The following is a 43,946-nucleotide window of genomic DNA, read 5'->3' on the forward strand; positions in this document are numbered from 1 at the left end:
CTGGAGCACGGTAGCTTTGGTAAGTTCGTAGCAGGCTTTGAAAAAGACAATATCACTGAGCTTTGGGCGTTTTTGAAAAAACGCGGTGCGCGATTAGGCGGTAACACCGGCCCCTACATGCTTCGTGCACTAGGCATAGACACGTTTTTATTCTCTCGTGACGTGGAAGATTACTTGCGAAAGAATGAAATTATCGACGGTGGCTTAACCTCGAAAAAGTCGCTGTCGGCGGCCAATGCGGCATTTGCGCAATGGCATGAGGAAAGCGGCCGTTCTTTGCAAGAGATCAGTGCCATTGTTGCCTATAGTTGGGGCACAAACAATCAGGTAGCGTAGAGCAAGCTGCTCTAGTCTTCTAAACAAGCGAGCTTGTGCCTTGCAGGCTCCGCTTTTGTAAAGGCCAAAGGCTTGATTTACATCAGGAGACAGTCAGGCATAAAGCTTTTGCTTGAGCACACAATCCTATACACTTCGGCATTAATAACAATATTCAAATTACAGGACTGTCATGAGCGACAATCAAACTCCCGCTACGCAAGCAGACTCTGCAATCGACAATGCTACTGAGCATACAACGCACTTTGGTTTCAAACAGGTGGATAAAGGGCAAAAAGCCTCTTTAGTTGCTAATGTTTTTGACTCTGTTGCAGCAAAGTACGACGTAATGAACGACCTTATGTCGATGGGAGTGCATCGTTTATGGAAGCGTTTCACAATAGACTGCAGCGGTGTTCGCGCGGGTAATAGAGTATTGGATATTGCCGGTGGTACTGGCGATCTAACCGCTAAGTTCTCTCGCTTGGTAGGCCCTACAGGGCGCGTAACCCTTGCAGATATCAACTTGTCTATGCTGAAAGTAGGCCGTGATAAGCTGCGCGACCGCGGCTTGGTAAGCAATATCGACTATGTGCAAGCTGACGCGGAAGCACTGCCTTTCCCCGACAACCATTTTGATGTGGTGACCATGGCGTTTGGCCTTAGAAACGTAACGGAAAAGCAAAACGCGCTTAATTCTATTTTTCGCGTGTTAAAACCAGGCGGCCGTTTACTGGTATTAGAGTTTTCTAAGCCTACGTCAGAGCAGCTCAGCAAACTTTACGATATGTACTCGTTTCACATTTTGCCAAAAATGGGTCAGCTAGTGGCGAACGATGCAGAAAGCTACCAATACCTTGCGGAAAGCATACGTATGCACCCAGATCAAGAAACCTTGAAGGGGATGTTCGAGCAGGCTGGCTTTGAGCAATGTGATTACCAAAACCTGACTGGCGGTATTGTAGCGCTACATAGAGGTTATAAGTTTTAATGCCTACTTCTGCGCTGGTTACCGCAACGGCTGAATCGGTTTTAAACAAGTTGCTGTCTTTAGACGAAGACAGCGAAGTAAGGCTAAAAGCGCTTGCTGGCGCCAGGCTTACCGCGTTCATTTCGCCGCTTCCTTATGGTATTACGCTGTCGTTTTCTGACCGTATTGACGTACTCAGCGAACAAGGCTCGTTTGAAGACGCCGTCGCGTCCCTTGGGCCGAAAGACTGTTGTATTAAAACGTCGCTACAAACCTTGCCAGAGTTAAAAGAAACCAGCCAGTTGACTCGTCTTATTCAGCAAAAGGCCCTCTTTTTGGAAGGAGAGCTCAATGTTGCTCAGCAGGTCAGTGCCTTGTTTCAGCAGCTCGATATCGACATTGAAGAGTTGCTGGCACAAAAGACCAACGATGTTATTGCCCATCAGACCGTGAAAACGGTGAAAACCGTGCATGAGAAGTCGATGTCAGCGCTAGCTTCCATGGCGAAGGTATTCGGCAACGCCGTAGTAGAAGAAAAGCAGCTTGCTGCACACAAGCTGGCGGTTATGCACTTTAGTGACGAAGTTAATGCGCTTCGCGATCGAGCAGAAAGTGCCGATGCGAGACTGCGCCGCCTAGAAGAAAAATTTAAGTAAGATTGAGAGAAACAGGCTCATAAATGCGTATTGTTAGGTTATACCGAATTAACAAGGTATTGTTGGAACACGGCTTAGACGAACTTATTCCAGCAAAGTGGTTACCCTGGTACGCGCGGGCTATGCGTCATACCATTTTTTGGGTGCGAAACAAGCACAAGGGCAAGTCAGCCGGCGAGCGTATTACCCTTGCACTACAAAACCTTGGGCCTGTTTTTATTAAATTCGGCCAGATGCTCTCTACCCGCCGAGACTTGCTTCCCCCAGCCATCGCTAACGAACTTGCCCGTTTACAAGACAAAGTTCCGCCGTTTTCATCTGACGCTGCACAAGACATTATCAAGCAAGCGTTGGGACTTTCTGACTTAAGCGAATTATTCAGTGAATTTGAAAAGGCGCCACTGGCGTCTGCCTCTATCGCCCAAGTTCATGCGGCAAAGTTAAAACATAACAATGAAGACGTTGTGGTAAAGGTGTTGCGCCCAGACATTCGCGATACCATCGTGGCGGACATGGAGCTATTGTTTAGCTTGGCTAACGTGCTTCAACGCTGGCTTCCTGATGGCAAACGGCTGCGTCCTGTAGAAGTGGTTGTAGAATACCGCAAGACCATTGTTGATGAGCTGGATTTACTGCGTGAATCTGCAAACGGTATTCAGTTAGGGCGTAATTTTGAAGGTTCAGACGCGCTTTATGTACCTAAAATTTACAGTGACTATTGCCGCAGTAATGTGTTGGTTATGGAGCGTATTTACGGTCTGCCAATCTCAAATATAGACGCATTACTTACCCAAAATACCAATATGAAAAAATTGGCCGAGCGCGGTGTGGAAGTATTCTTCACTCAGGTATTTCGCGACAGTTTTTTCCATGCAGACATGCACCCGGGCAATATCTTTGTATCTACCGAACACCCTGACAACCCCAAATATATCGCCATCGATTTTGGCATTGTGGGTACGCTCAACCGTGAAGACAAGCGCTATTTGGCTGAGAACTTTATTGCCTTCTTCAACCGCGACTATCGCAAAGTCGCGCAGCTTCACGCCGACTCAGGCTGGGTACCGCAGGATACCAATATCGATGAGTTCGAGATGGCCATCCGCACGGTATGTGAACCTATATTCCAAAAGCCACTAGCTGAAATATCCTTTGGTAACGTGCTGCTGCAGCTATTTAATACGGCACGACGTTTCAATATGGTTGTGCAGCCACAGCTTGTGCTACTGCAAAAAACATTGCTGTATATCGAAGGCTTAGGCCGTCAGTTGTATCCTCAGCTCGACCTTTGGAAAACCGCTAAGCCGTTTCTTGAAAACTGGATGAAAGAGCAGATTGGCTTTACCGCCATGATGGGGAAGGTGAAAGACAACTTACCTTTCTGGTCTGAAAAACTACCTGAAATGCCAGACCTGCTGTACGACAGTTTACAGCAAATGAAGCGCTTGCCATTGCAACAACAAAGGGCCCATTTGGCACTGCTTCAAGAGCAAAAGAAAACAACTCAGACCACTCATTTAAGCGTAGTGGGCGCCACCTTTGTGTTAATGACAGCAATACTGCCAATGTACGATTTATCTTGGTATTTCCCTGCAAGTACAGGCGTAATTGGCGCAATTTGCTGGTATTTAGCCTGGCGGAAAGGGCATTAATTTTTGTTACGCTGCGGTGAAATATTTATGAAATCCGTAGTTTATCAATTAATTTGTATATTAATCGTCCCGAAGAGTGTTATAGTGGCTTTGGCTTTTAGCCAAAGTCTTTAAAGAGACGCGATTTTGTATTATTTGCTATATGTTAAACCACTCGAGTTACCCGGTAATTTGTTGTAAGTTGTTTGTCCATTCGTAAGTAAGACCCAATACTCCGCCAATTTAAAGACTCTAAAGAACTTAGTTACACGCGCTTATGCGCAATTTAATACGATATTTGAGGTCTATACGACATGTCTAAAGTTACAGGCACAGTTAAGTGGTTCAACGCTGATAAAGGTTACGGTTTTCTAACTCAAGATAACGGCGGTAAGGACGTATTCGTTCATTTCCGTGCGATCATCTCTGACGGTTACAAAACGCTTCCAGAAGGTCAGCGAGTAGAATTTGAAGTTGAAGAAGGTCAAAAAGGTCTTCAAGCTGCTAACGTGCAAGCTATCTAAGAATTCAAAAACGGCGGTCATTTGACCGCCGTTTTTCTTTCTATTGTCTGCATTTCCACACTCACGCTAAACGCGCGACAAAGCTTTTAGTCCATACCGCTTTTGGTATATATCATTTCTAACGAATAACGTTTTTCATCAATAGCTAGTCTACTGCGTCGCTATCGCCATCCTCTCTCGGCTACACCACATAAGCACTCGTTCACCCCAATAAATTTGAAGCTCGCAGCATATTCCTAATATCAGTACGCCACGGTATTGCGTAGTCATAGCGTTTAATGCTTTACTCATTACAACGCCCATTTGGGTAATACTAGTCCGCACAGTTAATTACCCACTCAGCGAGACTCAAAGTGTTCGTAATCGCGGCGATAATACGTCTACAGGGAGTGCTAAATGCGCATGACATCAACTATTCGATCTTCATTGGCCACCGCGCTACTTATTCTAAGTTCAAACCTTGCTTATGCTGCTCAGGCAAATGGACAAGTCGATGAGCAGGGTGTTTTAGCAATGGTGCTTAATACTGAAATCCGTATGGCAGACGTCGTGCCTAGTGAAGAAGAACGTAAAAACTTGAAGCAGCAAGCGAAAGACAATTACGCAGGTATGCTTGATTATGTGGTCCGTGTAAATGCGTCTAACAGAATTTATGAGCTTGTTTTAGAGGACTATGCAAAACAAAAAGGCATAACTGTTAATCAAACACTGGTAAGCAAGTTTATCGAGAAGTTTGAAGGTCAGGTTTCAAGTGAAACGGCAACGAAACCCATTAAAGAGATAGCGGCCAAGCAGGTTATACAGTTTCAAACAGAAAAAGCGATGTATGAAGAGTTTGGAGGGCGTGTTATCTTTCGCCAGTCTAACCCGCAAATGCCGATTGACGCTTACAACACACTGCTATCTCGCTATCGCGATGCAGGTAAACTTAGCATAATAGACGAGGACTTGCGGGATGCATTTTGGGATGTATTCACGCCTCCCTTTCAGTACGAAATTGCACCAGAAAATGTCGACTTTAATCAGCCTTGGTGGCTTTAAATAGCCTCCATAAAAGTAAAGCGCCTGACGTAATTCGCTGAAAAACTGAGAACACGGAAATAAAGGGCAACATCTCACTATGCGTAGTGAAAAAATAAGCGGTATAGACACAATAGATAAAGCCATTTTGGCCATGCTACAGAATAACGCTGACACGCCTGTCGCAGAAATCGCTGAGCAAGTTGGGCTTACGGTAACGCCCTGCTGGCGGCGTATTCAAAAGCTAGAAGAGAAGGGCATAATCTCTAGGCGAGTAGCGCTGTTGCAAGCAAAACACCTGGGGCTGGCCATGACCGTTTTCGTGCAAGTAAAAGCGGGCAGACATGATGGAAAGTGGCTGGCAAGTTTCGCCAAGCACGCCGCGTCGTTTGATGAAGTTGTTGAATGCTATCGTATGTCTGGCGAATACGATTACCTGCTAAAAGTCCTCGTTACCGATATGGATTGCTTTGATCATTTTTATAAGCGATTGGTTAACGGTATAGAGTTTTCCGACGTCACTTCAAGCTTTGCAATGGAGCAGATTAAGTACACAACCTCGGTACCGTTAAACCACATTTAAAATCCAAAAAAAAGGGGCCGGTTTGACGGGCCCCATATAAATTAATGATTTTGGTCTTCAACGTGCTGGTCGGCAAATATCTTGGATTTCTTTTTGATTTTACATCCTAAGATACGCTGCGCATTTTTACGGCCGATATAGTGAGCGACTGTGTAGGGGTGCGCGCGCTTGAAGAACCGTGAGAACGAATGGAATACATTTTCCATGGTATTGGCTCCTTCTATTAAAAATTGCCCCAAATAAAATATAGTAATATTACAGTTTGATGTCAACAAAATATTTAACGGTAAGTAACGTTTAAATTTTGATCACACCTTAAGGGTAGACTAGCTAAAGCTAAACATCCTCTAGTCATTGGTATACATTGTTCGAGGGAAAGGATCATATTTTGATCGCAGGTTTTCAGATCGAGTTCGTGGATTGGGGATACTGGTCGCCGCAAATGCCCCAAGCACAGGAAAGGCGTCGGGAACCGCAAGAAACTCGCAATGTATAGCGTTTAGTATAGCGCTGAATAGAAAGTGAACACCATTGAATTTCAATGATGTTCACTATTGTTTCAAGTAATTGGGATCTGCTGCGATCCCATCGACGAAGGCTAGTAGTAAGAAAGCTTCTCTGATTTACCGGAGAATATTTTATATACCATGGCCGTATAAGCCAAAATAATAGGCACAACAATAACTACGCCAACAAGCAAGAAGCGCAGAGAGCTTGCGTCACTAAGCGCATCCATCACCGTCATCTGTCCAGGGATGATAAACGGATAGTAGCTTATGCCAAATGCGGTGAAACAAAGTAAAAATACTAGAAGGGCAATAAAGAACGGAAGCCATTCGCCTTTCCCTTGTGCATCAGGCAGTTTTTTAAGCAACACACCACATAGTGCTAAGAGCGCAAAACACGCTACTGGAATAGCGAAAAGCACATAGCCCCAAGGAGCAGACAACCATAAATCTCGCACGTCATCGTGTAAGGTTAGATTCGCGATACTTACCGCGACAATCCCTACTGCCAGTACCCCTAAACCTCTTCTGGCCCAGTAATACGCTTTTTGTTGAAGCTCACCTTCGCCTTTAAGTATTAACCAGCACGAGCCAATAAACGCATAGGCAGCCGTAACACCAAATGCAGCGAGAAGTGCAAAGCCTTGCGCCCAAATATCTGTGCGAAGACCCGTCACGTATATACCTAACATATACCCTTGAGCTAATGTGGTTAAAAGCGAACCGTATTTGAATACCATGTCCCACTTACGCTTTTTCACCTGCACAACCTTGGCGCGAAAATCGAACGCTACGCCGCGCAAAATAAGCCCTAATAACATGAAGGTTGCAGGCAAGTACAAGGTTTGTAAAAACTCACTATGGGCTTCAGGGAAAGCAATAAGCAGTAGACCTATGGCGAGCACAAGCCACGTTTCATTAGCATCCCAGTAAGGGCCTATGGAGGCTATCATGTCATCGCGAAACGCTTCTGTTCTTGGCGGAATAAGTACACCCACACCCAAGTCGTAGCCATCTAAAATGGCGTACAGCAATACAGATAGACCAAGTAAACCCACATAAATATTTCCGAGCATTTCTGCTGATACATTTTCAAACATGTTTGCTCTCCTTAAACCGTGCTTGGGTCTGGGTCAGTAGGTTGCATTTTTGCCTTGGCAACTTCGCGCTCTTCCGTCGTTATCTCTTCAATTTCAACGGCTCTTCTGCACATCAACATAAGTGTTCCCATGTATGCAATTAGAAGTACCGTATAGATAACAAGGTAGAGCGTGAACGACAGAGCAATATTCGCCGGTGGTAACTGGGTAACGGCATCAGCGGTTCTTAATACACCGCTTACCAAATAGGGCTGACGGCCTATTTCCGTTACGTACCAGCCTGCTAAGGTAGCAATCCAGCCGCTAAACGCCATGCCTGCAAACGTGCGTTTAAGCCAAATTGGGAAGTCTTTGTTACGCATAAGATAAAGACTGCCAAGCCATGACACAGCGAGCATCAACATGCCCATACCCACCATAACCCTAAAACCGAAGAAAACAGGAGCAACGGGCGGATGCTCTCCTTCAAACTCATTTAACCCTTTAATCTCGCCCTTAAGTTCGTGAGTAAGAATTAAACTTGCGCCATAGGGAATGGGAATTTCAAAATGATTCTCTTTGCTTTCTTCGTCAGGAATTGCAAAAAGTAACAAAGGTGCACCTTCAGTGGTTTCCCAAAGTCCTTCCATCGCCGCTACTTTCTGAGGCTGATGTTCAAGCGTATTTAAACCATGCATGTCGCCAGCAAAAATTTGTAGCGGGATTAACACTGCCGCCGTATAGGTGGCGGTTTTAAGCGCGAGCTTAGGCGCAAGCTTGTCGTCGCCTTTAAGCATGCGGTAGGCCGAAAGCCCAGCTATCAGGAAGCTGGCCGTCAGTCCAGACGCTAACATCATATGTACAAAGCGGTAAGGGAAAGACGGGTTAAAGATAATTTCTTTCCAGTTTGTGGCATACACAACGCCGTCGACCACTTCAAAACCCTGTGGGGTTTGCATCCAGCTATTTAAAGCTAGTATCCAGAATGCAGAAGTAGTGGTGCCAAGTGCAACAATAAGGGTTGAAGCCGTATGCAGCCAGTTCGGAACACGGCGTATGCCAAACAGCATGATGCCTAAAAACGTGGCTTCTAAGAAAAAGGCGGTAAGTACCTCATAACCGAGTAGTGGCCCCGCCACATTACCTACTTTCTCCATAAATCCAGGCCAGTTAGTACCAAACTGAAATGACATGGTGACGCCGCTTACTACACCTAAGGCGAAGCTTAGGGCAAAGACACGTACCCAAAAGCGATACATACGCATCCACACAGGGTGACCTGAAATATTAGAGCGCAGCTTAAAGTAAAATAGAAACCAGCCCATCGCCATGGTGATGGTTGGAAACAAAATATGAAAACTAATATTTAACGCAAATTGTAAACGAGACAGCAAGAATGCATCCACAGAAAGCCCCCTTAGTTAACGCTGTTTTTCCCCGGAAGTAGCTTGTCCTTAAGCTCAAGCATACGGCCCACGCCAGAACCTAACTTCATCAACGTGTTTAACTTTTCAGGCCCAAGATTTTGAAGCTCTTCAGACCATGCCGTAATTGATTCGAGTAAATCGTGAATTTCGTTCAGTTTATGTTGTGCATTTGCCTCTTTTTCATTGGCAGGTGCGTCAAGCAACAAATCACGCAGTAGACTCATGGTAGGGTCTATCTCGCGCTTTCTTCGTTCTTCAAATACTCTATTGGCCAGTGTCCAAATATCGCCAGCCGGAATAAAGAACTCTTTTCTCTCACCAGGAACAAGATGCTGTTTAACTAAGCGCCATGACTGAAGCTCTTTTAAACCCATGCTGGTATTGCCTCTGGATATGTTGAGCGCATTCGCAATTTCCTGCGCCGAAATGGGCTCTTCGTTCAAAACAATAAGCGCAAGAATTTGCCCAACTGTTCTGTTGAAACCCCAACGACTTCCCATTTCGCCAAAGTGCATAACCGCAGATGTAATTAAAGGCGTCATTTTCATTTTTACCTTCCAGAAGTTTCAGAAGTTACTGAAAGTTTATTGCGTAGGATCAAGAAACACAAGTTTTATTCGTGATATAACGTACGAATTTTTGAAAATTTAATGTTCTCAGCTAATGATCTAGACGTCGATATAACATGCTTTCTCAGCCATAAGTTGTTATCGTGTGGGTTACTCTACGGAACACACGACGAAAGCTCGCTTTCTTGATACTTGGCGCAAAGTAATGCAAACAATTGACAATACCCCTACAACGCTTCAAAACTGTGAAGATGAAGCTATCCACTTGATTGAAAGCGTACAAAGTTTTGGGTATGTCATAGCCATTAACCCTAGTACCAAAAAAATTCAGGTGGTGAGCGAGAACATTAATGACATGTTCAACGTAGACGTCGTTCCCGGTGAAACACTTATCACTGAACTGATTGACATTCCCTCTCCTGAAGCGCGCACATTCCAGACTATTCACGATGCTGTAAAAGGCGGAAATGTACGCCACGCCTACCAGTGGAAGTTTGCTGAAAATGCGCTCCATCTCAAAGATTGGGAGAAAGAGGGCAGTGGTGTTGCCTTCGATTCTAATGGCCTGTTGGTTATAGAGCTTGAGCCAACCCCTCAACTAAGCTTTGAGGCGGCGCAGCAATGGGTGCCAATGGATGTAGATATTCGCGCATTGTTACCCAATGTCGATGACCGCGACTCCATAGGGGATGTTGCCGATGCTATCGCTCAGGTATTTAAGCAATACATAGGTTTCGACTCGGTCATGGTTTATCAGTTTGACAAAACCTACTGTGGTGAAGTGATTGGTGAAGCCGCAAGTGCAGATTCTCGCTCATTCAAAGGGTTGAAGTTTCCCGCTTCGGATATCCCTAGTCAGGCCCGTGAACTGTATCTAAAAAATCGAGTGCGCTGTGTCTACGATGTAGAAGAGCAAGTTATAGACCTTAAGCCTTCGGTTAAAGAGGCAGAACGTCCGCCATTGGATTTATCAATGTCGATGGTTCGCTCTGTTTCGCCTATGCACATTGCCTACCTTAAAAACATGGGGATCCGCTCTTCATTTTCAGTTTCACTTGTTTTTGAGGGTAAGCTGTGGGGATTGTTAGCATGCCACAACAGTAAACCGGCTTACATTGACCAGAAGAAACGTTTAGTTTGCGAATCATTAGGCCACCTTTATGCCTGGCAGCTTCACACGAAAGCACTGCATAAAAAGAAAGAGCAATTTCAAATTCGCCAACGCAAGCTGAACTATATTGTTCACCAGCTTACTTCATACACGAACCCGCTTGAGGCCATCACGCAGAAAGAAGGAGACTTACTGGATGTTGCTGATTCGTGCGGTATGGCGGTGGTTACCCCTACGGGCAACTATCTGGTTGGTAAGACTCCCACAGAGAAAACCTTGGCAAAATTACTCGAAAAATTTGCCATTAGCGGCTCTGAGCAGTCCATTGCCATAAACCGGTTAACAAACGAAGTTTTAGATAGCGGCGACCTAAACGGCATTCGAGGCATGTATATTTCCTGCGTGTCTTCAAAACTGGGCTACTACACGGTTTGGTTTAGAGAGCAGAAAGACAAGACCATTCGTTGGGCGGGTCGCGATGCAGCCAGGAAAGATATTGGAAAGTCTCTTACTCCTCGTAATTCGTTTGATATGTATTTGCAAAGTGTCGCTGATGAGTCGGTAGAGTGGACCGAAGATGATCAACTAATCATTGAAGGTTTTGACCATCTGTTTATACCTTACGCGCTAAGCTTAAAAGCGTCGCTTGATAAGCAAATTAGTAAATTAGAAGAGCTGGATAAAGCGAAAGATCAGTTTCTTGCCAGCATTTCTCACGAGCTACGTTCACCACTTAACTCCATTGTGGGGTGGACCGATTTAGCGCTTATGGATGTCGGCAATGTGGACAGAATGACTGATGCCCTTGGGGTGATAAAGCGCGCGGCATCAACTCAGGCAGCACTGATCAACGATATTCTCGATTTATCCCGTATTATTTCAGGTACGATGAAGCTCAGTACCCATTCGCTTAATATCGCTGGTTCTATATCTGAAGTTGCCAAATCTTTCGAGGCTGGATTTGCGAGCAAGAATATTCAGCTATCGATAAATTGCGAAGACGATCACACGCAAATTCTGGGTGACAATCTCCGTATAAAACAGGTTATCAATAACCTGTTGAGCAATGCGCTTAAGTTCACCTCGAAAGGCGGTACTGTGCATGTAAGGGGGCGAAGAGAGCATTCGAACTACCTTTTCCGCGTTAAAGACAATGGCAAAGGTATGACGCGCGAACAGCTGTCTCATGTTTTCGAACGTTTTTATCAAGGCAAAAACGAGCACAACAAACATGGGTTGGGCTTAGGCCTGTCTATTGTGAAAAGTTTAGTAGAGATGCACGGTGGTGAAATTTATGCTGAAAGCGACGGACCTAATACAGGAACAACGTTTTACGTAACGCTGCCTATTGCGCCGCTTAATTTGCACGACGACATTATTGAAACTAAGAACTCTGAAATTAGCGACCTGACTGAGTCTTTGCGTTTGAACGGCTTACGGATTTTAGTCGCAGAAGATGAGCAAGACGCCCGTGATTTTATAAAGCTATTTCTAGAATCTAACGGCGCGCGAGTTAATGTTGTGAAGAACGGCCTGTTAGCATGGAAAGAAATTAACGATATGCCAGAAGCCTTCGATCTTCTGCTATCGGATATTGGTATGCCGGAAATGGACGGGCTGGGTTTAGTTTTAAAAATAAGAGCCAGTGAAATACCAGAAATTGCAAAGCTTAATGCCGTAGCACTGACCGCTTATGCCTATACATCTGATCGCGTTAAAGCACTTAAAGCTGGCTTTAACAACTATGTGTCAAAGCCAGTCGATGGCGAAGAATTGCTGACAATTCTGGAAATGTACTTACCAGAAACGTCACACTAACGCTGCCGACTCCCCGTCTTTTTTGCAACCTTTGATCAGCAGAATTGCGAAGATAGAGCGCGAAGATAGAGCGCGAAGATAGAGCGTTAACAAAGCTGACGCATATCTTTGAATAGGTCGTTTAGTTTAAGCAACGACAGGTATGCTTTTTAGTGTAGGAGTCGCGTAGTCGACTTCGTGCTTCTCTACCTAATTTAATGCCTTTCAACGCTCATTGCTTTCAAAGTTCACCGAAGTCAAAATTCATCTACCAGCGGCGGAGTAATAGCTGGTAGGTGGTTTTATCTAACAGCGACTCGCGGGGCGACGAACTTTCTTTATCGGGAAGGGCAGCACGCGCTTCCTCAAGCGATGCGTATCTATCCCCGTCAATATAAAACGCGCTGGCTTCAGATGTAGGTTTACCGTCAAGGGAATAGGCGGTGTTTAACAAGTCTGACGTGGTAGTTATGTTGCTGTGCCCGATAAAGTCGGCAACGCCATCGCCATTCACATCTTTGGTGAGCCAAGCTAACTCAAGTGGCTGATTCAATTCCCCCGAATTCTGCATTGTCGACACAGCTTGATTGAATTGCGCAACAATCCTTTCAGCGTTAGCAACATTTTTGCTGATAGCTATTTGAAATCCTGTTTTTGCTAGAGGTTTTGCTGAAAAGTGCAGGGTTTCTTCATTATCGTTAGCCAGCAGTATGTTTAGCTCCCGCGCAAGCAGCTGGGTGGTAATTAAGTAAGGCGCTCTATCGTCGGCAAGTTGGCGAAATGCATCAAACGTAGTGGGGTTGCGTGACCACTTTATATCTTTCAGCAGTCTGAATGATGGCGTATTCGCAAAGCGATTTTCAATAGCGACCCGGTTGTCTTTTAAATGAGGAAAAAGCTTTATTGCCTCAACGTCCGCCTCTTTACTTACCGCGTAAAGGTAAATGGGTAAGTAGATATCGGATAGTACATAGTTGCTGCTGTCCTCGCCCAAATTAACGTAGGCAAATTCACCGTCTAGCCTACCTGTGAGAACAGAACTGCCCAAAAAAGCTTGTCGCATAACCTGAAGTTGGATATCCAACTCCGCCTTCTGAAACACCTTTTCAAGTAATGCGTTAATCCGAGCAGGCTCCCCATCGTCGCTTATGTAGGTCTCGAAGGAAGCTGCACCTAATTTGGTAGGGGCGGCATGTAATTGCGAAACATTAAAACAACAAAGGGCTAGGCTTATGCCTAATAAAGAAAGACGTTGAGTGAAAATAGAGAGCGAGAACGCGCTGAATCTTACCAAAGGTGAACTCCGAACTGCCGTCATACATTTACTACACTGTAATGCAGTTAGTCGCTTAATTCCAATAAACACATACTGGCTTAAATTAACAAAATGTAAGCGACATCAATATATTGAGTGTAGTGTCCACGTTTATACTAGCTTTTATTGAGTAAAGTCATTCGTGACGATAAGCCGGTTTCACTACCAGCTTAACGTCACGAACTTGATTGCATGCGTAATTGGGGGGGCGCAATTGGATGCGTATAAGCGCTCAATATAGGCGCTCAACATAAACGCTTATTCTCCAAAGCTTCCCGCAGGACCTGGATAAACGACAACGCTTTCAACACCGTCCTTGTTCACGCTGGCTACGCCAAAGAAGTAGTTGTCGATAACAACGTTCTCAAGCATGGCCTCGGTGACGTTACCCACATATTTACTGTATTCCCATTGCGGAGCATCAGTATGACGCCAGTATACTTTGTACCCTTTAAGTTGAGGGTTCTCTTCAGCGTCTAGTGCATCCCACTTTAAAAATGTTGAAGGTTGAACTGCACCGGCAATTTCTACATTTGCAGGTGGATTCGGTGCCCACGCCATTGCAGCAAGTGAAACAGCATTAAGGCCAGTAAGTTTGGCAGCGTAATCAAAGTCGACGCCATCCAAGGTGTCGCCATAGGCAATACCGTCTTCTACGCGAAGATCTTGATGCTGGCGGGTGTAGTTTTCGTTAGTTTCCATAATACGGATACCCGGGTAGCCCAAGTCGTTGAACGGGCGGTGATGGCCGCCGCGACCAAAACGGTCCAAACGATAAATCACCATCGTGTCTAGGTTCTCAATATACTGATCGGCAATTTTATCGATGTAACGGGCAAGGTTACGGCTTGGTGAGTCAACTTCACCCCCGGTGAAACGTCGCATGCGTGCTTCTTTATCCGTTTCGGTTACGCGTGTACCTTCAGCAAACAAGCGAGCGGTGGTGTTGTTAATCACACCGTTAACCCCTTCGATATTGCCTATCATGTCATTATTGAGCACGGCTTTAATTCGCCAGCCGTCTTCCTTGGCTTGGTTTGCCATAATACGCCCGCCGAAAAGCCCTTGCTCTTCACCAGATAAAGCAGCATACACGATACTGCCGTTAAACTTGTATTTGGATAGTACTCGCGCAGCTTCAAGGGTACCGGCAATACCAGAGGCGTTGTCGTTTGCCCCTGGTGAGTCAGAGGTGAAGTCCATTACATCAGACACCCGTGAATCGATGTCGCCTGACATGATGACGTAACGGTCTGGATCGGTGGTACCGCGTTGTATCGCGATAACGCTAACCACTTCTACTGGGTCGGGAATACGTTTTTCTCCGCTGATGACTTCCGACTGGTAGTACACTTCTAAGCAGCCACCACACTCGGCTGAAATTTTATCAAATTCAGATTTAATCCAACGTCGCGCAGCACCAATACCACGAGTATCAGACTCGGTTTCAGAAAGGGTATGGCGTGTACCAAAGTTCACCAGCGTAGTAATGTCTTTTTCAATGTTTTCAGCGGAGATATTTTTGGCAATATCGTAAAGTGTTTGCTGCTGCTCGCTTTGTGCGTGAGCGGCGAATGACACTGTGCTACTTACCAATACAGCTGATGCCAGTACTTTCGTTAATTCAGTTCTTATTTTTGCACTTATACTAGCTAGTGCGGGTCGGTTTTTTATCATTGTTATCTCCTGTTTTTATTTCACCATAACGAATACGTGGCAAAGCTACAATTAGAGTAAACGTGTTTAATGGTTGGTCATCGCAAGGCATCGCGATTGAAAAACGGAGTAAGACGCTGGGAATGAAAAATGACTTTAAAAAAGCAAAAAAGCCGGCATTCGCCGGCTTTCAGAATATGGGTTTACGCTAGCGCTTAAATAAACGCAAACGCGTCGCCAAACAGGTTCTCAACTTTTAAGCCGCGTTGTGTAAAATCATCGCGTACAACTTTGGCCATTTCAAAACGACCTGCAACGTAAACCTGAATATTGGCAAAGTCAGCGTGGTCTGCCATTACCGCATGGTGTACCCAGCCCGTTCTGCCTTTCCATTCGTCGCATGCAAACTCGACAACCGGCACAAAAGTGAAGTGATCGTTAGCTTCAGCGAGCTCAGTTAGCTTGTCAGCTAAATACAAATCAGCCGCGTGTTTTCCACCCCAATAAAGGGTAAGTGGTGTCTTGTCGCCGCTGTTAAGATGCTCTTGCAGAATAGAGTAGGTATATGAGAAGCCAGTACCACCAGCAATAAGCACCATAGGCAGGCCATTACTTTGCAAAAAGGCATTGCCATTACCTACGTTTACGGTAATTTCGCCGTCTGCACGCATGCGCTCTAGCACTTCTCCTGCGTAACTGTTGCCAGGCTCTGCGCCAATGTGTAATTCAATGCGGCCATTATCAAAGGCGGCATTGGCAATAGAAAATGGACGCATATCTTTTTCGCCCATTACCACCATGGCGTACTGACCCGCTTTAAACTCAACAGGGCTTGCTGGCGTTAATTCAACTTTTTGTACCACTTCGGTTAAAGGCGTGATGCTTGCAACCTTACACTTAATCTCTGACATGTATTTTCTTTAAACCTTCTTGCTTAGCGTGTCGCCTTTTTATGCGCTTTAAGACAAGCGCATGCTTTAATAATCGTTGTTAGCGCTACATCGAGTCGCTACATAATACCAAGACTGTCCCAAATATCATCAATGCGTTTTTTAACGTCTTCGTCCATCACAATAGGTACGCCCCATTCTCGGTCGGTCTCACCCGGCATTTTATTGGTGGCGTCCATTCCCATTTTAGAACCTAGCCCTGAAACGGGGGACGCAAAATCCAAGTAGTCGATAGGCGTATTTTCTATCATTACCGTGTCGCGGGCTGGGTCCATACGGGTAGTGATGGCCCAAATAACATCGTTCCAGTCACGCGCGTTGACGTCGTCATCGCACACTATCACAAATTTGGTGTACATGAACTGGCGCAAGAACGACCACACACCCATCATCACCCGTTTCGCATGCCCAGGATACTGTTTCTTCATCGTCACCACTGCCATACGATAAGAGCATCCTTCAGGCGGTAAGTAGAAGTCGACAATTTCTGGGAATTGCTTTTGTAAAATTGGCACAAACACTTCGTTTAGCGCAACACCTAAAATAGCTGGCTCATCTGGTGGACGGCCAGTATAGGTTGAATGATAGATAGGATCTTTACGATGGGTAATATGCGTTACCGTAAACACAGGGAAGTCATCAACTTCATTGTAGTAACCGGTGTGATCGCCATAAGGGCCTTCAGGTGCTGTTTCATCTTGAGCAATATAGCCCTCAAGTACAATCTCAGCACTGGCAGGTACTTGTAAGTCGTTACTAATAGACTTAACCACTTCGGTTTTATCGCCGCGAAGTAAGCCCGCAAAAGCATATTCAGAAAGAGTGTCTGGTACAGGAGTAACCGCGCCTAAAATAGTGGCTGGATCTGCACCAAGCGCGACAGATACCGGGTAGGGTTCGCCAGGATGGGTTTGACACCACTCGCGAAAATCAAGGGCGCCACCACGGTGTGACAACCAGCGCATAATAAGTTTGTTTTTGCCGATAACCTGCTGACGGTAAATGCCCAGATTCTGACGCTTCTTATGCGGCCCTTTAGTAACACTCAAACCCCATGTTACCAAAGGCGCAGCGTCACCCGGCCAGCAGCGCTGTACCGGAATTTTTGATAAGTCTACGTCGTCACCGGTGAGCACCACTTCCTGACAAGGGGCTTTTTTAAGGACTTTGGCTGGCATATTAAGCACCTGCTTAAATACTGGCAACTTCTCCCAAAGATCTTTTAGCCCTTTTGGGGGCTCTGGCTCTTTCAAATAAGCCAGTAGCTTGCCTACTTCACGCAGTGCTTCAACAGACTCTTGACCCATGCCCATAGCTACGCGCTCTGGTGTACCAAACAAATTTGCCAATACGGGCATGTCGTGATTTTTAGGGTTTTCAAATAGCAGTGCAGGGCCGCCAGCACGCAACGTCCTGTCGGCAATTTCTGTCATTTCAAGGTCGGTATCAATGGGCTGGGTAATGCGTACCAATTCACCTTTAGCTTCTAGCTGGCGAATAAAGTCGCGTAAATCTTTGTACTTCATCAGTGCAGGTGCATCCACAAACTCAATTTATGGCAAGAATATACTATTTAGCGCCAAAGTCCGATCAGTAAGCGCTGTGTTTACACGATTAAACGTTTTACAGATAAATTACGCTTTACAGAGGTGCCATTTGGGTGTGATATAAGAAAGCGTTAAAAATATTAACAAATCTAGGGCTAATAGTGCTTTGGTGTGTGCGCTTCGGTATAGGTTGTTACCATAGTGCTTTGCTGAGGTGTTTTACAGTGGCCAGCGTGCTAGATCCCTACTAACCCTTTTGCCTAAGGTGGTTACATGAGTTCATTCGATCAGGACATGTTAGACGAATTAAATTTGTTACTGAAGTTTCCAACAGACAGCCTACTTCAAGGTTTAAAAATTCATCACGATGCCAGCCAAAGCATGGTGAACGCAGCATCCAGGCTATACTCCAAAGGCCTAATCACCCAGCCAGACGGTGGTTACCTAACTGATTTAGGTATTGACCTAGCCGATCACGCCCGCCATATCCAATCGGCCATGTGCCCACGAAAAAGTAGCCACTAAAAGCAAGATGCTGGCGTACGGTTAAATGCATGTGGTCAGCATAAAGTTGAAAGCAGATATTAGCTGGCCGCAGACGCTCATGTGTCCATTCGTAAAGAAAAGCATGTCTTGGTTAAGATAATCTATAATTAGTCGATACCTTAACTAAGACATTGTAATCAACACATACTCTTTTGCTATGAAACGTATTCTACACACAGCCTTATTTATATGTGCCTCTGGGATGGGCTTTTCCGCTTACGCTTTAGAAGGCGAAACTATTGAAGAGCTTCGCGCAGTTCAGCTTTACAGCCAAGATGCCTTAATCGATATGATTAATGCTAATACACATTTAGACAAAGTAGTGGCTGATCGATGCCAATTAGTACAAGACATTGAAGCGCGTGCCAACGTGTTGAAAGTACCGGCCTACCAGTTTTTATGGGGAGACATGCTGGCGTGGGGCGTGTGCGTAGATGCTGAACCTGCCCGCGGTATTGGCTATATGGAAGATGCCGCGAATCAAGGTTTGCCAGCAGCACTAGAGCAACTGGGGCGTTACTATGCAAAGGGCACGCTTGTGCAGCAGGATAAATCTCGCGCCGTAGTGTATTTACGTGAAGCCGCTGCGCTTAAAAACCTAAAAGCGCAAATTCACTTGGTTGAGTTGTTTTTGGACGGTTATGGCAGTCCTTACGATTATGAAGACGCGTACCACTGGCTTTATAACTCGGTGACCAACGATAAAAAGCAGCATCAGCAAATTGCGTCTTACCTCGCTCGCTTAGAAAAATTAATGCACCCGAAAGCCGTGCGAGAGGCAAAGCGTCCGCTAGATAGTTAAAAGCCACACGCGGCGAGGTGATAACGAACACCTGCAGTCAACTAAAATCTTTAGGGCAGAAAGGCTGGCAAACAGAACAAGCCAGCTTCTGCAAAAGCGTATTTATGTCTGTAGCACATCTATGCTTTACGTAGGCTTAACGCTTACGCCAGCCAGTAAGCATAGGGCGAACTAACTGAATATTTCCTATATATTGCACAGCAAACACTGCTGCGACATGCACTAGCACGCAACCATAAAGAACATCAGCCATAATACTGTGTATCCATTCCAGCGTGCTATTTCCAAACAGTGCGTCTATTTCTTCCATCATAAAACCGGTAATACCTAAACCCAGCAGTAACGTGATAACGGCCATTATCATTAGCCAGCCGAAAGGGTTGTGGCCATGAGTACGTGGGATTTGTTTATGCTTTAAGTGCTGAAGATGTTCTCTAAAGGCCAGCTTGCTTAGCGAAATAGTGGAGAAGCTAGCGTAATCTGCGGAGCCCTTCTTGTTAGGATTAGCTGAACGTAAGCCCCAAGCAACGCGTATAGATATAAGCGCTACCGCCATATAACCAGCTATTTCATGATAAAGGCGACCTGGCTCCACAATAAAATAATTGGTCACAAAGGTAGCAACAAGGCCCCAGTGGCATAGGCGCACTACCCAGTCCCAAATATAAATATCCGAAGGCGTATCAGTAGGTCTGTACATTAAATAACTATCTCAGAATAAAACAAAAACGCTGCAATAGTTTGCAGCGTTTTATCAAGTGTTAAAGCAAGCGAACGATGAATCGTTCGTTAAAACACACTTAGTGCATTTCTTTCTTAACAATGCTGCCATCAACAGGATTAAAGTAAATTTCTACTTTGTTTTCTTCTTTGTCGAAGCCGTAGATTTCGTAACAGTTGCCGCCTGTCACTTTAAACTCGTTAATTTTGTAACCTTGCGCTAATAGCTGAGCCTGAAACGCATCTTGGTTCTGCCATTCAGCTTCAGGTGCAGTAGTGCACTGCGTAGTGCCATGCTCTGCACTACACGCACTTAATAGGGTTGCAGCGCCAATAGCCGTAGCCATCATTAATTTCTTCATTGCAGTCTCCATTTCGCTTTTTAGTTAAAAGTTATTTTTGTCCTACGTGGAATGAGTGTACTTAGTTTGCTCTATGATTCAAAGGGGTGCTTTTTGTTATGCCATTTATCGCGGCGTAGACTTTTCTTATTGTCGATAAATGAAGTCATCAGGATATATTTTTAAAAATTAGAGCGGTAAAGAACAATCGTTAGCGAGAGATGTGGCTTTCTTTTTTATGAAGGGTAATCGAAAGTTCGAACCCACAGACATTCGCATATTTGAGTAGAGTCTTCCAACTAGGGTTGCTATTCTCTTTTTCCAATCGGCTAATATTACTCTTGTGTGTTTGCATTTTTTGCGCAAGCTGTTCTTGAGTTAGCCCTGCCTCTTTCCTCATAGCTATCAGCTGCTCTATAAGTGTGAACTCGCTCTCTAGGCGATCATACTCCTGTTTTACATCTTTATTCTTCAATGCTTCATGCTTAAGGCTTTGTAAAGTCATGGCTAGTTAACCTCTTTCATTCTCAATCTGGCGATCTGTATTATTTCTTTCGGCGTTTTCTGAGACTTTTTCATGAATGCATATAAAATATGTATCTGCTTTACTTTTGTATAGCAGAATAGCGCCCTACCGATTCCTTCTTTTGCTTTAGCTCTAACTTCAAAAAGCCCATGACTCATAGGCTTAGTATGGGGAACCCCTAAGTTCGGGCCATGCTTTTCCATAAGTTCTAATAACCGTATAAAACGTGCCTGCACTTTAGGTGGCATAGCCAATATTTGCTCTTTAACGCTTCTGTGAAACTTGATCTCCCACTTCATCATTATTCCTATTGGGTTATCATTAATGATAACTTTTGTTGTGCATTTATTCAACAAAAGTTACATAGAGCTTTACTTCATAACAACTGAGCTCTGGTACAGAGTTGATTAGGGAAAAAGAAAGGGAAAGTCGTCTGTCACAAAATTGCCTTTCATTTGTAACCTATACTTCATTGAACCGTCTCAAAAGCGCTCTACATTCTTGTGCTTCGATAATTCAAAAAGGTAAGCAATGTCGTCAATCTATCGGCGAAATGCTTATAAAAATACATAAACACCCTATAAGCACACGAAAGGAATGATTTAATGCGCCCTCTGTATCCACGTCCGGTTTGTTCACGCTCTTTGCTTGCCCCAACAATTGCGTTTGCTTTATCAAGCGCAGCAATTGCACAAGAAGTAGCGCCCGACACAGAAAACGAACATAACTATATAGAAGAGATTACGGTAACCGCCCAGATGCGAGAGCAGTCCGTAATGGATGTGCCTGTTACTATGGATGTAATAGGTAGCGAGTTCTTAGAGCGCACCAATATTATGGAGCTTGATGAGCTTTCTCGTATTTTACCTAACGTTCAAATTCAAGAGCAGGCTGTAAGCTTACCGTCCTTTAATATTCGAGGCGTGACTGACGACGTATCTTCGGTGTCGGCAACGCCGCGCATCTCTGTATATCAAGATGGCTTTGATATCAGTAAAAAGACGGTAGCCAGCGTCGCGCTTTTTGATATTGCGCGCGTAGAGGTTTTAAAAGGCCCCCAGCCAACCTTGTTTGGTGTGGCGGCAGCCAATGGTGCGGTAAGTATTCATTCTAATCTTCCCACCTTCGAACAGGAAGGCAAGGTACAAGTTGGTTATAACTCAGAGCAAGGGCAAGAACTTGAATTCATGTATAACCAGCCTATTAACGACAACCACAGTTTTCGTATAGCAGGCCTTTATCGCGAAATGGACGGCATTGTAGAAAACAATGCCTGTAGCGTTGACTCCTATTACGGTAACGCAAACATGTACAACCATCTTGGTGAAGAAGTGCCGTGCAACAGCGAAGATCTTCAGGGTGTGTCGGTGCAAGCACTACGTGCAACATGGCGAGCGAATTACGATCAGCTTGAAATCATTGCGCGCGCAGCCATGGAGTATAACGATCAGCCGGGCATTGCCTTCAAATCTGGCTCTATCGCTCCCAATGGCGGAGATACTAGCCCTTTTACTGATGCCGAATTTAGTTTAGGCAGTGAACTAGGCATTGAACGTACGCTTCAAGCCTACGATTTAACTGTAAACTACGATTTCAACCAAATGCTTAGTCTGCATGCCGACGCATACTATAAAGATGTAGAGGTAAGCGAGGGATTTGACGCAGACGGTTCTGCTTTGCGTATTCAAGATGCCTATTTCGATAACGACGCTACGCTTAAAGGTGCGTCAATGCGTTTAGTGTATGACTCGGGTGATAAATTGGCCGCGTTTGTAGGTGCGTCTATTACTCAAGACGACTCTATTTTGCCCTATTATGTAATGGTCGACCCATTTGTACGTGGTACCTTCGATGCGGTAAAAGCACAGCTCGAGGCCACCTCAAACATTCCACTAAATCAGAATATCGCTACCGGCGCATCGTTAGAAGAAATAGAAGCACTGCGTGCGATGTTAGTGTCGCAACTGTTTAATGAAGATGGCTCTCCTATTTCTAACCCTGCACTGCCGCCTATTATGATACGAGGGCCGTTTATATTTGAAGCTGAACTTGATATAGCGTCTTATGTTGCTGAAGTGTCGTATTTTGTTACCGACGACATCAACATTACTGCTGGCGTGCGCTATATCGACGAAACACGTTATACCCGTAATACTTATACTACTGCAGATGGTGCATTTACATTCGATGCCGAGCGCGACTTTGACGATACCCTGCCGCGCTTTGCCATAAGCTATGATGTTAATAACAACTGGAATGTATACGCGAACTACGCTAGGGGACGACGTTCACCAGTTGTGGATGCTAACGCAGGTGGCGTTAATGTGACTAAGCCTGAAATAGTAGACAGTTACGATTTAGGTATTAAATACCAAAGCGCGAACTTCCTGTTCTCAGGTGCCATTTTCACCTACGAATACAGCGATTATCAGCAAAGCTTTACCGACGCAAAAACCTTACAGTCTATTACTGTAACGGTAGGCGACTCGACCATGTCGGGTATTGAAGGCATGGCGACCTATAACTACAGCGAGACGCTGACGCTAACAGCAAGTCTTGGTTTCCTTGACGCTGAATTTGCAGACAATACTGCTGATGGCTCTGAGTTCCAATACGGTGGCAATAAGTTCCGCTTAGCGCCAGAAGTTAGCGGCGCGATAAACATCAACAAAGTATTCAATATGGACAGTTTTGACATTGATGTTAACTGGCTTACCAGTTTCCAGTCAGAAGTGTTTTTTGAAAGCAGCAATTACCCTGGTCTTTCTCAAGATACTTACTCACTGACTGATGTATCGGTGAAGCTGCTTCAAGACAACAGCAAGTTTGCCTATGAGCTTTACGTGAACAACCTGTTTGATAAAGAATTCTTGATTGATGCTGGTAACACGGGCGGTGGATTGGGTATACCTACCTTCGTACGCGGGATGCCACGCATTGCTGGTGTGCGTGTTTATTATGAGTTTTAAGGTTGGCAAGGAGTAAACGCGCTGCATTCAATTAAGCGCGTTTACTTATTTAATTAAAAAATGACTTCGTAAAGTAAAGCCGCAAGCATGCGGCTTATTCCGTCTTAATATATAGTCTTTATCAAGCGTTTATCTCATAGCTATGCGTATTAACCACTTTGCCTGCTTTGGTTAAAATTGCATCCACATAGTGCCACGTTGCTTTTGCGCTATCTTGGCTAACGGTTAAAGTCATGAACCCGCGCTGGTGGAGGTTACAGTACTGCAAATCTTCTATAAGAAGCGGTAGGTCGTCGGCAAGCGTTTCTGCCATTTCATCATCCATACTTAAATAATGTTCCATACCGGGTGACGTCACGCCTGGTGTGGCAAGTTCAACCCCTACCTCTGTACCATCTTTAAGGGTTAATTTGTTGTGCCAAGCATTATGTGTATCACCTGCAAGGGCAATAACTGGCTTGCCGATGGACTTAAGCTGCATCAGCACCTGTTCCCGCTCAACAGGGTAGCCATCCCATGCGTCTAAGTTGTAAGGCATTACGGTATTGATAAGCGCAAGCTCTTGCTCACTAAGTGCACCACCTTGCTTTTGTTTGCGTTTGATATTCGCGAGCCTATGTACATGATCAGGTATTGCTTTGCGTTCAACGCCGTTAAAAATAGATACAGGGAAAAGCATGCGGCCTATTAATAGCTGTTGCCCTAACACCTGCCATTTAGCCTGGCTTTGCCGCATAGACGAATGTAGCCAGTTGCGTTGGGTTTCACCGAGTAAACCGCGGTTCGGGTTGCCGATGTCTTTCATAAAGCGTGCTTGGTCAAACGCTTTAGTTTCAGCATCGCGATAGTTGGCGTATTCAAGCTGTTTGTCGCGGGCAAGAACGCGGGTGTCGAGCATGTATAAGTCAAGAAGTTTACCAAAAGTAAACTGACGATAAATTTCTAAGCGCTCGGTGCCAAACGGCGGGCGTATAGGTAGCCATTCATAATAGGCTTGAACGGCAGCCGCACGACGTTCATAAAAATCACCTTCATCCTCTTGGTGATTTTCGGCACCGTCTTTATAGGTGTCGTTAGTAATTTCATGGTCATCCCACACAACTATAAAAGGCTTATTTTGATGTAGCGACAGCAAGCCTTCATCCGTACGATACAGCGCATAGCGGTTGCGATAGTCAGTGAGAGTGTAAAGCTCGGTGTCGTTATCAGGCGCATAGGTCCTGCCAATTTCCTTGGCGTGCTCAGTTGCGTAACCTTCGCCATCGTACTCATAAATGTAGTCACCAAGGTGTAATACATAGTCGATGTTGTCGTCTTTCGCTGCTTCCATGTAAGGCGTGAAAAAGCCAGCGGGGTAGTTGGAACAAGAAAATATGCCGAACGTGACGTTAGACACATCGACTTCAGGTAGCGTACGGGTTTCTCCAACAGGGCTTGTATTATTAGCGCTTTTGAAACGGTAAAAATAACGACGAGCTGGACTAAGGCCTTTTACGTCTACCTTTACAGTAAAATCATGAGTGGCTTTCGCTTCAACAATACCGCTACTTATCACATTGGCAAAATCAGCATCGCTTGCCATTTCCCATAAAATATCGGCCTTGGCTAAACCTGACTTTGAGCCCGAACCTGAGCCCAAATTTGCTGTGGGCACGGCGCGCGTCCAAATAATCACGGCGTCTTTTAATGGGTCTCCACTCGCCACACCATGGGTAAAGGTTGCGTTGGTTTGCGGTTGGCTGTTTGCTGAAGTGCTAACGGTACAGCCCGCTAGCCCTGTAGACACTGCCACGCTCGCGCCTGCGAGTGACGATAGCTTTATAAACGATCTTCTATCCATATGCCTGCTCTTTATAGGTTTGTAAGGTAACTGGTGATGTCATTGTTTTGTTGAACGCTCATGCAACAAAAACGAAAACCCATTTTTATACTGAGTGTTTGTGACATACAGATGTCAGGCTGAGAATCCATAATAACAGTCAATGTTTTACTGCAAATACTGTTATACTGTGCAGCAAATAACCACATGAACCAAAAATGGTTTATGTGTCTAAACAATCATATTTATGTTTTCTACAGCGCTTTGACGAACTAAGCCACAAACGAAAACACGTTGAACAAAATACGAAAGGTAAATTTAAAATACATGAGTGATGATCCGCATTATCAGCGCGAGAAAGAAAAGTACGAAAATCCGGTAGCCAGCCGCGAATATTTAATGAGTTTATTAAAAGAGCACGACAAGCCGTTGTCGTTTCTTGATATCTGTAACTTGGTGAACGCCTTCGACGAAGAAGCGCGAATTGGAATTCAGCGCCGACTACGTGCCATGGAGCGCGAAGGTCAGGTGCAATTTACCAAGCAGAAAAAATACATTCTCCAAAACCGTGATGAACTCATTAAAGGCAGAATTATTGGTCACCGTGATGGCTACGGCTTTTTGCGTCCTGAAGATAAAAGCGGCGATTTATTTATTAGTGCTGGGCAGATGAACCTGTTCCTTCACGACGATGTGGTAGAAGCGCGCATTAGCGGAACCGATCGCCGAGGAAGAAAAGAAGCGTTTGTTACGCAAGTCATTGAACCGCGCAGCGAGCCTATTGTTGGCCGCTACTTTGTTGAACAAGGTTTTGGCATGGTCGTTCCAGATGACAGCCGGTTGCAGCACGAAATTGTTATTCCACCAGAAAGCACTAACGGTGCTCGAATGGGGCAGGTGGTAGTGGTAGAGCTTACTCAGCGACCACGCCGAAAAATGAGCCCAGTAGGCAAAATTGTTGAAGTACTTGGTGAACATATGGCACCAGGTATGGAAATAGAAATGGCACTTCGCACGTTTGATATTCCGCACCAGTGGCCAAATGGCGTAACCAAGCAAGTGGAAAAGCTTACCGATCAGGTGCCCGATGAAGCCAAAGAAGGTCGCATAGACTTGCGCCAGCTTCCGCTTGTTACCATTGACGGTGAAGACGCTCGCGACTTCGACGACGCGGTATATTGTGAACCGCTCGACGATGGTGGCTGGCAGCTATGGGTAGCTATTGCCGATGTAAGTCACTATGTAAGAACAGGCTCAGCTCTTGATGATGAAGCGCAGCAGCGCGGTAACTCGGTCTATTTCCCTGACCAAGTAATTCCAATGTTGCCAGAAGTACTGTCAAACGGCTTGTGTTCACTAAACCCTGAAGTCGATCGCCTATGTATGGTGTGTGAGATGACCATCAGTGCAAATGGTAAACTAGAAGAATTCCAGTTTTACGAAGCGGTAATGAACTCGCACGCCCGTTTAACCTACACCAAAGTGTGGAATATTCTGCAGGGCGATAAAGAACTTCATCAGCGTTACGAGCCTCATGTACCTCATCTACGCAATCTTCACGACTTGTACCGCGCGCTTAAAAAAGCCCGTGCTAAGCGTGGGGCGATTGAGTTTGAAACCCAAGAAGTGAAGTTTGTATTCAACGCTCAGCGCAAGATTGAAAATATTGTGCCGTTGGTGCGTAACGACGCACACAAGCTTATTGAAGAGTGCATGATCATGGCAAACGTAAGTGCGGCTCTTATGCTTGAAAAGCATGAGACGCCAGCGCTATATCGTGTGCACGACAAACCAGACGCCGATAGGCTTACCGCATTTACCAGTTACTTAAGTGAAATCGGTATTCCTCATCGCATTGTTGAAGATGCTGAGCCTGCCGCATTCACCGATGTAGTGCTTAAAACCCGCGGTCGAGTGGACGAGGAACTAATTCAAACCATGCTGCTGCGCTCAATGAAGCAAGCGGTTTACGACGGTGACAACGTAGGTCACTTTGGGTTGGCGCTAGAAGCTTACGCGCACTTCACGTCACCTATCCGTCGCTACCCAGACTTGGTCGTGCACCGTGCGCTAAAAGGCATTATTGCTAAACAGCAGGGCAAAAAAGCAGTCAGTGGCGCGAAAAACTACACCGTTGAAGAAATTGAACAGTTAGGCGAGCAGTGTTCAATGACAGAGCGCCGCGCCGATGATGCCACCCGTGACGTGGCTGACTGGCTTAAGTGCGAGTTTATGCTCGACCACGTCGGCGACACCTTTGAAGGTGTGGTCAGCTCGGTCACTAACTTTGGTTTATTTATACGCCTTACCGAATACCACATCGACGGCCTAGTACACATTACATCGCTAGATGATGACTATTATCACTATGACGATGTAAAACAAGCGCTGGTTGGTGAGTCGGGCCATCGCCAATTCAGGTTGGGTGATACAGTTGAAGTAACCGTAGCAGCGGTCAACCTTGATGAAAGAAAGATTGATTTATTACTCGATAAGTCTATGCTGCGCGGCACTAAGGGTAAGAAGGTAAAAGTGAGGTCTGCGAAAAAGGCTTCAGATAAACCTACTCGTTTTGATAACAAATCGCGCTCTGATAAAGGCTCGCGTTCTGATAAAAAAGGGAACAAAGGCAAAGGCGGCTCAAGCTCGTCTAGTCGTAGCGGTGGAAAATCGTCAAGTCGCGGCATCGCCAAAGGCGGTAGTAGCGGCAAAACACTGTCATTGAATAAAAGAGGTAAGCGTTAAATGGCGCAGCAAGAATGGTTATACGGTTTACATGCCATGCAGTCGGTACTTGAAAAAGAGCCCGAGCGTGTAATGGAAGTGTTAGTGTTAAAAGGTCGCAATGACGAGCGTCTCACCAACATTGTTAACCAAGCCCGTCGTTTCGGTATTTCCGTTCAGTTTTGTCAGCGCAAAGCGCTAGATGACAAAGTAAGCGGAGAGCAACACCAAGGCGTGGTAGCAAGAGCAAAACCAGCCCGCGTGCTAGATGAAGCTGATTTAGACAAAATTTTAGAAAGCGAAGCGCAGCCTTTAATTTTGGTACTAGACGGTGTTACCGACCCGCATAATCTAGGTGCGTGCCTGCGTACTGCAGATGGAGCAGGGGTGCACGCGGTAGTAGTACCGAAAGATAAATCAGCAAGCTTAAACGGCACAGTAAGAAAGGTGGCCTGTGGTGCAGCTGAAGTGGTTCCACTTATTCAAATCACGAACCTGGCCAGAACCTTGAAGCACCTTCAGGATAAAGGCCTTTGGATTGTTGGCACAGCCGGTGAAACCGATAAGACCCTTTATGATGTAGACCTGAAAGGACCAACTGCATTAGTAATGGGGGCTGAAGGTAAGGGCATGCGTAGGCTTACCAAAGAAACATGCGATGAGTTGGTGAAGCTCCCTATGGCTGGCAGTGTAACAAGTTTAAACGTGTCGGTAGCAACCGGCGTGTGCTTATACGAGATCGTAAGACAGCGCAGTTTATGAGACAAAGTTGCTAGAATTGAGCCTCTAATGAGTTTTCAATTGGTTTTTAAAAAAGCGTGTACCTTTGGGTACACGCTTTTTTTATATTTAAGTAAAACTTATAAAGAGTTTAATATTTTGTTACATTTGAATTTGTGAAATTAATGTTAATTATAGTTTTTTATTCCTACCATGAATCTGCTCGTAATACACATTTGGCGCGCTCTTCATAAGTTGTGTTGTTTTTTTGTGCATTTTTAAAGGTATTAAAAATGCTCACCAGGGTTAAGGCAACATACTCAACAGCCTGATTCGCCGCCTAATATGAGCTCTGTAAATAATTTGGTAATACCGTTTATTTGCATACCTGACAAACGGGTAGGTCGTTGCAACGCAGTTGCGTCGGTTGTCATGGATGAGCTTTTCGTATGAGGTAATGGTTATACCTGTATGTCATTTAATAACAAATAGCTTCCAAAGCACGGAATAAAACAGTGTTGAAGTTAATAAGACAGATAAAACAGGAAATAAATTTTGAACTCAAAATTAAATAAGAAACACACATGTCTAACAGCAGCTGCTCTAGCTGTATCACTTGGCTTAATGGGTAATTCTGCAATGGCAGCAGGCGAAGGTCTGGTAAAAGTTAAAGAAAAGCCTCAAACCCTAAAACAAGCACTAGGTAAGCGATTGACTGTCGATCGTCTTGTCACCACTGACCAAGAGCGTTACATCATCAAGTTCAAAGATGAGATGACCAGTGAAACGGTTGAAGTGAGTGCATTAAAAGGTAAAGGTCAAATCTCAAGTGCCAAAGTAAAAGGTAAAAAGCCTTTCGATATCGCGTCTGCTAAATCAGAAGTAAGAAAAGCAGGTGGTGCAATTAAGAAAGAGCTTAAGAAGCATAAAATGGTAGCGGCTACGATGAGTAAGTCAGCGCTGAACAAGCTTCGTAAAAATCCAAACGTAGAAAGTATTGAAGTGGACGTTCGTCGTAAGCCTATGGCGCAGACCACGCCTTACGGCTACACCATGGTTCAGGCTAATCAATTTGCACAGTCAGATACTACGGCTCGCAAAGTATGTATCATCGATACAGGTTACAACCTGGGTCACCCAGATTTGCCTGGAACCAACGATGGCGTTACAGGTCAGGCAAACAATAGTGCTGTAGGTAACTGGTATAACGATGGTAACGGTCACGGTACCCACGTAGCGGGCACCATTGCAGCATACGATAATAACGAAGGTGTAGTTGGTGTGTATCCTGGCGTAGATATGCATATCGTTAAAATCTTTAACGACAATGGCCAATGGACTTACGCATCTGACCTTATCGATGCTATCACCCAATGTCAGGATGCCGGCTCGAACGTTGTTAACATGAGCTTAGGTGGCGGCAGTTCGTCAACTACCGAGCGAAATGCAATGCAGAGCTTCACAGATGCAGGCATGTTGTTAGTTGCGGCGGCAGGTAACGATGGTAACAGTGCGAAGTCTTACCCTGCTTCATATGATGCAGTAATGTCAGTTGCGGCAGTAGACTCAAACGAAAATCGTGCAAGCTACAGCCAATATAACGATCAGGTTGAAATTGCCGCGCCAGGCAGTGCAGTTCAGTCTACCTATCCAACAAATACCTACGCTTCACTCAGCGGTACATCTATGGCGACGCCACACGTAGCTGGTGGTGCAGCACTAGTGTGGAGTTACTTCCCGCAGTGTTCAAACAACCAAATTCGTAGTGCACTTAATGCAACGGCAGAAGATAAAGGCAGTGCGGGTCGTGATAACTTCTACGGTTATGGCTTAATGCAGCTTGCTGATGCCTACAACTACCTTAACACCAACGGTTGTGCCGGTGGCGGTACTGGTGGCGGTGGCGGCTCTGAGCCTGGCGTAGAGCCAGTATCAGGTCAGCTAACCGGCCTTTCTGGTACGCGCAGAAACTGGGACCGCTACACTTGGACGATTCCTGAAGGTGTAACGCAGATGACTATTCGTACCTCTGGTGGTTCAGGCGATGCTGATCTATACGTGAAGTTTGGCTCACAGCCAGAAACGAATAGCTATGATTGTCGTCCTTATCAAAATGGCAACAGCGAAGTATGTACATTCGACGCGCCAGCGTCAGGCACATGGCACATTGGTATTCGCGCTTATTCGTCATACAGCGGTGTGACGCTATCATACTCATATGAGTAAGTAATCCCGTCTCCCTAAGACACAGTTAAAGCCTGCTTATGCAGGCTTTTTTTGTTTCAGTTTTGTGCGCGGCTTGCTTACGTTTATTCGCACATCTATGCCTTTTACCAGCATTTTTAAAAGCTTGAATGTCAAGTTTCCATAAAGAAAGGTCAGCTTTGCAAAGTTGACGTAAAGCTGCGAACTAAGCCCTATTCACATAGCCATATCGCTGTATTGTGCGTGCCAAGATCAGCACTCTCTACATGTGCCTATTTGCTTTTACGCAGGCTTTATCCAACCAAGAACAACTTCAAAGGACATTCAATTTATGCAATTGACCTCTCAATCTTTGCTTCGTGGAACATGGTTCCAAGCAGTGGCAATTGGGCTTATTGCACTGCTAGGGCTTACCGCTTGTGGTGGCTCAGGCAGCAGTAGCTCAGATTATTCGTATGCTTACATTCAGTTTTACAACGCTTCGCCTAACGGTGCCAATGTAGAAATGCGTGAAGTTGATGGCGATAGCTTTGGCTCTGCTCAATTTGGTGACACTACGTCAATGTACTCTATGGATGATGGAGAATTAGAACTCGAGTTCATTCGAACTGATTCAGACGACCAAGAAGTATTTATTGACGAGATTACCGTTAACTTAAAAACCGGTTATAAGACCATTGTTGTTATGAGTGGTGACTTTAGTAACCCCGTTTTTACCACCTATTCCTATAAGCGCGAAACATTGGAAGATCACTTCCGCCTATTCGCTTTGTCGGTAGCAGTAGATGAATCTTCTTATGATTTCTACATGAGTGAGTCTGGCGACCCGTTTGAAGCAGCCAACTTCCTTGGCACGGTTACAACGGGCGACATGATCGAATTTGACTTCTGGGATGCAGATGATGACAGTGAATACTTTGATGAGGGCGAGTACACGATTTATTTGACCGAACCAGGAAGTGACGATGTTGTCTTTGAATCACAAACCATCGATTTTGTATACGAAACTGAGTATCTAATGACACTGCGCGATGTCAGTGGCGCCATTCAAGAAGGGCTAGTTGTAGACACTATTCTTAACTCTTCATCAGTTACGGCGCTTACAGATGTAGAAGCAGATTCACAGTATCGTATTTACAATTCTACGAATCTGGATGCAGAGCTTCAGGTTACCTTTGGTGGAAACACTGATGAAGAGGACGTCAGTTTTACACTCGCGGCGGGCGAATTGTCTGAGTTTAGTACGATCCGCTACGGCGATTATCGCGTTACCGTAACAGACCCATCAGGTACAGTAACGTCACTGAGCAACAAGCTAATTACGCTTAATCAGGGTGAGAGTAAGGCTATTCTTATCTACAACACCAACAATAAATTAGGCGCAGCAACCTTTGTAGAAAGTGGTTTGCCTCAGGCCTACGATAAGACAGTAAACTTCATCAACTTAGTTAGCGACTTTGATGACGTAGACTTCTACTTGGTAAGAAATGACGAAACCATTGATACTGCTGAGTACGATATACAGAATCTTGAATTTGCTGAAAGTACCAGTGAAGTGCTGCCGTCAGACTACTATGAAGTGATTGCCGTATACGAAGATGACAACGAGGAGCAGGTGCTGCTTGATAGAACCGCGCTGTTTGGCTTTACAGAGGAAGAAAACTACATAGTTACTGTTGAGCCAGCGGATACGCCAACGGGATATGAAATTAACGTGCTTTATTAGTCGGTTAGTATATTTATTATACTAATTGATAAGGGTGAAAACTTTCATCTGCGTGTATTTCACGTAAGTTTAAAAGGTCAACGATAAAAACGTTGGCCTTTTTACTTGCTGTCCGGGAGGGCGAAAATCCTCATGAGTATCATTAAAGATCTACAAACCATATCAAATGACAAAGCACTTTCATTTGATAAAAAGCTCGAGAGCTTGCTAAGCATAGGTACGGAAATACTCGGGTTGGAAACAGGGATTGTAAGTAACATTCAAGGCGATAATTACCGTGTGCTTAGCGTTATTACGCCCGACAACGACATACCATTAAATACGACCTTCGCATTACCAGACACTTACTGTGCAGATGTGGTGAACAGCGATGCTGTTGTGGCTTATCACAATATAGATACTGCGCCAGGTGCCTCGCATCCGTGTTTTGAAAAATACACATTAAAGAGTTATCTCGCTTCACCAGTGCGAGTACATGGTGAATTTTTCGGTACAGTAAACTTCTCATCTCTCGGTCCACGGGACACACCCTTTACGCCCTTAGAGATGGATTATTTACTTTTGCTTGCTTCGTGGATAGGCAACGAATTAGAGCGTCAACAAGCGATAAGTAATCTCAATGCGCAAAAAGCGATATTAGAAGAGAGAAACTCGTTATTACACCAAGTGACCAACCTTGCCGGTGTAGGTACATGGGAATTAAATATTGATACGGGAGCATTGATTTGGTCTGGTGCGCTGAAGCGAATGCTGCACGTGCATGGTGAAAAAGTAGTAAAGCCAGAAGACGTGATCAAATTCGTGGTTGATGAAGACCAGCGGAATAAATATGTCGCCCAGTTCAATCAAATGATAAAAACCGGCGAAGACTTTTCCTATGAACTTGAAGTTCGCACCGATGCGGGAGAAACCCGTTGGTTACAAAGTCGCGCTCATCCGGTCATGGAGAATGACCGTTGCGTTAAGGTAATTGGTGCTACAGTTGATATTACGCAGCTTCACATGGACAAGGCAATGCTGCAGCAAAAAACGGATATGGCAGAAAGCGCCTTGAAAGCACGAAGTGAGTTCCTTGCGAATATGAGCCATGAAATAAGAACACCAATTCATGGGGTTCAGGGCATGCTTGAGGCACTTATTAGTTCCTCGCTAAATTCTACCCAGCTAGAACATGCCACTATTGCTATGAAAAGTGCAGATTCATTACTCAACATCGTGAATGATATATTGGATTTTTCTAAAATCGACTCTGGCAACATGTCGTTTGAAGAATCGCCCACCAACCTTGCCGACACCATAGAAGAGCAAGTGCCGATGTTCACGCGGCTAGCTCACGAGAAAGGTATTGAACTTTCAGTGAGCACAAAGGGGGTTGAGGGCAAAACCTTCATAGCTGACAAACTAAGAATTGGGCAAATTCTGATTAACCTATTGAATAACGCCATTAAATTCACAAAAGAGGGGAAGGTAACGGTTGAAACTAAAAGCACCCGATACGGAAAAGGGCGGTTCAGAGTAAAACTAATCGTGACTGATTCAGGGATCGGAATTAGCGAGCAACAGCAAAAGCTCATTTTCTCGCCGTTCGTTCAAGCAGAAAACTCGACGCAGCGAAGATATGGTGGCACAGGCTTAGGGTTGTCTATAGTCAGTCAAATCGTGAAGCATTACGGTGGTAAAATTGAGGTGTGCAGCGATTTAGGCGTGGGGGCGCGATTTATCGTAACCCTCATGCTAGACGATGCTAACGCAGGCACCGTAGCCGAAAAAGCATGTGGCCATAATGCTGTTTATATCCCTTCTAAACAGGAACTGAGCGCGTTTAAAGCACTAATAGTTGAAGACAATGAAATAAATCAGCTTGTCATTAAAGAGCAACTAAAAGAGATAGGTATTACCGCCGATTTAGCAGAAAACGGTGAAGAGGCAGTAGAAAAAGTTAAAGGCGCATTAAAGGGAAAGTCACCCTACACAATCATTTTGATGGACTGCCATATGCCTGTAATGGATGGATTAGAGGCGACGAAGCTAATTAGGTCAATGGGAGATAAGGCACGGGACATCCCAATAATTGCATTAACCGCAAATGCGCTAACCGGCGACAAAGAAAAGTGCTTGAAATCTGGCATGAACGACTTCATATCAAAACCTGTCGGTGTAAGCCGTTTAAAAGAATGTGTTTTTAGGCACCTAAGTAAGCAGTTTAGAAACGATGTTTCTGCGCTAAAAGATCCTGCTTGATAACCTATGACGTGGTTATCAGCCCCGGCTTTTAGTCGGGGCTTTTTTATTGCTCACATAGTTTAAAAATAATTCAATTTACCGCTATCGCTTCCCAAAATTTTCTGTTATTATTTCGCGCCCTTTTTATGGGGGTATGTACATAAAAGCAACGACATCCAGTTGTTTTTAGCAGCACTAACGACTCGGGAGAGTCTTAATTTTAAGAGCGGAGCACTAACATGATCCAAATGCAAACTAACCTGGACGTTGCAGACAACAGCGGCGCTCGCAGGGTTCAGTGTATTAAGGTTCTTGGTGGCTCGCATCGCCGTTATGCAGGTATCGGTGACATCATCAAAGTTACTGTTAAGGAAGCAATTCCTCGCGGTAAAGTTAAAAAAGGTGACGTACTGAATGCAGTGGTGGTGCGTACTAGAAAAGGCGTTCGTCGTGCAGATGGTTCTACCATTCGTTTTGACGGTAACGCGGCTGTTATGCTTAATGCTAACAAGCAACCAATTGGTACGCGTATCTTTGGCCCGGTTACCCGTGAGTTGAGAAGTGAAAACTTCATGAAAATCATCTCATTGGCCCCAGAGGTACTATAAGGAGTCACGATAATGGCTAATAAAATTCGTCGTGATGATGAAGTAGTCGTATTAGCGGGTAAAGACAAAGGCAAACAAGGCAAAGTCCTTAAAGTGCTTATTGCTGATAACCGTGTAATTGTAGAAGGCGTTAATCTCGTTAAGAAGCACACTAAGCCAAACCCACAACTGGGCGTAGCTGGTGGCATCGTTGAGAAAGAAGCTTCTATTCACGTTTCTAATGTTGCGATTGTTAACCCGGCAACGGGCAAAGCAGATCGCGTTGGTTTCCGTTTCGAAGATGAGAAGAAAGTACGTTTCTTCAAGTCTAACGGCGAACTTGTTTAATTATATTGGAGAGTACGATGGCGAAACTGCATGATTTCTATAAAGAAACAGTAGTAGCTGAACTTGCTAAGCAGTTCGGATACAAAAGCGTCATGCAAGTCCCTCGGATTGAAAAAATCACTCTAAACATGGGTTTAGGTGAAGCAGTTGCTGACAAAAAGGTACTTGAAAATGCTCAAGCTGACATGACGGCTATCGCCGGTCAGAAGCCTGTTGTTACAGTTGCTAGAAAATCAGTAGCGGGTTTTAAAATCCGTGAAGGTTATCCGATTGGCTGTAAAGTAACCCTACGCGGCGAGCGTATGTGGGAATTCCTAGAGCGTTTGATTTCAATCGCTATTCCACGTGTTCGCGACTTCCGTGGTTTGAATCCTAAATCATTCGACGGACGTGGTAACTACAGCATGGGCGTGCGTGAGCAAATCATTTTCCCTGAAATCGATTTCGATAAAGTGGATAAGGTTCGCGGTATGGATATCACTATCACTACCAGTGCGAATACAAATGACGAAGCACGTGCTCTGCTGGACGCGTTTAACTTCCCATTCAAAAAGTAGGGGTGTAGGGTTATGGCAAAAGAATCAATGAAGGCACGCGAAGCTAAGCGTACTAAGCTAGTAGCTAAGTATGCTGAGAAGCGCGCCGCACTTAAAGCGATTATCAGCGATGTTAACGTTTCTGAAGAAGAGCGTTGGGACGCTGTTCTGAAGCTACAACAACTGCCACGTGACTCTAGTTCTTCACGTCAACGTAACCGTTGCCGTGTAACTGGTCGTCCACATGGTTACCTACGCAAATTCGGTCTTAGCCGTATTAAGCTTCGCGAAGCAGCGATGCGCGGTGAAGTCCCTGGCCTTAAGAAAGCCAGCTGGTAAGGAGTAGCTGATAATGAGCATGCAAGATCCTATCGCGGATATGTTTACCCGCATCCGTAACGGCCAGATGGCACAGAAAGTTTCTGTGACTATGCCTTCTTCAAAACTTCGCGTTGCAATCTGTGAAGTATTGAAAGCTGAAGGTTATATCACTGACTTCGCTGCTTCTGGTGACGTTAAGCCTGTTTTAGAAGTTACGCTTAAGTACTTCGAAGGCAAGCAAGTAATTGACACTATCGAACGTGTAAGCCGTCCTGGTCTGCGCATCTATAAGAAAAAAGATGAGCTTCCAAAGGTTATGGGTGGTTTAGGCGTAGCTATCGTGTCGACTTCTAAAGGTGTGATGACTGACCGTGCAGCGCGTAACGCTGGCATGGGCGGTGAGATCATCGGTTATGTAGCATAACGGAGGAGTTGAAATGTCACGTATAGCAAAAGCCCCAGTAGACGTTGTATCAGGTGTAGAAGTTTCTATCTCTGGTCAAGAAGTTACTGTTAAAGGTAGTAAAGGCACTTTGACCCGCGTTTTCAACGACGCTGTAGAAGTTGCACAGGAAGAGAACCAACTTAAAGCACTTCCACGTGAAGGCTTTGTTGACGGTTGGGCACAGGCTGGTACTGCGCGCTCTATCCTTAACGCAATGGTTCAAGGTGTTTCAGAAGGTTTTGAGAAAAAACTTCAGTTGTTAGGTGTTGGTTACCGTGCACAAGCACAAGGTAACAAACTAAACCTTACACTAGGTTTCTCTCACCCTGTAGCATACGAAATGCCTGAAGGCATTACGGTTGAAACTCCTAGCCAAACTGAAATCGTCGTTAAAGGCGCCGATAAGCAGGTGGTTGGTCAGGTTGCGGCGAACATTCGTGGTTACCGTCCACCAGAGCCTTACAAAGGTAAAGGTGTACGTTACGCTGACGAACACGTACGTCGTAAAGAAGCTAAGAAAAAGTAGGTGGGTGATACGATGGATAAGAAAACAGCTCGCATTCGTCGCGCTACTCGCGCACGAGCAAAAATTCGTGAACTGGCCGCGCATCGCTTGGTAGTTAACCGTACACCTCGCCACATCTACGCTCAGCTAATCGCTCCATGCGGTTCTGAAGTGTTGGCAGCGGCTTCAACTGTTGAGAAAGATCTTGCAAAAGATCTTAAGTCTACAGGTAACGCTGAAGCAGCGACGGTAGTCGGTAAAGCAATCGCAGAGCGCGCGCTTGAGAAAGGCATTAAAACAGTGGCTTTCGATCGCAGTGGTTTCCAATACCACGGTCGCGTTAAAGCATTAGCTGATGCAGCTCGCGAAGCTGGTCTTCAGTTCTAGGAGTTTATAATGGCTAAACAAGACGTTCAAAATGGTGAATTTCTAGAGAAATTGATCGCCGTAAACCGCGTATCTAAAGTGGTTAAAGGTGGTCGTATCTTTAGTTTCACTGCATTGACAGTAGTGGGTGACGGTAACGGTCGCGTTGGTTTTGGTTACGGTAAGGCACGTGAAGTACCTGCTGCAATCCAAAAAGCAATGGAAAAGGCACGTCGCAACATGGTTGACGTAGACCTTAACGGTCACACGTTACAGCACCCGATTAAAGGTCGTCACTCTGGCTCTAAAGTTTACATGCAGCCAGCATCTGAAGGTACCGGTATTATTGCCGGTGGTGCGATGCGTGCAGTACTTGAAGTAGCTGGTGTACAAAACGTACTTTCAAAATGTTACGGCTCTACAAACCCAATCAACGTTGTACGTGCAACAATCAACGCGCTGACAGAAATGAACAGCCCGGCGAAAGTTGCTGCGAAGCGTGGATTGTCTGTAGAAGAAATTTTGGGGTAATCAGACATGGCAACGATTAAAGTAAAGCAAACTAAAAGTGCAATTGGCCGTCTGCCAAAGCACAAAGCTACGCTTAAAGGTTTAGGCCTTCGTAAAATCAACCATGTTCGTGAACTGGAAGATACCCCAGCCGTTCGTGGCATGATCAACCGTGTATATTACATGGTTGAGATAGTGGAGGAGTAAGACATGCGTTTAAATACAATTTCTCCAGCCGAAGGTTCAAAGCCTACTGGTAAGCGTTCTGGTCGTGGTATCGGCTCAGGTCTTGGTAAAACGAGTGGCCACGGTCACAAAGGTCAAAAAAGCCGTTCAGGTGGCCGCGTTAAGCCAGGATTCGAAGGTGGTCAGATGCCTATCCAGCGTCGTCTTCCTAAGTTCGGTTTCACTTCACGCAAGAGCTTTGTTACTGATCAAGTAACTCTTGCTGAAATCGCGAAGGTTGATGGTGATACTGCGTCTCTTGAGACTTTAAAAGCAGCTGGTATCGTTAAGAAAGAAATCCAGTTCGTTAAAGTTGTTAAGAGCGGTGAAGTATCACGCGCTGTTACAGTAAGCGGGTTAAAGGTTACTAAAGGCGCTAAAGAAGCGATTGAAGCTGCTGGCGGTAAAGTAGAGGAATAAGCTAGATGGCTAAACCAGGATTGGATTCAGGCGCTAAAAGCGGCTTGAGTGAGCTTAAGGCAAGATTGTTGTTCGTACTTGGTGCGATTGTTGTATTCAGACTAGGTTCTTACGTTCCTATCCCTGGCATCGATCCAGCTGTACTTGCTGACTTGTTCGAGCAACAAAAAGGCACCATTGTAGAAATGTTTAACATGTTCTCTGGTGGTGCGCTTGAGCGTGCATCCGTTCTGGCTTTGGGCATTATGCCATACATTACTGCATCCATTATCATGCAGTTGCTCTCGGTGGTTCACCCACCGATGGTGGAGCTTAAAAAAGAAGGCGAAGCAGGCCGTCGTAAAATTAGTCAGTACACGCGTTATCTAACGCTTGTATTGGCTATCTTCCAATCAATTGGAATTTCGACTGGTTTGCCTAACCTGATTAATGGATTGGTGATAAACCCTGGCTTCGGATTCTACTTTACGGCAGTAGTGAGCCTAGTCACAGGAACTATGTTCCTTATGTGGTTGGGTGAGCAAATTACCGAACGAGGTATTGGTAACGGTATCTCTATATTGATTTTTGCTGGTATTGTTGCCGGTCTGCCAACAGCGATAGGTCAGACTGCGGAACAAGCAAGGCAGGGCGACATTAACTTGTTGTTCCTACTGTTGATTGGCGTGATTGTTATCGCTCTTACATACCTAGTTGTATTTGTAGAGCGCGGACAGCGCAGAATTGTGGTAAACTACGCGAAACGTCAGCAAGGCCGTCAGGTTTTTGCTGCGCAAAGCACCCATTTACCGCTAAAAGTCAACATTGCTGGTGTAATTCCACCAATCTTTGCTTCTAGCATTATTCTGTTCCCGGGTACCATCGCAGGATGGTTCGGACAGAATGAATCAACAGCGTGGTTGCAAGATGTAGCGCTTATGCTATCTCCTGGTCAACCGCTGTACGTGATGTTATACGCAGCTGCGATTATCTTCTTCTGCTTCTTCTACACGGCGTTGGTATTCAACCCGCGTGATACTGCAGATAACTTGAAGAAGTCTGGCGCGTTCATCCCAGGCATCCGCCCGGGTGAGCAAACGTCACGATACATTGACAAGGTAATGACTCGCCTTACACTGGCTGGCGCACTGTACATAACCTTTATTTGTTTAGTGCCTGAATTCATGCTAATCGCTTGGAATGTGCCGTTCTACTTCGGTGGTACGTCGCTTCTCATTATCGTAGTGGTTATCATGGACTTTATGGCACAAGTACAGACACATTTGATGTCTAGTCAATATGAGTCTGTGCTGAAGAAAGCTAACCTTAAAGGCTACGGCCGATAAGTTAGCCCCTTAATATTGATAGAAAGGGGAAAGATGTAATGAAAGTTCGTGCATCAGTAAAAAAGATTTGCCGTAACTGTAAAGTTATCAAGCGCAACGGTGTTGTGCGTGTAATTTGCAGTTCTGACCCAAAGCATAAGCAGCGTCAGGGCTAATCTAAGCGGAACAAGATATTCGCAAAGCTAAGTAAGCAGAACCTAGATAGTACTTGTCTGGTTCTGCTAGTTTTGTTTTAAAGTATTTTGAACCTTAATTTGCAATTTAGTCGACGGGTAAGTATCCTATCGGGCTTTTTAGGTCGTCGACAAATAAACAAGAGGAGTGCTGTTAATGGCCCGTATCGCTGGCATTAACATTCCTGAGCACAAGCATGCTGTAATCGCTATCCAAGCGATCTATGGCGTTGGTCCCACACGTGCGAAAAGCATTTGTGCGGGTGCTGGTGTTGCAGAAAATACAAAAATCAAAGAGCTAGACGAAGCTACTATTGATAAGCTTCGTGACGAAGTGGCTAAATTCACCGTTGAAGGTGACCTACGCCGTGAAGTCTCTATGAGCATCAAACGTTTGATGGACCTGGGTTGCTTCCGTGGTATTCGCCACCGTCGTAGCTTGCCTCTACGTGGTCAGCGCACTAAAACTAATGCGCGTACCCGTAAAGGTCCTCGTAAGCCAATTAAGAAGTAAACGGGGAGTAAGTTATGGCTAAAGCACCAGCTCGTAGCACGCGTAAGCGCGCTAAACGTCAGGTTGCAGACGGAATGGCTCATATCCATGCGTCTTTCAACAACACAATTGTGACTATTACAGACCGTTCAGGCAATGCACTAGCATGGGCGACATCTGGTGGTTCAGGTTTCCGTGGTTCACGTAAATCTACCCCATTTGCTGCACAGGTAGCTGCTGAGCGTGCAGGTGTTGCTGCACAAGAATACGGTCTTAAGAACCTTGAAGTTTTCGTTAAAGGTCCAGGTCCAGGCCGTGAGTCTGCGATCCGTGCTCTTAACGCTACAGGTTATAAGATCACAAACATTACCGATGTGACCCCTATTCCTCACAACGGTTGTCGTCCACCGAAAAAACGTCGCGTTTAATCGACGGACAGTTGGAGAAAGATCATGGCAAGATATTTGGGTCCAAAACTCAAACTTAGCCGTCGCGAAGGAACAGACCTGTTCCTAAAAAGCGGCGTTCGCGCAATCGATTCTAAATGTAAAATCGATACAGCGCCTGGTCAGCACGGTGCCCGTCGTGGCCGTCTGTCTGACTACGGTGTTCAGCTGCGTGAAAAACAAAAAGTTCGTCGTATGTACGGCGTTCTGGAAAAGCAATTCCGCAACTACTATAAAGAAGCTGCACGTCTAAAAGGTAACACAGGTGAAAACTTGCTACAGCTTTTAGAACAGCGTCTTGATAACGTAGTTTACCGTATGGGTTTCGCTAGCACTCGTGCTGAAGCACGTCAGCTAGTTAGCCACAAGGCGATCATGGTAAATGGTCAAGTTGTGAACATCCCATCGTTTAACGTTTCTGCCGAAGACGTGGTTTCTGTTCGTGAAAAGGCTAAGAAGCAAGCGCGTATCGTTGCTGCTTTGGAACTGGCTGACCAACGTGAGAAGCCAACCTGGATTGAAGTAGACAGCAGCAAAATGGAAGGCACTTTCAAGCGCGTTCCTGAAAGAACTGACCTGTCTGCGGAAATTAACGAACAGTTGATCGTCGAACTTTACTCTAAGTAAAGCTAACTAAAGAGGAAGCATTGTGGGTTCTGTGACTGAATTCCTAAAACCGAGATTAGTTGAGATCGAAAACGTTTCTCCTACTCGTGCCAAAGTAACTTTGGAACCACTAGAGCGCGGCTTTGGCCATACTCTAGGTAACGCCCTACGTCGTATTTTACTGTCATCTATGCCAGGATGTGCAGTTACCGAGGTAGAAATTGACGGCGTTCTTCACGAGTACAGCACCAAAGAAGGTGTTCAGGAAGACGTAATTGAAATCTTGCTAAATCTTAAAGGTTTAGCGGTTCGCCTTGAAGGTAAAACTGAGGCAACCCTAACTCTAGTGAAATCTGGCGCTGGCCCTGTTGTTGCTGGTGATATTCAGCATGATGGCGACGTAGAAATTACAAACCCTGACCACGTTATTTGTACTTTAACTGGCGAAGCTGAAATCAGCATGCGCATTAAAGTAGAAATGGGTCGCGGTTATGTACCAGCTTCTACCCGTCGCTCCTCTGAAGAAGATGATCGTCCAATTGGTCGTTTGTTAGTAGACGCTTCATACAGCCCAGTTGAACGTATTGCTTACAGTGTAGAGTCTGCTCGTGTTGAACAACGCACAGACCTAGACAAACTAATCATCGACATGGAGACGAACGGTACTTTGGATCCTGAAGAAGCGATCCGCCGTTCTGCTACTATCCTAGCTGAACAGCTAGATGCATTCGTAGACCTACGTGATGTGTCTGAGCCAGAAGCGAAAGAAGAGAAGCCAGAATTCGATCCGATTCTGCTTCGTCCAGTAGATGACCTAGAGCTGACAGTACGTTCTGCAAACTGTTTGAAAGCAGAAGCTATCCAGTACATTGGTGACCTGGTACAGCGCACTGAGGTTGAGCTACTTAAAACGCCAAACCTTGGTAAGAAATCGCTAACTGAAATCAAAGATGTTCTAGCATCTCGTGGTCTTTCTCTAGGTATGCGCCTAGAAAACTGGCCGCCAGAGAGCATCGCTGAAAAAGATTAATCAGGTTTTTATCAAACTGATTTGTAGAGAAGGATAAAACTATGCGCCATCGTAAGAGTGGTCGTCAGTTGAATCGCAACAGCAGCCATCGTCAAGCTATGTTCAAAAACATGGCCGGTTCTTTGGTCAAGCACGAAGTGATCAAAACTACGTTACCAAAAGCGAAAGAATTACGTCGCGTAATCGAGCCTCTAATCACTATGGCTAAAGAAGACAGCGTTGCAAACCGCCGTCTAGCTTTCGCCCGCACTGGTGACAAAGAGGTTGTAGGTAAACTATTCAACGAGCTTGGTCCTCGTTACGAAGCTCGTCCAGGCGGCTACACTCGCATTCTTAAATGCGGTTTCCGTGCTGGCGACAATGCCCCAATGGCATATGTTGAGCTAGTTGACCGTCCAGTTGTAGAAGCTGAAGAAGAAGCAGTAGAAGCAACTGAAGAGTAATTAATACTCGATTAGAAAAAGGGGCCTGAGTGAAAACTCAGGCCCCTTTTTTTTGTATGTATAATACCAATTGCATTAATTAATTGACCAACTTTATCCACTCTCTCCAACAGAGATTTTTGACTCGTTCAACATCCGCAATGAATGTATTCCAAGCGCGAGAGACCTGTTCCACTATTTCTTCGTAACC

47 protein-coding genes and 1 pseudogene (1 of these 48 cut by a window edge) are annotated in these 43,946 nt (G+C 45.2%); 33 read left to right on the forward strand and 15 right to left on the reverse strand.

The annotated features are described in order from the left end of the window. From MHM87_RS09540 to MHM87_RS09560, 5 genes are all read left to right on the forward strand, one after another. Positions 1–336 carry the end of a DNA-3-methyladenine glycosylase I gene (locus MHM87_RS09540; protein ID WP_239258819.1) on the forward strand. 366 nt of this gene lie to the left of the window's left edge, so only the last 336 of its 702 coding nucleotides appear in the window; its start codon lies off the left edge, out of view; its stop codon occupies positions 334–336. A 172-nt stretch (positions 337–508) separates the two neighbouring features. Beyond that, positions 509–1,306 carry a bifunctional demethylmenaquinone methyltransferase/2-methoxy-6-polyprenyl-1,4-benzoquinol methylase UbiE gene (ubiE, locus tag MHM87_RS09545; RefSeq protein WP_061095989.1) on the forward strand — a complete coding sequence of 266 codons (798 nt, stop codon included), beginning with the start codon at positions 509–511 and terminating at the stop codon, positions 1,304–1,306. After that, positions 1,306–1,941, forward strand: a complete 636-nt coding sequence (locus MHM87_RS09550; RefSeq protein ID WP_101566073.1) for an SCP2 sterol-binding domain-containing protein — start codon at positions 1,306–1,308, stop codon at positions 1,939–1,941. Before ubiE ends, MHM87_RS09550 begins: the two co-directional genes overlap by 1 nt. Before the next feature lie 23 nt (positions 1,942–1,964). Continuing rightward, complete coding sequence (ubiB, locus tag MHM87_RS09555; protein ID WP_239258821.1) at positions 1,965–3,593, forward strand: ubiquinone biosynthesis regulatory protein kinase UbiB; 1,629 nt, start codon at positions 1,965–1,967, stop codon at positions 3,591–3,593. A gap of 293 nt (positions 3,594–3,886) precedes the next feature. Continuing rightward, complete coding sequence (locus MHM87_RS09560; RefSeq protein WP_012519905.1) at positions 3,887–4,096, forward strand: cold-shock protein; 210 nt, start codon at positions 3,887–3,889, stop codon at positions 4,094–4,096. Between the two features lie 150 nt (positions 4,097–4,246). Here MHM87_RS09560 and MHM87_RS09565 read toward each other — a convergent pair whose 3' ends face one another. Further along, positions 4,247–4,387, reverse strand: a complete 141-nt coding sequence (locus MHM87_RS09565; RefSeq protein WP_156086993.1) for a hypothetical protein — start codon at positions 4,385–4,387, stop codon at positions 4,247–4,249. A 111-nt stretch (positions 4,388–4,498) separates the two neighbouring features. Between MHM87_RS09565 and MHM87_RS09570 the strand changes: the two genes are divergently transcribed. Together MHM87_RS09570 and MHM87_RS09575 are read left to right on the forward strand one after the other, a co-directional pair. Then, positions 4,499–5,137 carry a hypothetical protein gene (locus MHM87_RS09570; protein ID WP_239258823.1) on the forward strand — a complete coding sequence of 213 codons (639 nt, stop codon included), beginning with the start codon at positions 4,499–4,501 and terminating at the stop codon, positions 5,135–5,137. Positions 5,138–5,216: 79 nt separating this feature from the next. Further along, positions 5,217–5,699 carry an Lrp/AsnC family transcriptional regulator gene (locus tag MHM87_RS09575; RefSeq protein ID WP_080752387.1) on the forward strand — a complete coding sequence of 161 codons (483 nt, stop codon included), beginning with the start codon at positions 5,217–5,219 and terminating at the stop codon, positions 5,697–5,699. Positions 5,700–5,740: 41 nt separating this feature from the next. Here the strand turns inward: MHM87_RS09575 and MHM87_RS09580 are convergent, their stop codons facing one another. The 4 genes from MHM87_RS09580 to MHM87_RS09595 all read right to left on the reverse strand — a co-directional run bounded on the left by MHM87_RS09580 (position 5,741) and on the right by MHM87_RS09595 (position 9,259). Next, positions 5,741–5,905, reverse strand: coding sequence for a hypothetical protein (locus tag MHM87_RS09580; RefSeq protein ID WP_014950935.1), 165 nt, complete (start codon positions 5,903–5,905; stop codon positions 5,741–5,743). Between the two features lie 392 nt (positions 5,906–6,297). Then, positions 6,298–7,305, reverse strand: a complete 1,008-nt coding sequence (locus MHM87_RS09585) for a cytochrome d ubiquinol oxidase subunit II (protein WP_014950934.1) — start codon at positions 7,303–7,305, stop codon at positions 6,298–6,300. A gap of 11 nt (positions 7,306–7,316) precedes the next feature. After that, on the reverse strand, positions 7,317–8,690 hold the full coding sequence (locus MHM87_RS09590) for a cytochrome ubiquinol oxidase subunit I (RefSeq protein WP_014980453.1): 1,374 nt from the start codon (positions 8,688–8,690) through the stop codon (positions 7,317–7,319). Positions 8,691–8,701: 11 nt separating this feature from the next. After that, entirely contained in the window at positions 8,702–9,259 is a 558-nt protein-coding gene (locus MHM87_RS09595) for a MarR family transcriptional regulator (RefSeq protein ID WP_202285953.1), read from the reverse strand. Between the two features lie 226 nt (positions 9,260–9,485). Between MHM87_RS09595 and MHM87_RS09600 the strand changes: the two genes are divergently transcribed. After that, positions 9,486–12,209, forward strand: a complete 2,724-nt coding sequence (locus MHM87_RS09600; RefSeq protein ID WP_239258825.1) for an ATP-binding protein — start codon at positions 9,486–9,488, stop codon at positions 12,207–12,209. A 247-nt stretch (positions 12,210–12,456) separates the two neighbouring features. Here MHM87_RS09600 and MHM87_RS09605 read toward each other — a convergent pair whose 3' ends face one another. From MHM87_RS09605 to ubiD, 4 genes are all read right to left on the reverse strand, one after another. After that, positions 12,457–13,482 carry a transporter substrate-binding domain-containing protein gene (locus MHM87_RS09605; RefSeq protein ID WP_239258826.1) on the reverse strand — a complete coding sequence of 342 codons (1,026 nt, stop codon included), beginning with the start codon at positions 13,480–13,482 and terminating at the stop codon, positions 12,457–12,459. A 279-nt stretch (positions 13,483–13,761) separates the two neighbouring features. Then, entirely contained in the window at positions 13,762–15,180 is a 1,419-nt protein-coding gene (locus MHM87_RS09610; protein WP_239258829.1) for a M28 family metallopeptidase, read from the reverse strand. Positions 15,181–15,374: 194 nt separating this feature from the next. Further along, positions 15,375–16,070, reverse strand: coding sequence for an NAD(P)H-flavin reductase (fre, locus tag MHM87_RS09615; protein ID WP_239258832.1), 696 nt, complete (start codon positions 16,068–16,070; stop codon positions 15,375–15,377). A gap of 98 nt (positions 16,071–16,168) precedes the next feature. Next, on the reverse strand, positions 16,169–17,635 hold the full coding sequence (gene ubiD, locus MHM87_RS09620) for a 4-hydroxy-3-polyprenylbenzoate decarboxylase (protein ID WP_014977535.1): 1,467 nt from the start codon (positions 17,633–17,635) through the stop codon (positions 16,169–16,171). Between the two features lie 294 nt (positions 17,636–17,929). Between ubiD and MHM87_RS09625 the strand changes: the two genes are divergently transcribed. Further along, positions 17,930–18,181 carry a TIGR02647 family protein gene (locus tag MHM87_RS09625; protein WP_014950925.1) on the forward strand — a complete coding sequence of 84 codons (252 nt, stop codon included), beginning with the start codon at positions 17,930–17,932 and terminating at the stop codon, positions 18,179–18,181. 178 nt (positions 18,182–18,359) lie between these two features. Further along, positions 18,360–19,004: a tetratricopeptide repeat protein gene (locus MHM87_RS09630; RefSeq protein ID WP_239258835.1), complete on the forward strand. Its 645-nt coding sequence runs from the start codon at positions 18,360–18,362 to the stop codon at positions 19,002–19,004. 136 nt (positions 19,005–19,140) lie between these two features. On the opposite strand, the gene MHM87_RS09635 is transcribed toward MHM87_RS09630, so the two are convergent. The 4 genes from MHM87_RS09635 to MHM87_RS09650 all read right to left on the reverse strand — a co-directional run bounded on the left by MHM87_RS09635 (position 19,141) and on the right by MHM87_RS09650 (position 20,890). After that, positions 19,141–19,704 carry a cytochrome b/b6 domain-containing protein gene (locus MHM87_RS09635; RefSeq protein ID WP_239258839.1) on the reverse strand — a complete coding sequence of 188 codons (564 nt, stop codon included), beginning with the start codon at positions 19,702–19,704 and terminating at the stop codon, positions 19,141–19,143. Positions 19,705–19,804: 100 nt separating this feature from the next. Continuing rightward, positions 19,805–20,086 (reverse strand): PepSY domain-containing protein, encoded by a 282-nt coding sequence (locus MHM87_RS09640; RefSeq protein WP_014950922.1) that lies wholly within the window; start codon positions 20,084–20,086, stop codon positions 19,805–19,807. A 190-nt stretch (positions 20,087–20,276) separates the two neighbouring features. After that, positions 20,277–20,570 carry a helix-turn-helix transcriptional regulator gene (locus MHM87_RS09645; protein WP_187446870.1) on the reverse strand — a complete coding sequence of 98 codons (294 nt, stop codon included), beginning with the start codon at positions 20,568–20,570 and terminating at the stop codon, positions 20,277–20,279. Positions 20,571–20,572: 2 nt separating this feature from the next. After that, positions 20,573–20,890, reverse strand: a complete 318-nt coding sequence (locus MHM87_RS09650; RefSeq protein WP_239258841.1) for a type II toxin-antitoxin system RelE/ParE family toxin — start codon at positions 20,888–20,890, stop codon at positions 20,573–20,575. Between the two features lie 306 nt (positions 20,891–21,196). Here MHM87_RS09650 and MHM87_RS09655 point away from each other — a divergent pair, with 306 nt between their 5' ends. Then, positions 21,197–23,560 carry a TonB-dependent receptor gene (locus MHM87_RS09655; RefSeq protein WP_239258843.1) on the forward strand — a complete coding sequence of 788 codons (2,364 nt, stop codon included), beginning with the start codon at positions 21,197–21,199 and terminating at the stop codon, positions 23,558–23,560. 121 nt (positions 23,561–23,681) lie between these two features. Here MHM87_RS09655 and MHM87_RS09660 read toward each other — a convergent pair whose 3' ends face one another. Further along, complete coding sequence (locus tag MHM87_RS09660) at positions 23,682–25,400, reverse strand: alkaline phosphatase D family protein (protein WP_239258845.1); 1,719 nt, start codon at positions 25,398–25,400, stop codon at positions 23,682–23,684. Between the two features lie 306 nt (positions 25,401–25,706). Here MHM87_RS09660 and rnr point away from each other — a divergent pair, with 306 nt between their 5' ends. The 22 genes from rnr to rplQ all read left to right on the forward strand — a co-directional run bounded on the left by rnr (position 25,707) and on the right by rplQ (position 43,756). After that, a complete protein-coding gene (gene rnr / locus MHM87_RS09665) occupies positions 25,707–28,124 on the forward strand; it encodes a ribonuclease R (protein WP_239258847.1) in 2,418 nt (805 codons plus the stop codon). Further along, positions 28,125–28,865 (forward strand): 23S rRNA (guanosine(2251)-2'-O)-methyltransferase RlmB, encoded by a 741-nt coding sequence (gene rlmB / locus MHM87_RS09670; RefSeq protein WP_014950916.1) that lies wholly within the window; start codon positions 28,125–28,127, stop codon positions 28,863–28,865. 513 nt (positions 28,866–29,378) lie between these two features. Then, positions 29,379–31,049 (forward strand): S8 family serine peptidase, encoded by a 1,671-nt coding sequence (locus tag MHM87_RS09675; protein WP_039226695.1) that lies wholly within the window; start codon positions 29,379–29,381, stop codon positions 31,047–31,049. Between the two features lie 310 nt (positions 31,050–31,359). Then, positions 31,360–32,754 (forward strand): DUF4397 domain-containing protein, encoded by a 1,395-nt coding sequence (locus MHM87_RS09680; protein ID WP_014977526.1) that lies wholly within the window; start codon positions 31,360–31,362, stop codon positions 32,752–32,754. A gap of 132 nt (positions 32,755–32,886) precedes the next feature. Then, entirely contained in the window at positions 32,887–34,995 is a 2,109-nt protein-coding gene (locus MHM87_RS09685; protein ID WP_239258849.1) for an ATP-binding protein, read from the forward strand. A 221-nt stretch (positions 34,996–35,216) separates the two neighbouring features. Further along, positions 35,217–35,585 carry a 50S ribosomal protein L14 gene (gene rplN, locus MHM87_RS09690; protein WP_012519228.1) on the forward strand — a complete coding sequence of 123 codons (369 nt, stop codon included), beginning with the start codon at positions 35,217–35,219 and terminating at the stop codon, positions 35,583–35,585. A gap of 12 nt (positions 35,586–35,597) precedes the next feature. After that, entirely contained in the window at positions 35,598–35,912 is a 315-nt protein-coding gene (gene rplX, locus MHM87_RS09695) for a 50S ribosomal protein L24 (RefSeq protein ID WP_014950912.1), read from the forward strand. A 17-nt stretch (positions 35,913–35,929) separates the two neighbouring features. Then, the gene (gene rplE, locus MHM87_RS09700; protein ID WP_012519226.1) at positions 35,930–36,469 is read left to right on the forward strand and encodes a 50S ribosomal protein L5; all 540 of its coding nucleotides are present in this window, start codon (positions 35,930–35,932) and stop codon (positions 36,467–36,469) included. A 12-nt stretch (positions 36,470–36,481) separates the two neighbouring features. Further along, a complete protein-coding gene (gene rpsN, locus MHM87_RS09705) occupies positions 36,482–36,787 on the forward strand; it encodes a 30S ribosomal protein S14 (RefSeq protein ID WP_012519225.1) in 306 nt (101 codons plus the stop codon). Positions 36,788–36,800: 13 nt separating this feature from the next. Next, entirely contained in the window at positions 36,801–37,193 is a 393-nt protein-coding gene (rpsH, locus tag MHM87_RS09710) for a 30S ribosomal protein S8 (RefSeq protein WP_012519224.1), read from the forward strand. Positions 37,194–37,206: 13 nt separating this feature from the next. Continuing rightward, the gene (gene rplF, locus MHM87_RS09715) at positions 37,207–37,740 is read left to right on the forward strand and encodes a 50S ribosomal protein L6 (RefSeq protein WP_014950909.1); all 534 of its coding nucleotides are present in this window, start codon (positions 37,207–37,209) and stop codon (positions 37,738–37,740) included. 12 nt (positions 37,741–37,752) lie between these two features. Beyond that, the gene (rplR, locus tag MHM87_RS09720; RefSeq protein ID WP_014950908.1) at positions 37,753–38,106 is read left to right on the forward strand and encodes a 50S ribosomal protein L18; all 354 of its coding nucleotides are present in this window, start codon (positions 37,753–37,755) and stop codon (positions 38,104–38,106) included. A gap of 9 nt (positions 38,107–38,115) precedes the next feature. Next, the gene (gene rpsE, locus MHM87_RS09725; RefSeq protein ID WP_012519221.1) at positions 38,116–38,616 is read left to right on the forward strand and encodes a 30S ribosomal protein S5; all 501 of its coding nucleotides are present in this window, start codon (positions 38,116–38,118) and stop codon (positions 38,614–38,616) included. Between the two features lie 6 nt (positions 38,617–38,622). Next, the gene (gene rpmD, locus MHM87_RS09730; protein WP_014950907.1) at positions 38,623–38,802 is read left to right on the forward strand and encodes a 50S ribosomal protein L30; all 180 of its coding nucleotides are present in this window, start codon (positions 38,623–38,625) and stop codon (positions 38,800–38,802) included. Between the two features lie 3 nt (positions 38,803–38,805). Further along, positions 38,806–39,240, forward strand: coding sequence for a 50S ribosomal protein L15 (gene rplO / locus MHM87_RS09735; RefSeq protein ID WP_014950906.1), 435 nt, complete (start codon positions 38,806–38,808; stop codon positions 39,238–39,240). A gap of 5 nt (positions 39,241–39,245) precedes the next feature. Next, complete coding sequence (gene secY / locus MHM87_RS09740; protein WP_014977524.1) at positions 39,246–40,565, forward strand: preprotein translocase subunit SecY; 1,320 nt, start codon at positions 39,246–39,248, stop codon at positions 40,563–40,565. 38 nt (positions 40,566–40,603) lie between these two features. After that, the gene (gene rpmJ / locus MHM87_RS09745; protein WP_012519217.1) at positions 40,604–40,720 is read left to right on the forward strand and encodes a 50S ribosomal protein L36; all 117 of its coding nucleotides are present in this window, start codon (positions 40,604–40,606) and stop codon (positions 40,718–40,720) included. A gap of 175 nt (positions 40,721–40,895) precedes the next feature. After that, entirely contained in the window at positions 40,896–41,252 is a 357-nt protein-coding gene (gene rpsM, locus MHM87_RS09750; RefSeq protein ID WP_012519216.1) for a 30S ribosomal protein S13, read from the forward strand. A gap of 14 nt (positions 41,253–41,266) precedes the next feature. Beyond that, entirely contained in the window at positions 41,267–41,659 is a 393-nt protein-coding gene (gene rpsK, locus MHM87_RS09755; RefSeq protein ID WP_012519215.1) for a 30S ribosomal protein S11, read from the forward strand. Between the two features lie 24 nt (positions 41,660–41,683). After that, positions 41,684–42,304: a 30S ribosomal protein S4 gene (gene rpsD / locus MHM87_RS09760; protein WP_012519214.1), complete on the forward strand. Its 621-nt coding sequence runs from the start codon at positions 41,684–41,686 to the stop codon at positions 42,302–42,304. Between the two features lie 19 nt (positions 42,305–42,323). Further along, positions 42,324–43,313 carry a DNA-directed RNA polymerase subunit alpha gene (gene rpoA, locus MHM87_RS09765; RefSeq protein WP_039226687.1) on the forward strand — a complete coding sequence of 330 codons (990 nt, stop codon included), beginning with the start codon at positions 42,324–42,326 and terminating at the stop codon, positions 43,311–43,313. Positions 43,314–43,354: 41 nt separating this feature from the next. Then, positions 43,355–43,756 carry a 50S ribosomal protein L17 gene (rplQ, locus tag MHM87_RS09770; RefSeq protein WP_012519212.1) on the forward strand — a complete coding sequence of 134 codons (402 nt, stop codon included), beginning with the start codon at positions 43,355–43,357 and terminating at the stop codon, positions 43,754–43,756. Positions 43,757–43,835: 79 nt separating this feature from the next. Here rplQ and MHM87_RS09775 read toward each other — a convergent pair. Beyond that, a pseudogene (locus MHM87_RS09775) lies at positions 43,836–43,946 on the reverse strand (IS630 family transposase); the annotation flags it as partial.

The organism is Alteromonas sp. Cnat3-28 (genome assembly GCF_022348265.1).
Taxonomy (GTDB): Bacteria; Pseudomonadota; Gammaproteobacteria; order Enterobacterales; family Alteromonadaceae; genus Alteromonas; species Alteromonas macleodii.

Excerpts from the sequence above, each read along its gene's own strand:
- ubiE (WP_061095989.1), top strand. The coding sequence starts at position 509 with ATGAGCGACAATCAAACTCCCGCTACGCAAGCAGACTCTGCAATCGAC.
- MHM87_RS09550 (WP_101566073.1), top strand. The coding sequence starts at position 1,306 with ATGCCTACTTCTGCGCTGGTTACCGCAACGGCTGAATCGGTTTTAAAC.
- ubiB (WP_239258821.1), top strand. The coding sequence starts at position 1,965 with ATGCGTATTGTTAGGTTATACCGAATTAACAAGGTATTGTTGGAACAC.
- MHM87_RS09560 (WP_012519905.1), top strand. The coding sequence starts at position 3,887 with ATGTCTAAAGTTACAGGCACAGTTAAGTGGTTCAACGCTGATAAAGGT.
- MHM87_RS09565 (WP_156086993.1), bottom strand. The coding sequence starts at position 4,387 with ATGAGTAAAGCATTAAACGCTATGACTACGCAATACCGTGGCGTACTG.
- MHM87_RS09570 (WP_239258823.1), top strand. The coding sequence starts at position 4,499 with ATGACATCAACTATTCGATCTTCATTGGCCACCGCGCTACTTATTCTA.
- MHM87_RS09575 (WP_080752387.1), top strand. The coding sequence starts at position 5,217 with ATGCGTAGTGAAAAAATAAGCGGTATAGACACAATAGATAAAGCCATT.
- MHM87_RS09580 (WP_014950935.1), bottom strand. The coding sequence starts at position 5,905 with ATGGAAAATGTATTCCATTCGTTCTCACGGTTCTTCAAGCGCGCGCAC.
- MHM87_RS09585 (WP_014950934.1), bottom strand. The coding sequence starts at position 7,305 with ATGTTTGAAAATGTATCAGCAGAAATGCTCGGAAATATTTATGTGGGT.
- MHM87_RS09595 (WP_202285953.1), bottom strand. The coding sequence starts at position 9,259 with ATGAAAATGACGCCTTTAATTACATCTGCGGTTATGCACTTTGGCGAA.
- MHM87_RS09600 (WP_239258825.1), top strand. The coding sequence starts at position 9,486 with ATGCAAACAATTGACAATACCCCTACAACGCTTCAAAACTGTGAAGAT.
- MHM87_RS09610 (WP_239258829.1), bottom strand. The coding sequence starts at position 15,180 with ATGATAAAAAACCGACCCGCACTAGCTAGTATAAGTGCAAAAATAAGA.
- fre (WP_239258832.1), bottom strand. The coding sequence starts at position 16,070 with ATGTCAGAGATTAAGTGTAAGGTTGCAAGCATCACGCCTTTAACCGAA.
- ubiD (WP_014977535.1), bottom strand. The coding sequence starts at position 17,635 with ATGAAGTACAAAGATTTACGCGACTTTATTCGCCAGCTAGAAGCTAAA.
- MHM87_RS09625 (WP_014950925.1), top strand. The coding sequence starts at position 17,930 with ATGAGTTCATTCGATCAGGACATGTTAGACGAATTAAATTTGTTACTG.
- MHM87_RS09630 (WP_239258835.1), top strand. The coding sequence starts at position 18,360 with ATGAAACGTATTCTACACACAGCCTTATTTATATGTGCCTCTGGGATG.
- MHM87_RS09635 (WP_239258839.1), bottom strand. The coding sequence starts at position 19,704 with ATGTACAGACCTACTGATACGCCTTCGGATATTTATATTTGGGACTGG.
- MHM87_RS09640 (WP_014950922.1), bottom strand. The coding sequence starts at position 20,086 with ATGAAGAAATTAATGATGGCTACGGCTATTGGCGCTGCAACCCTATTA.
- MHM87_RS09645 (WP_187446870.1), bottom strand. The coding sequence starts at position 20,570 with ATGACTTTACAAAGCCTTAAGCATGAAGCATTGAAGAATAAAGATGTA.
- MHM87_RS09650 (WP_239258841.1), bottom strand. The coding sequence starts at position 20,890 with ATGAAGTGGGAGATCAAGTTTCACAGAAGCGTTAAAGAGCAAATATTG.
- MHM87_RS09655 (WP_239258843.1), top strand. The coding sequence starts at position 21,197 with ATGCGCCCTCTGTATCCACGTCCGGTTTGTTCACGCTCTTTGCTTGCC.
- MHM87_RS09660 (WP_239258845.1), bottom strand. The coding sequence starts at position 25,400 with ATGGATAGAAGATCGTTTATAAAGCTATCGTCACTCGCAGGCGCGAGC.
- rnr (WP_239258847.1), top strand. The coding sequence starts at position 25,707 with ATGAGTGATGATCCGCATTATCAGCGCGAGAAAGAAAAGTACGAAAAT.
- rlmB (WP_014950916.1), top strand. The coding sequence starts at position 28,125 with ATGGCGCAGCAAGAATGGTTATACGGTTTACATGCCATGCAGTCGGTA.
- MHM87_RS09680 (WP_014977526.1), top strand. The coding sequence starts at position 31,360 with ATGCAATTGACCTCTCAATCTTTGCTTCGTGGAACATGGTTCCAAGCA.
- MHM87_RS09685 (WP_239258849.1), top strand. The coding sequence starts at position 32,887 with ATGAGTATCATTAAAGATCTACAAACCATATCAAATGACAAAGCACTT.
- rplN (WP_012519228.1), top strand. The coding sequence starts at position 35,217 with ATGATCCAAATGCAAACTAACCTGGACGTTGCAGACAACAGCGGCGCT.
- rplX (WP_014950912.1), top strand. The coding sequence starts at position 35,598 with ATGGCTAATAAAATTCGTCGTGATGATGAAGTAGTCGTATTAGCGGGT.
- rplE (WP_012519226.1), top strand. The coding sequence starts at position 35,930 with ATGGCGAAACTGCATGATTTCTATAAAGAAACAGTAGTAGCTGAACTT.
- rpsN (WP_012519225.1), top strand. The coding sequence starts at position 36,482 with ATGGCAAAAGAATCAATGAAGGCACGCGAAGCTAAGCGTACTAAGCTA.
- rpsH (WP_012519224.1), top strand. The coding sequence starts at position 36,801 with ATGAGCATGCAAGATCCTATCGCGGATATGTTTACCCGCATCCGTAAC.
- rplF (WP_014950909.1), top strand. The coding sequence starts at position 37,207 with ATGTCACGTATAGCAAAAGCCCCAGTAGACGTTGTATCAGGTGTAGAA.
- rplR (WP_014950908.1), top strand. The coding sequence starts at position 37,753 with ATGGATAAGAAAACAGCTCGCATTCGTCGCGCTACTCGCGCACGAGCA.
- rpsE (WP_012519221.1), top strand. The coding sequence starts at position 38,116 with ATGGCTAAACAAGACGTTCAAAATGGTGAATTTCTAGAGAAATTGATC.
- rpmD (WP_014950907.1), top strand. The coding sequence starts at position 38,623 with ATGGCAACGATTAAAGTAAAGCAAACTAAAAGTGCAATTGGCCGTCTG.
- rplO (WP_014950906.1), top strand. The coding sequence starts at position 38,806 with ATGCGTTTAAATACAATTTCTCCAGCCGAAGGTTCAAAGCCTACTGGT.
- secY (WP_014977524.1), top strand. The coding sequence starts at position 39,246 with ATGGCTAAACCAGGATTGGATTCAGGCGCTAAAAGCGGCTTGAGTGAG.
- rpmJ (WP_012519217.1), top strand. The coding sequence starts at position 40,604 with ATGAAAGTTCGTGCATCAGTAAAAAAGATTTGCCGTAACTGTAAAGTT.
- rpsM (WP_012519216.1), top strand. The coding sequence starts at position 40,896 with ATGGCCCGTATCGCTGGCATTAACATTCCTGAGCACAAGCATGCTGTA.
- rpsK (WP_012519215.1), top strand. The coding sequence starts at position 41,267 with ATGGCTAAAGCACCAGCTCGTAGCACGCGTAAGCGCGCTAAACGTCAG.
- rpsD (WP_012519214.1), top strand. The coding sequence starts at position 41,684 with ATGGCAAGATATTTGGGTCCAAAACTCAAACTTAGCCGTCGCGAAGGA.
- rplQ (WP_012519212.1), top strand. The coding sequence starts at position 43,355 with ATGCGCCATCGTAAGAGTGGTCGTCAGTTGAATCGCAACAGCAGCCAT.